Origin of the sequence: Caulobacter sp. Root1455 (assembly GCF_001426905.1) — a bacterium.
Classification (GTDB): domain Bacteria; phylum Pseudomonadota; class Alphaproteobacteria; order Caulobacterales; family Caulobacteraceae; genus Caulobacter.
The window spans coordinates 1-41,223 of sequence record NZ_LMFQ01000013.1; the positions used below are offsets into that span (position 1 = coordinate 1).

A 41,223-nucleotide genomic window follows, 5' to 3' on the forward strand; every position below is an offset into this window, starting at 1 on the left:
AGTCGCGTCTATTTCGCGCGAAATATCGAATAGTCGCGTGAATTTGGGTCGAAAATCCCAAACCACAGCGCCAGTCGCGTCTATTTCGATATGTGACAGTTGCCCAGTTCGGCGATTGCACATAAATTTCTGATAATATTACTTAGACGGTAGATCTCTGTAGCGGCCGGATGAGAATGTCACCCCCGTGCCAGTTAGGCATGTCACCCTTCCAGCGCGTTGTCTGGAGGGTCTGGGATGGCGGTTCGGAGCATGAGCGACAAGGAACTGGCGCGGCTGGAGGTGCTGCGCGATCTCGATAGTCAGCGACTGACGGCGGCGGCCGCCGCCCAGCTCTTGGGTGTCAGCCGAAGGCAGACGCTGCGGCTGCTGAAGGCGCTGCGGACCTGCGGCGTCGAGGGTCTGATCTCCAAGCAGCGCGGCCGGCCGAGCAACCGGCGCAAGCCCGATGACGTCCGCGCCACGGCGCTGGCGATCATCGGCCAGCGCTACGCGGACTTTGGTCCTACGCTGGCCGCCGAGAAGCTGCGCGAGCGGCACGGCATCAGCCTGGGCCGCGAGACCGTTCGCGCCTGGATGATCGCCGCCGGGTTCTGGCAGGAACGCAAGAAGCGCCGACGCAGGATCCACCAGCCGCGCTACCGACGCGACTGCGTCGGCGAGCTGATCCAGATCGACGGCAGCGAGCACCGCTGGTTCGAGGCTCGCGGCCCGATGTGTACGCTGCTGGTCTATATCGACGACGCCACCAGCCGGCTGATGCATCTGCGGTTCGTCGAGACGGAATCGACCTTCGCCTACTTCGCCGCGACCCAGGGCTACCTGGAGACCCACGGCAAGCCGGTGGCGTTCTACAGCGACAAGCACTCGGTGTTTCGGGTCGCCAAGGCCGGCGTCACCGGCGACGGCATGACCCAGTTCGGCCGCGCCCTGCACGCGCTGAACATCGAGATCATCTGCGCCAACACCAGCCAGGCCAAGGGCCGCGTCGAGCGCGCCAACAAGACGCTGCAGGACCGGCTGGTCAAGGAGATGCGCCTGGCCGGCGTCAGCACCCTGGAGGCCGGCAACGCCTTCCTTCCGGGCTTCGTGGCCGACTACAACGCCCGCTTCGCCAAGCCGCCGGCCAACGCCAAGGACCTGCACCGGCCGATGGGTCCGCGCGACCGGCTGGAAGACGCCTTCAGCTGGCAGGTCGAGCGGACGCTGTCGCAATCGCTGACCCTGCAATACGACAAGGTGCTGTTCATCCTGGACCCGACCGAGGCGGCCCAGGCGGCGATCGGCAAGCGGGTCACGGTCGCCGACTATCCCGACGGGCGCCTAGTGATCAGCTACCAGGGAAGCCCCCTCTCCTACCGGACCTTCGACAAGATCCGGAAGGTCAACCAGGCCGCCGTCGTCGAGAACAAGCGCCTGGGTCCACTCCTGGAAATGATCAAGCTCTATCAGGATGCCCAGCCGCAGGCCGAGCGCAGCCGCAAGGGACCCAAGCGGCGCGACCAAAGCGGACACATGTTCAGCGTCGGCTGACGCGCTCAAAGAACAGCAAGCCGCCCTGCCCCAGGCCGGACAGTCCCTTTCACAAACCCATTGCCATACGATCCACGAGCGAAAGAGCTTTGCGAAAGGCGCGAAGCCTTTGCCAAGTCCTCGGCGCCGAGCCTTGAGAAATCGGCCGTTTGTGAAAGGAATTCAGTGGCATCGGCTCAATGACACCGCGCATGCGCGGAGGTTGGAGATCTACGCGAACTATGCGCGAAGCCCGCCGCTTTCGGTCAGCCCGGTGACGGCCACAAGGCGGGAGCGGACGGGACGGGTTCGGCGGCCTGGAGGGTCCAGCGCGGATCGACCTCCCGCGCGTAGTCCACGCCCGGCGCGTCAAAGCCGAACAGCCGCAATTGCTCGGCGCGAAATCCTGGCCAATCGGCGTACTGGGCCAGGCTTTCGGTCGTCACCAGCGACCACCGGCGCGCCACCTCCGCCTGAACGTCGTCGCGAAGCTCCCGATCATCCAGCCGCAACCGCCCCTCGCCGTCGACCTCCCCGCCGGGAATGACCTGCTCGAAGAGGCGCAGGATTTGCTCGAGAGCGCCTTCCTGCAAACCAAGCCGCGTCATCACGGGCGCCAGCAGCGACCAATAGAGCGGCATGAGCGGAATGGCCGAACTGGCCTGGGTGACGATGGCTTTGAGCGCCACGAGGCGGGCGAACCCCTCGCCCAGGACATCGTTCATCCGCCGGGCCGCAAGGGCCGTGTCGGCCTTGGCGCGCCCGATCGTCCCGTCGGCGTAGATCGGGGCGGTCGGGGGCGAGCCGACATAGGTGTAGTGAAGCGTGCGGCAACCGGGCGACAAAAGATCGTGCGCCGCCAGGGTCTCGACCCAGCGGCTCCAGTCGCCTCCGCCCATGACCGCCACCGTGTCGTCGAGCTGGACCTGGGTGGCGGCCGGCAAACTCGCCACGGTGATCGCGCCCGTATCAACGTCCAGGGCCTTCAGGTCTGAACAGGGTCGCAGCGGCAGGATGGACGAATAGTGCGTCAGGCCCGTCCGCGGGTCGCGCCGCGACGGCGCGGCCAAGCTGTAGACGAGCAGATCGACTTGTCCGAAATCGCGGACGATCAGGTCCACCGTCTGAGCCTTGACCTCGTCCGAAAAGGCGTCCCCCTCCAGGGTGGCGGCGACGAGCCCGCGCCCGCGCGCCAGGACTTCAAACGACCGGTTGTTGTACCAGCCGGCGCTGGCCGTCCTGTCGTCCGTCGGCGGGCGCTCATGGGATACGCCGATCGTGGCCGCGCCCCCAGCGAAGGCCGTGACCAACCGGGTCGCCAGCCCATAGCCGCTGGAGCCGCCGATCACGAGAACCCGGCGCGGCGCGCGCGACAACCGCACGTCCGCCAGTCGATCCACCGCTTGGCGCATCAAGGCGGCGGACCCGACCGGGTGAGCGGTCGTGCAGATGAATCCTCGCATTCGCGGCTTGATCAGCACTCGGATCGCCCCCCGCGGCGCCCCGCCGCCAAGCCTGAAGCTCCCCGATAAGCCGCCGCTTTACAAGCGACAAAATACCCTCAATAGTTGCTTTCTGCAAAACTCGCGCCAACTTGGGTGGGGACGCGAATGACGCGCTCGGCCGCGCGCCGCGCGCCGTCAGGGGCCTGGGCAGGTGTCGCGTGAGGGCCCTTTTTGGGTCACGCCTGGGTTCCTATGATTGTAGAACTAAAAAAGTCATTTTCTGGTTGCATATCATTTTTCGACGTGATTATGCTTTAGGATAGCGGGGCTATAGGGGCGGGAATCCAGCAACAGTTCGTTTGCGATAAAGTCGAAATCCCGACTTTTTGATCCCGTTCATGTAAAACACGCATTTATGTCGACAGCACTGCCATGCATACTCAGGAGTATACTGTGGGTGAAAGCACGACTCTGCCGCTCGTTCAACGAGAAGTCGCCAGAATCATCAACGTGGAAGATGTCGATACCGATACCGGCGTTGGTGAACTCGGCATTGACTCCCTGAACGTTGTTGAACTCATTCTCGTTTTCGAGCAACTTTACCAAAAGCCTGTTGATCCAGACGAACTTCACGTCGATCAATTCACCACCCTAAGAGAGCTCGATCAGCAACTCTTGGCGATGGGCTCGGGCGCAACGGCGAGCGAACCCGCGACCTCGGCGGGCTGAGCCATGTCAGACTTTCTGCTCGAACGTGAAGTGGTCGCGCAGATCCCCGGAGGCGAGGACGCGTTCTGGAGTCGGCCGGATCGGCTGGCGGGCCTGGAGACGCCGTGTTTCGTCTTCGACCCGGCCAGAATTCTCGCGGCCTACCAGCGCCTCAAGACCGCGCTCGGCACGCCGCTCATCGTCTCGATAAAGGCCAATCCGAACCCAGACGTTCTCGCCCGCTGCGTGCATGAATTCGCCGACGGGGTCGAGGTCGCCAGCATCGGCGAACTGAACGTGGTGATCGGGCGCGCGCCTGGACCGAAATTCGTGGCGAGCCCGGCCCTGGACGAGGCCCTGGTGCTGGCGGCGGCCTCCTGCCGCGCGCACATCGTTGTCGACTCCCGCGCCCAGGCCGACCTCTTGATCGGACTCAGGCCGCGCCTGCGGACCCCGCCTGCCCTCCTGATCCGCGTCAACGCCGGCGCGTTGCTCGCGGGCCAGACCAGCGGCTTGAAGGCGGACCATTTCGGGGTGGAGCCCGCCGAGGCCGTCGCCTTGGCGCAAGCCCTGCAGGCGGCCGATTTCAAGGTGATCGGACTGCACGTCTTCGCCGGCTCCGGCGCCTTCGCGCGCACCGCGCCGTTTATCGCCCAGGCCATGCAGGCGCTCGCCGAGCGGGTTTCGGAGGCGCTGGGCCAGCCCCTCTCCATTCTTAATCTCGGCGGCGGGTTCGATACCTCGTGGGAAGACGATCCCACCCTGATGGCCGCCTATTGCGGCAGCCTGGCCCCGTTGCGCCGGCATTTCACCGTCGTGCATGAATCAGGACGGGCGGTGTTCGAGCCGGGCGGCACGTTCGTCACACGCGTCGTCTCGACCAAGGCGCTCGGCGGGCGCTGGATCGCGGTGTGCGACGGCGGCATGGCCCAGGCTTTCAGGCTGGCCCAGACCGAAACCTTCATCAAGAACCGGCGCGCGCCCATCGTCGTGCCGGCCGGCCCCTCGGCGCCGCCGAGCGATCGGCCGGTCAGTTTCGTGGGCAATAGCTGCAACCCGGCCGACATCATCGGCGCGGCCGAGGGGATGCCGCCCCCGCGGGCCGGCGACGTGGTGCTGTTTGATCGCCTCGGCGCCTACCACACCTATACGCCCACGGCGTTCCTGAACCTGCGAAACGCCAAGAAGTACCTCGTGTCATGACCGTGGCCCACGCCTCACGCCACGACACGCGCATTCACGTCCTGACGGCGCACGGGCGCTTCACGCGCTCGCCGTTCGCGGGCGAACTCTATCCGGCCGGACTGGGCGTGCTGCCGCTCCTTCGACCCGAGGAATTCGAACAGGGACACGCCTTTGAACACGTCAATCCCTTTCCAGTGCTGCTGTCGCCCCGCCAGCGGTTCGACCTGCTGGCCAAGATCGTCACCGCGGCGCGGGAAACCATCCCGGACCTGTCGGCCGCCATCGTCAACGCCAACCCCGGAAACTACCTGGTCCAGCTTCCCGCCGAGCTGCTGAGCCCCGATGTCTTCTTGATCAACGACCCCGCGGGCCTGGCCGCCCCCTGCGTCGAGACCGGTCACCGCAACGTTCTGACCGTCGTGCAGCAACTGCGCGCCGACAGCGTCGAACTCGGCGACAACTCGCTCGAATTGCGCCTGTACAATCCGGACGGCCCGGAAGCCTTCGAGGCCTTCCTTCGCCATCCGGTCTTTGGCGGCTGCCACGACCTGCGTCTGGTCGAGAGCCTGACGAACTCGGGGCCGCCGCCCAGCGCCAAGGCCGCCGAACCGCTGCGCCACATGCTCGCGCGCCCCAAGCTGGCCCTGCCGGAAGAGACCGACTTCGCGCCGGCCATCCTCAGGCGCGCCCTGCACTGGCGCATCGAGGCGCCCTACCTTCCCGACACGCGAGACCTGGCCGATCGCGCCGGGGTGCTCGCCCAGTGCGTCGGGGCCCAGGTCGAGGCGGTGGCCCGCGGCGTTGACCCCGCCGACTGCATCCATACCTTCTCCTCGACGCACCTTTCCTGGATCATCGGCGACATCCCCGCCCACACCACCCAGTTCCTCGACGCGATCGAGGCGCGCGGGGGGCAGCGTCCGATCGGCGTCACGCGGGTCTACGAATGCTCTGGCTGGGGCTACCTGCTTCAGTTCATCTCCCGGTTCATGCGGCGCCGCTACGTGGTGCTGAGCATCGTCGATATCGACCTGCACGGCTTTGGCTACTGGGACTATCACCACGCTATCGGCCATTCCGGTTACGGCTTGACCGCGCTCCTGATCGAGCTGCCCGAACGTCCGCTGGCGGTCTATTGCGACGGTCCGTACCAGGCCAGCGCGTTTCCCCAGTTCATCCGCGACCTGCGCGCCCGCCGAGCGGCGGGCGACGCGTCGCGCGCGTTCCTGCCGTTCTTCAAGCCCGACCTGCAGAAGGTCGCCGCCGCCTCGCTCGACCCGACGACGACGGGCGGCAACCATCACGACGTCTTCGGCCACGCGTTCGGCTCGGACCCCTGGATCGGCATGATCAAATACCTGCAGGACCGCCGTCCCTCGGCGCCCGAGCGGGTGATCGCCGGGTCGATCGCCATCAGCGGCTACTACTCCATCTGCGACATCGAACTCGGCCCCGACACGGAAATCGGCCTGATCACCGGCGACGGGCGTCGCGAAACCCTGATGGCGCGCGCGGCGGCCCATCCGGACTACGGCGCGCTCGGCCAGGAGGCTCGCCGATGACCTCCTCGATCACCGGCATGGCCGAGAGCAGCTGGAGCCACGAGGCCTTGCTGCCCATTCGCGTGGCGACGGACGATCCTCGCTGCCCCGACAGTCTGATCGACGTCTATCGCAAGGGCCTCCGTGGCCAATGGGACGCCCAGACCGACCTGGACTGGTCGCACGTCCTGTCGCCCGAAAATCCCCTGCAGATGCACGACGGCACCAACCCCCTCGCCGACACCCCCATCTGGCGCAAGCTGAGCCCAGCCCAGCAGACGCAGGTTCGCTGCGACCTGCAACGTTGGCACATCTCCCAGATCCTCCACGGCGAACGCGCCTCAATGCTCTGCGCCGGAAAGGTGATGCTCTCGTCCACCGACTCCACCATCAAGGCCTGCGCCGCCGTCCAGGCCGTGGACGAGGCGCGTCACGTGGAGGTCTACGAACGTCTGCTCGCCAAGATCGGCCCTGCCTTCGCGGTCTCGCCCAGCCTGAAGACCCTGCTCGACAACGTCCTGTCAGACAGCGACGAGGGCATCACGGCCCTGGGCATGCAGATTCTGGTCGAGGGCCTGGCCCTGGCGTTCTTCAAGAGCCTGCAGCGCTATTCGAGCGATCCGCTGACCCGTTCCCTTCTCGAACTGGTCATGCGCGACGAAGCCCGCCACTTCGCGGTCGGGCAGATCACCCTCCAGCAGCAGCACGCCCATCTGAGCCAGGCCGAGCTGGCCCGGCGCGAAGACTTCGCCGCCGACGCCTGCGGCCTGCTGCACGACTATCTCTTCGCCGACGAGGTTTGGGCGCCGTTGGGCCTTCCCGCCCGCGAGTGCGCCGAACACTCGCGTAACTCCAAGGTCAATCGCGCCATGCACAGGATGCTCTTTCGGCATCTAACGCCCGCGATCCACCACCTAGGCCTCCTGGGCCCGCGCATGGAGCGACGCCTCGATGAGATGGGCGTCCTCCACTACGCCGCCTTTCCGATCTGAGGGGTGACAAGGTGATGGGGCGGTCGAAACTGGTCGAAAATCTCCTCAGCTCGGCGTCCCTGCACGCCGGCCGGCCGGCCGTGCGGACCGGCGACGTGGCGCACACCTACGAGCAGCTGGTCGGGTTCGCCGGCGGGCTCGCCCATCGCCTGGCCCAGTCCGGCGCCCCCGGCGATCGCTGCGCCGTGCTCGGCCGACGCTCGCTAGCCGCCTACGGCGCCTTTTTGGCCTGCCTGCTGGCCGAGCGCGTCTATCTTCCCCTGAGCCCGCACGACCCGGCTCAACGGATGGCCGACACGCTCAAGCGCGGCCGGTGCGAGACCTTGGTCGCCGACCGCGCCAGCCTCGCCCAGGCCGCGCCCCTGGCGCGGGCGCATCAGGGCCTGCGCCTGCTGATCCTGCCCGACGTACGGCGCGGCGCCGTCGGTGACCTGGATCTGGACCCCAGCGTCGCCGTGATCTGCGCCGACGATCTCGACGCAACGCTCGCGCCGCCGCCCGCGACCCTGGCGTCCCCCGACGCGGAGGGCGCCTACCTGATCTTCACCTCCGGCTCGACCGGAACGCCCAAGGGCGTCCTGGTGCCGGCCAGCGCGGCCCAGTCCTATGTGGAAGCCATGCGGCCGGTCCTGGCGCTGGAACCCCAGGATCGGGTCAGCCAGGTCTTCGATCCGGGTTTCGATCTATCCGTCCACGACATGCTGATGGCCTGGGACGCCGGCGCCCAGCTTTGCCCCCTGCCCGAAGCGCAACGCTTTCGCCCCGGCGAAGCGGTTCGAGAGCTGAATCTTACGGTCTGGTTTTCCGTGCCTTCGACCATCTCGGTGATGGGGGGGCTCGGCCAGTTGAGGCCCGAACTGCTGGGCGGCTTGCGTACGAGCCTGTTCTGCGGCGAGGCGCTGAGGACGGCCGACGTCGATCTCTGGCGCGCGGCGGCCCCCGCGTCACGCCTGCTCAACCTGTACGGCCCCACCGAAGCCACGATCGCCGCCTCGGCCCATGAGTTTGTCGCGGCCGACACGGCCCGCCCGACCGTGCCGATCGGCCGGCCGCTGCCCGGTCTGGGCTATGTCCTGCTGGATGCCGACACCCAGGGCCTGGCCAATGGCGAGGAAGGCGAACTGGGCATCAGCGGCCCCCAGCTGGCCCTGGGCTACTGGGACGATCCAGACCTGACCGAGCAGCGCTTTCCCACGCTGTCGACGCCGGAGGGGCCCCAGCGGATCTACCGCACCGGCGACCGTGTCCGCCGCCTCGACGACGGCGCCTACCTGTACCTCGGCCGGCTGGACAACGAGATCAAGATCGCCGGCGCCTATCGGCTGAACCTCCTGGAGGTCGAGAACGCGGTGGCCGCCGCGGCGGGGGCGCGCGCCTGCGCGGTGGTGGTGTCGGACGGTCGTTCTCAGGCGCGCAGCACGCTCACCGCCTTCCTCGTCGGCGCCACGCAATCGGATCGCGCGATCCGCGAGAGCCTGCGCCATAGCCATCCGACCTACATGATCCCGGAGGCGTTTCGGCGCCTCGCGGTCCTGCCCGCGCTGCCCAACGGCAAGGTCGATCGTCACGCCCTGCTCCGCGTGGTGGTCGGCGAAACCGAAGGATCGGAAGCATGCTGAGCCGGGGGATCGTCTCCTTCGTGACCTCTCGCGATCCCGACGCGGTGCTGATGGAGCATCTGTCGGCCATGAGCCTGCGCCAGGACCGCGCGCCCTCCCCGCGCGCGCCCGGCCAACCCCTCGAAGTCCTGCTTTCGGGATACTTCGGCGCGGGCAACACCGGCTCGGAGATGCGGGCCAGCGAGATCGTACGCCACATGCGGCGGCTGCTTGGCCCCGACAACGTCGCCTTCAGCGCCCTGAGCCTGACCAACGACCTGCCGCGCGACCTGTTCCCGGGCGTACGGGCCTGCACGCTGTCGGGCTTCTATCCCGACGTGGTGGCGGCCGAAATCGCCAAGTGCCACGCGGTGGTCGCCTGTGAAGGGTCGACCTTCAAGTCGACGTTTTCGGAGGTGCTGACGGCCTTGATGGCCGGCACCCTGGGCGCGGCGGCCCGCGCGGAGCAGCCGGCGATCGCCTATGGGGCCGAGGTCGGGACGCTCACGCCGCGACTCGAAGCCTACGTCCGCGACAACGCCCGCGGCGCCCTGATCATGGCCCGCAACCAGGCTTCGGTCGAGCGCGCCGAAGCCTTGGGCCTTCGCACCCTCTCCGGCGCCGACACGGCCTGGACCTTCACGTCCTCGCCGCCCGAGGTCGCTCGCCAATGGCTGGCGCGGGCCGGCTGGAACGGCGTCGATCCGATCGTGGTCTTCTGCCCGGTCAACCCGTTCTGGTGGCCCGTTCGCGCCGAGCCGGCGACCTTCGCGGCCATGCAGAGAACCGGTCAGGGACGCGATCGGCACTACGGCGCGGTGTTCTTCCATAGCAACGACGAGATCGCGAGCGCCCGCTACGGGGTGTTCATTCGCCAGCTCGCCGACGCCTTCGAGCGCCTGCGCGTCGCGCGGAACGCCTTTCCGGTCGTGATCGGCATGGATCGCGTGGACGCCGCGGCCTGCGCCGACCTCATCGCCCGCATGCCGTTCGGCGCGGCGGTCTTCCGCAGCGGCGAACACGACGTCGGCGATCTCATCGCGATCCTGCGGCAAGCCGACCTGGTGGTCAGCGCCCGCTTCCACGCGCTGGTCGGCGCGATGCCGTCCGGCGCGCCCTCGATTGGTCTGGCCTTCGACGAGCGGGTGGGCAACCTGATGCGAGGCGCCGAACCGGGGCGAGCGCTCGCGGCCGACGCGCCGGACCTGGCCGATCAGATCGTCGCGGCGGCCGGCCGCCTGGACCCCGACGTCGTCCGGGCCGAGGCGCGCGCGCGGATCGGCGCCGAACTCGACGGGATGGCGAGGATGGCCCACGGACTGCGCGCGGAGTTCGGCCGGTTCGCGCCCGACCTAAGCCTGCCCGATCTGCACGATGGTCCGGTCGGCGCCCTCCCCCTCGATATCCAGCGAATCTTGGCGTGAGGTCCGCGGTGAACATCCATCAACCCCTGACGCTCAACCCCAACACGTTCTGGTGCCGCGCCATCGCCCAGACCCTGGCCAGCCTGGGCGTCACCGACATCGTCACCAGCCCCGGCACCCGATCGGCCGCCCTCGTCTCGGCCTTCGAGGAACGTTCCGACTGCCGCATGCATGTTCTGACCGACGAACGTTCCGCGGGCTTCTTCGCGCTGGGACTGGCCAAAAGCCTGAAGCGGCCCACGGCCGTCTGCGTCACCTCCGGCAGCGCCGTGGCCAACCTCGTACCGGCGCTTTGCGAGGCTCACGCCAACGCCACGCCCCTGGTCGCGCTCACCTGCGACCGGCCTCGCAGCCTGCGCGGCGCGGGCCAGCCCCAGACGACCAAGCAAGCCGAGTTTTGCGCGCCCCTGGTGTCCAGGTTGATCGACCTGAGCGATCCCGACGCCTCCCCCGAAGGCCTTGAGCGGCTGGTCGCCGAGCTCCTGACCATCGCGCCGCATCTCGTCGATCAGGGCGCGCGCGGCCCCGTGCAGATCAATATTCCGCTTCTGGGTCGAATGACCTCCGTCGACGGGGCCCACGGCTGGGGCGTGAGCCCTCCGCCCGCCCGGCCGATCGCGCCGTCGTTTCCAGCGCCGCGCGCTCTGGTCGAGATCGACACGATCGCCAAGACGCTGGACCTGAAGCCCGGGCTGAAAGGCCTGATCGTGGTCGGGCCGGACGAGGATCTGCCGATCGCGGCGATCGGAAGGCTCGCCGCGCGGACCGGTTATCCGCTCCTGCTCGACGCGCCGGGCGGCCTGCGTGGCGCGCGATTGCCCGGCGCCGTCGCCGAGGCCGACTTCCTGGTCACGCGCCGTGAGGTCTTCGCGCTGAAACCCGAACTGCTGATCCGCATCGGTCCCGCGCCGGTCTCAGCCGGCTTGCAACAGTATGTCGGCGCTTGCCGGGCTCCGGTGCTGCGCGTGGACCGGCGGTCCGTGGAGGCCGATTATCTGAATGACGCCTTCCGCGTCTTGCCCCTGCATGACCACGCCGCCCTGGACGCCGTCGCCGAGCGACTTGACCGCGGCGACACGGCCTGGCGCGAGCATTGGCTGGATATGGCCCGGGCCTGTCGCGCCGCCCTGCCCCAGGCCGTGGCCACGGGCGGCTGGAGCGAAATCCAAGTCGCCGACATCGCCTTGCGCCGGCCTGAATTCGGCTTCACGCACCTGGCCAACTCGCTGGCCATCCGGCTGGGCAACCTGCTGACCGGGTTGGATGGGCGCGAACGCCCGGTCCACGCCAACCGGGGGGTGGCTGGGATCGACGGCACCATCGCGACCTTCCTGGGCGAAGCCGTTGGGACGGCGAAACCCGGCCTGCTGCTGATCGGCGACCTGGCGGCGACGCACGACCTGTCGTCGCTCGAGGCATGCCTGCGCGCCGACTGCAGGGGCGCTATTGTCGTCATGAACAACGACGGGGGAGGTCTTTTCGACCTGTTGCCGGTGCGGGGCACGCCCGCCTACCGCCCCTATATCCGTCACAGCGCGGGGGTCGACTTCCGCCGCATAGCCCAGGCGTTTGGACTGGGGTTCGACCGCTGCGGCTCGATCGAGCAACTCGACGCGGCCCTGGATCGCGCCGTGCGGCCGCGCGCGCGACTGCGTCTGATCGAAGCGGTGATCACGCCCGGCGCGATCACCACCGAGCTGCGAGACTTGATCGGCCGCCTGAGCAGCCACGACGCGACCAAGACGCGGAACCATCCCGCTTCGCCCGTTTCCACGCCAGCGGAGGCCTGACGTGCCCGCTTCGCTCATCTCCCTGGTCAACGCGGATGCGCCGCCCTTCGCCCCGCCGCGAACCGCGCCGTCCGAATCCGTCTATCTGAACGACGCTCGGGAGACGGCCTTCTTCCTTTGGGAACTGCAGGAGGCCGACCAGTGGGCGCTGGGCGCCGCGCCCTTCCAGGCCGTGGACCGGACCAGGGTCGAGGACATCCTGGCCCGCGCCCGGACCTTCGCCGCCAAGCTGGGTCGGGCGTACCAGGAGGCCGACCGCTCGCCCGCGCATCTCGACGCCGACGGCGAGGTCGTCATTCCCCGCGCGTTCGCGGCGCTCTGGGAGGAATTCCTGCGCGACTGGCACTGGCTGCGTCTGCAGACGGAGACGGTCAGCCAAGAGCGGCCGGGCCTGCCGCAGATCGTCAATCAGATGATCTTCGAGATGTTCGTCGGGGCCAATCCCGCGTTCATGACCTACGGCGGCTTCACGCCCTCGGCGCTGTTCTTGATGGGACACGCGGCCACGCCCGAACAGCGGGCCCTGTTCGAGCAACCCCTGGCCGAAGGTCGCTGGGACGCCTGCTTCTGCGCCACCGAGGACACGGCCGGCAGCGACCTGTCCGACGTCAGGACCCACGCCGAACCGTTGCAGGACGGGGTCTACGCCGTCAGCGGCGTAAAGCGGTTCATCACCGCGGGCATGAACCCTCTGGTCGAGAACACCGTCTACCTGGTCATCGGCCGCGTCGCCGACGCCAAGCCCGGCTTCTTTTCGCTGTCCTGCTTCCTGGTGCCCCGTTTCTGGCCGGAAGCGGACGGGAGCCTCACCGACAACTTCGTCCGCTGCACGCGCGTCGAGGACAAGATGGGCCTGAACGGCTGCGCCAACACGCAGCTGGCGTTCGGTTGCGGCGGCGTCACGCGAGGAACCTTGCTGGGCGGTCGCAAGAATGTCGCCCTGCTGCAGCTTCAGCCCCTGATCCGCCGCGCGCGCATCGGCACCGGGCAGATCGCGCTGGGCCTGGCGTCCAGCGCCTATCTCCACAGCCTGCGTTTCGCTCGCCGGCGCGTTCAGGGCCGTCGCTTCGAGGAGGCCTCCAATGTCGAGGCCGACCAGGTGCCGATCATCGAGCACCTCGACGTCCAGCGCATGCTTTTGGAGATGCGCGCCTCGGTCGAAGGGTGCCGCAGCCTGATCGGTCGTCTCACCCGCGAGGTCACCAAGGTTCAGCAGATGGTGGCGGCCGGCCTGGACAAGGACGACATGGAGCGGTCGGCGCGCCTGATCCTGCTCTACACGCCGATGGTGAAAGCCTACGTCTCCGACGAGGCCTGGAAGGTCGCCAGCCAAGCGATCCAGGTCCACGGCGGCGTCGGCTATCTGCGCGACAACCCTGTCGAGCAGTACTGCCGCGATATCCGCGTGCTCTCCATCTGGGAAGGCACCAACTACATCCAGGCCCAGGACCTGGTGCGCGAGAAGCTGGGGCTGGGCCGCCAGGCCCTCGCCATGCGCTACTTCACCGAGGACGTCGAAGCTTTCCTGGCGCGGGGAGCGGCCCATCCTAACCTGGCGGCGGAATTCGCCCTGCTGGAGGCGGGCCTGCGCTGCCTGACCGGCGCGCTCGAGGCGATCCAACGGCATGTCGTCGAAGGCCGCATCGCGCTGATCCCGCAGATCTGCACGCGGTTCCTGGCGATTTTTGGCGACGTGGCGGCCGGCTGGGGCCTGCTGGAGGCCGCCTGCGTGGCCGAGCGCGCCCTGAGCGCGGACAAGCCCGACCCGGCCTTCTATCGCGGCAAGGTCAAGACCGCGCGGTTCTTCGCGCGCAACACCCTGAGCGGCCTGCCGGCGCGAGCGGCCCTGATCCATGAGCTCGAGGATGTCGTGGTGCGCCTGGACGCCGACGAGTTCGGGTTCGCGGACGGCGGAGCGGAGACATGAGCGTGTCGGCCGATCCCACCTTCATGGCCTTCCTGACCCGCCAGGCCCAGGTGCGCGGCGAGGCGACGGCGCTGGTCTGCGGCCCCCAAGGCCTGACCTACGCGGCCTTGCACGCGGCGGTCTCCAACCTGGCGAGCGGACTGGTCCACCTGGGCCTGGCGCCGCGCGACCGCGTAGCGATTTTCCTGGACGCGACGATCGAGGCGGTTGTGTCCATCCTCGCGGCCTGGTCCGCCGGTCTCGTCGCCGTACCGGTCAACCCCAAGCTCAAGCCGCGCCAGGTCGGGCATATCATCGCCGACTGCGCGCCCAAGGCGCTGGTCACCACCGCCCGGCGGGCCGGCCTCCTGGCCCACGACTGCGACCTGGAAGGCCTGTCCCTGCTGCTGGTGGGCTCCGCCCCTGCGGATTCGGACGGGCCCGACCTGGACTGGAAGGCGCTGAGCGAACGTGCGGCCGACGCACCTCCGCATCGCAGCATCGACAACGATCCGGCCGCCATTCTCTACACGTCCGGTTCCACCGGCCTGCCCAAGGGCGTGGTCGTGTCCCACCGCAACCTCATCTGCGGCGCCCAGGCGGTGAACGCCTACCTCGGCACGCGCCCCGACGACGTCGTGCTGGCGGTGCTGCCGCTCAGCTTCGACGCGGGTCTCAGCCAGATCACCACGGGCCTGATGGCCGGCGCGAAGATCGTCCTCCACGGCTTCCTGCGGGCCAAGCCGCTGATCACCCTTTGCGAAGCCGAAGGCGTCACCATGATCACGGCGGTGCCGCCCCTTTGGCGGCTGATCGTCGACGGTCCCTGGACACCGGCCGCCAGCCGGGGCGTACGGCTGTTCGCCAACACCGGCGGGCATATGTCCGCACCACTGCTGGCTGAACTGCGCGCGTGCTTTCCCGCCGCCCGCCCCTTCCTGATGTACGGCCTCACGGAGGCGTTTCGCTCGACCTATCTCGATCCATCGGAGGTCGACCGCCGGCCCGACTCGATCGGCAAGGCCATCCCCAACAGCGAAATCCTGGTGCTCGATGAGCGCGGCGCGCCCTGCCCGCCTGGGCAGGTCGGCGAGCTGGTGCACCGTGGCGCGCTCGTGACGCTGGGATACTGGAACCGTCCCGAGGAGACCGCCGCCCGTTTTCGCCCCCTGCCGGGCGGTCGCCCGGGCTTGCTGGCCGAGATGGCGGTCTGGTCGGGCGACCTGGTGGAAACCGACGCCGAAGGCTTTCTCTACTTCCGCGGGCGGCGCGACGAGATGATCAAGACATCGGGCTACCGCATCAGTCCGCTCGAGATCGAGTCCGTGCTCTCCGAGGCGCCTGACGTGCTCGAAGCCGCCGTCTTCGGGATCGACGACGAAGCGCTGGGTCAACGGCCCGTCGGCGCGGTCGTCTTGCGTCCCGGCGGCTCGCCTCAGGCGGTCGAGATGTTCGTCGCCGCGCGGCTGCCCGGATACATGGCCCCCCTGCTCTGGCCCCTCTCGTCACTGCCGCGATCCCCGAACGGCAAGATCGACAGGCACGACCTGCGAACCCGCTATCACGACGCCCGAACCACGATCGGAGTCCCCTCATGAGCCTTTCCGACAACGAGGTTCGCGACGATCTCGCGCCCGCCCTAATCCCCAAGCCCGGAGCGCCCTCCGCGACCGCCCCGCCTCCGGGCGTGCGGGTTGATCGTCTGATCGTGAAGACAAAAGCGGGCTTCGCGCTCGACATTCAGGATCTGGCCCTGGCGGCCGGCGAGACGGTGGCGATCGTCGGCGCCAACGGCGCGGGCAAGACGACCCTGCTCGAGGCGCTGCTGGGCCTGCGCAAGACGGACGTCGCGGAAGGCGGCATCGGTGAGGCCAGCCTCCAGGCCTGGGCCCGCAGCCCGCGCCTGCGCCGACGAATGGGCGTGCTCCTGCAGCGCACGGCGCTGCCGTTCGGGTTGCGGGTCCGGGACGTTCTGGACCTGCACCGGCGCATCTACGGCAGCCAGGCGCAGGCCGTCCTGGAGGCGCTGGACGTCCCCCGAATGCGGAACTTCAACTATGACTGGCTCTCGCGCGGCCAGCGCCAGCGCGTCGACCTGGTCATGGCCCTGGCGCACCGCCCCGACCTGATCCTGCTCGACGAGCCCTTCACCGGCCTGGACCAGCAGTTCGCCACCGCCACCCATCACCTGTTGAGCGGGATGAGCTCGGCCACCGTGCTGCTGGCCTGCCACTCGGCGCACGAGCTTTCGCTGGCCGACCGCATGCTGTGGATGCGCGACGGGCGCGTCGCGGCCTTCGCGCCGCCGGCCACGCTGGTCAAGGACATGCTCGGCGAATACGCCCTCAAGGTCAGCCTGCACGACGCCGCCAGCGCCGAGCGTCTGCGCGCCCGCGCCCAGGGCGCCGTCCGGCTGGTCCACGCGCCGCGGCCCGAACAGCTGCACCTGTTCGGCGGCTCCGACCTCGAAACCCTGGCCCACGCGCTGATCGGCGAGCCGGCGATCGCCTCGGTCGAATTCGGCGCGGCCAGCTACACCGACCTGCTTCACGTCTGCGCCTTGGGAGACACCCATGCTTAGCGGCTTCGACGCCCTGATCCGCACCGAATTGCGCAGCCTGATGCGCGAGAGGGTTTCGCTGTTCTGGATCTTCCTGTTCCCGATCGTCTTCCTGGGCATGATGATGATCGCCTCGGGCAGCGGCAGCACGCTGGCGCCGGTGACCATCGAGGTCGTCGATCACGACCGCAGCGATGCCAGCCGCGACTATCTGGCGGCGGTTGGCCGCGTCTTCGCCAGCGGCGATCCGGTCAGCGGCAAGCTGGTGGCCGACAGCGGCCGCGGCCCCGTGACCGCGGGCCATGTGCGCGTGACGGTGCCCAAGGGGTTCGGCGGCGCCGCCGCGCGCGGCGCTCCGGTCTCGGTGAGCGTCGAGTACGAGCGTAACGGCGAGATCGGCACCCAGGTGGCCGCACGCGTCTTCGGGCCCGTGACGATCGCCTACAATGCGAGGCTGGCCAAGGCCGCCATGCCCGTGCGCGTGGAGATCAGCGGCCGCGCCGCGCCGCGCCTGATCGACTTTTCCCAATACCTGCTGACGGGGGTGCTCGTGGTGGCCATGATGTCGGCCGCCATCAGCTCGACCTGCGTGGCGATCGCCACCCGCCGAGAACAGAACACCTTCAAACTGATGGCGTGCCTGCCGCTGGGACCGCTGAGCTATCTGGCGGCGCTGATCCTGGCCCGCGTGATCGTGCTCTTCATCGCCTCGGCCCTGCTGTTGGTCTTTGGGCGCTGGGTTCTGGGGATCGTCATGCCCCTCACCCTTACCGCCCTGGTCACGGCGACGGTGCTGACGTGCGTCGGAGCGGCCGCGATGATCAGTCTCGGCGCGATGATGGCCTCGCGCATCTCCGCCGCGCCGGTCGCCATCTTCCTCTCCAACATCGTCTATCTTGGCCTTCTGATGCTCAGCGACCTGACCATCCCCTTGCGGGGCGTCCCTGACCAGATTCGTCAATGGCTGTCGTATCTGCCGACCAGCCAACTCGTCGCCGGCCTGCGGTCGGCCCTGATCCAGGGCCAGGACCTGTCCCACCAGGGCGGTGTGCTGCTGATCCTTTCCGCCTGGACCGTGCTGTTCCTGGCCGTGGCCAGGTTGACGTTCCGCTGGCACCGCGTCTGAGCACGCCGACCCCGCGAACAACCAAGGAGGATGTGATGAAAAGCCCCTACGACGCGGAAATCATCGGGATCATCAGCTCCCGCGTGAAGATCGACCCGACGGAATTCACGCGGGAGATGACGCTCGACAGCGCCGGCCTGGACTCGATCGACATCATCGAGACGGTCTTCGAGCTGGAGGACCGTTTCAAGATCGCGATCCCGTTCAACGCCAACGCCCAGGACAAGGAGAAGCTGAGGACGGCCGGCGACGTCATCGACCTTGTCACGCAACTGATCGTCGAAGCCGACGCCCTCGTCCCCGCGCCATCGCAGGCCTGAGGATGGCGATGCGACGCGTAGCGATCACCGGCATGGGCGTGATGTGCGCCATCGGCCGGTCCATGGCCGAACTGCAGGCCTCGCTGCGGGAATCCCGGGCGGGCATCGGCCCCATCTCCCTGGTGTCCCGCGAGGGCCTCCAGGCCAAGGTGGCCGCCGAGATCCGCGACTATGTCGCCACCGACCATTTCGACGAGCGCCGCTTGGTCCTTCTGGACCGGACCTCGCAGTTCGCTCTGCTCGCCGCCGACCAGGCCCTGGCCGACTCCGGACTGGCGCTGGACAAGATCGACCGGTCTCGGGTGATGACCGTGCTGGGGACGGGCACGGGCTGCGCGACGGCCATCGACGACAATTTTCACGCCACCTACAAGATGGGCGGGCGACCTCATCCGCTGTGCGTGCCCAAGCTGATGATCAACGCGCCGGTCAGCCAGGTCACCATGGCTCACGGTCTGACCGGCCCGTCGTTCATGGTCTCCACCGCCTGCGCCTCCGCCAGCCACGCCATCGGCGTAGCCTTCCAGATGATCCGCGCGGGCCTGGCCGACGTCGCCGTGACCGGAGGATGCGACGCGACCTTGTCGTGGGGCCAGTTGCGGGCCTGGGACGGCCTGCGGGTCATGGCCCCGGACACCTGCCGCCCGTTCTCGCGCGACCGGTTGGGGATGGTGCTGGGCGAGGGCGCCGGCGTCGTCGTCCTCGAAGCGATGGATCTGGCCCAGCGCCGCGGGGCCGACATCAAGGCCGAACTTCTGGGCTTCGCCATGAACTCGGACGCCGGGCACCTGGTCAATCCGTCGGTGGGAGGATGCGCCGACGTCGTATCGGCCTGCCTGCGCGACGCGGGGCTGAACTCGGAAGACGTCGACTATGTCAACGCGCACGGCACAGGCACCCAGGTCAACGACATCGCCGAGACGGCCGCGTTGCGGCAGGCCTTCGGCGCTCACGCCGACCGCCTGATGGTGTCGTCCACCAAGTCGATGCACGGCCACACGATCGGCGCGGGCGGCGCGATCGAACTTTGCGCCACGATCGCCAGCGCCCGGGGCGGCTTCATTCCGCCGACGATCAATTTCTCGGAGCCCGACCCGCAGTGCGACCTCGATTACGTGCCCAATGTGGCGCGCGACGCCCGCATGACCACCGCGCTTTCGACGTCTTTCGCGTTCGGCGGCCACAACGCGGCGCTCGCGGTCGGGCTGGGGTGGTCATGAGCGGTCGCCCTCCCCATCCCCGCCCCCTAGGCGGTCTTGCGCAGAGCCACCGCGCTCCAGGTCCAGACGCCGGTGTTCAGCAACACGACGAGATCGCCCTCGGCGATCTGGCCCTGGTCGTCCAGCGCGCGCAAGGTGACCAGGTTGTCGCTGGCGTCCAGGTGTCCGTAGGCGGCGCGGCCTTCCCGCCTCAAGCGCTCGGCCGGAAGCTTCAGCGTGTCGGCGATCACCTTCAGCGCATCAACGTGGAAGTGTCCGGCCAGCACGTGCTGGGCCTCGCGCAACGGCGCGCCGATGACCGCCGTGAAGTCCCGATCCAGGCGGCGAACGGACTTGTGGGTCTCCAGAACCAGGCGGCTGAAGTCCTTGCGTGGGTCCAGCAGGGCCACGCCCGGCGCGCCCACCGAGCGCACCGCCTCGATCCGAAAGCCCGACCGCAGCTCCGTCCCGACCAGGCAACTGGCGGCCGCGTCGCCCAGAACCGCCGCGCCGCCCCTCATGAACCGCGGAAGGTCGGGCCTCTGTCGGTCGACCGTCACCACCAGGATGCGCTGGTGCTGGCCGGCCGCGACCATGGCGTGGGAAAGCCCGAGCGAGACGCCAAGGTTGCCGCAAGCCGACAACCAGGCGCCATAGGGACAGGCCCTGGCCAAGCCCAGCCCCGCGAACGTCTCGAGCAGGGCGTCGCGAAGGCGCAGATGTTCGAGCCGCTGGCGTTCCTCGTTCTTCGGCGCGCCGACGTCCCAGAAGCTTTCGGTGGCCAGCACCACCGCGTCCACGTCGAGCGGATCCACGGCGGCGCGTTCGAGGGTCTCGCTCATGGCGCGGCGGGCCAGCGCGACGAGGCCTTCCTCGTCGATCGCCACCTCGGAAAATCCTTCCTGAGCCAGAACCAGCACCGTCTTCGGATCCTCGTCCGCTCCGGCCGCCTGAGCCAAGGGGATCGCCGGTCCCGTCGCCAGGCCAATGCCGTGCAGGTAGCTCATCAACCCCTCCCATGCCGCCAAGATGGCCACGCCCCTTGCGACGAGCTTTCGGCAATTGAAGAATTCAGAATAGGCATTCGATGTAAAGGAGAAATTCCTTGCAAGACGTTTTGCTAGAGGTCGAAATTAAACAAACTACCTTTGACGAAAAGGAAGTCTCTGATTTCCTGCGAGTACTTTGGTCGTTTGTTCTTGAAACGCCCGAAATCCCGCTCGATGTCAGCTTTTTCGACCTCGGCGGGCGATCTCTGCAGATGATGGTGGTGATCAATCACCTCAGAACACGGTTCGGCCTGGAAATCTCGCCGCTGGCCTTCGTCCTGGCCCCGACGGTCCAGGCTCTGGCGCGGCATTGCTGCGCGCCTCAAGACGCGGAGGACTACCTGTGAATTCGGACGCCTCCGAACTGCTCGTCGACCTCCTCTGGCGCGTTCGCGGAAAGGGAGTGGGCCTGCGCGCCGACGGCGATCGCATCACCCTGTCGGGGACCGAGCAGCTGGACGCCGCCGATCGCGCCGCGCTCAAGGCGCGCCGTGACGAGGTGCTGGCCTATTTGCGCGCCGAGGCGGATCTGCGACGGATCACGCCCGAGCCGCTGGCGGCTCCGACCCTCTCGATCGACCAGGAACGAATCTGGCTGCTCTGGCGGCTGGAACCCCAACTGGGACAGTTTCGGATCGTCAGCTCGATCGAGATCGACGGGCGCCTCGACCCCGTCGGCTTCGAGAAGGCCGTCGCCCGGCTGGTGCGGCGGCACGAACAATTGCGGCTTGCCATCCAGCCTTCGGACGACGGATGGGACCTGGGGCTTCACGATCCCGAGCGGTTCCGCCCCCTGGTGCGCGAACTGGAGGACGACGACATACCCGCCCTCGAGCGCTTGGCCATGGACTTCAGCGAGCGAGGCTTCGAGCCGGATGGCGAGCCCCTTTTCCGGGTCGGCCTCTTCCTGTCGCCGAAGCGCAGCTATGTGGTCACCCTCGCCCACCACCTCGTCAGCGACGGCTGGTCGACGATGCTGATCGGACGCGACCTGGCCGCGTTCTATTCCGACGTGGTCGCCGGGCGTGAATCCCCGCAGGGTCCGCCCCATCGCTATTTCGACATCGCTCGCTGGCAACAGCGTCTGCTGGACGGCAGCCTCGGCCAGGCCCAGCTGGACTACTGGCGCAGGCTGGTGGCGGCCGCGCCTCCGCCGCTGGATATGCCCGCCGATCATGCGCGACGGGCGGACGTCACCTTCAGCGCTCGGGAACACGAATGGATCGCGCCGCCCGACGTGGCCGGGGCCGCCCGCGCCCTCGCCCAGCAAACCGGCGTCGGCCTGTTCGCCCTGGTCTCGACCGCCTGGGCGATCGTGCTGGGTCGGCGTTCCCGCTCGGACGACCTTGTCCTGGGCGTTCCCCTGGCCGGCCGGACGCGAAGCGAGGCGGAACTGGTCGTGGGCCTGTTCTCGCGCATGGGCGCCTTGCGGGTGCGCCTCGATCCGGCGCTCAGCTTTCGCCAGTTGGTCGAACGCGTCCAGGATGAAACGGGCCGCATGCTGGCCAACCAGGACGTCCCCATCGAGACCGCCACGCGCGGCTTGAGCCGTGACGGCGACCTGTCGCCGCTGTTCAACGCCTGCACCAACATGTTGCCGCGCACGCGTGAAACCCACATCGCCTACGGCGAGCACGCCGGGCGGGCCATGGCCCTGGCCACGGGCGGCACGCAGCTGTTCGGCCTGTCCCTGATCATGTGGGAAAGCGAAGACCTCTACCTGACGATCTCCTATCAGGACGAGCGGTTCGCCGCGGAGAGCATCGCCGACCTGGCGCGCCAGCTCACCGGCATGTTGAGCGCGGCTTGCGCGGAACCCGACGCCCCAATCCAGGCGCTCAAGAGCGTGGGCGAAGCCGAGCGCCAGGCGCTGCTGGCCCAGGCTTCGGGACCGCCTCTCGAGGCTGAGGGCCTGCTTCACGACTTGATCGCCGCCCAGGCCCGGCGAGCGCCCGAGGCGACGGCCGTCGAATGCGGCGACGCCAAGCTGACCTATGCCCAGCTCGACGCCCGCGCCAACCACCTGGCGCGTCGCCTGCAGGCCCTGGGCGTGGGTCCAGACCGGCTGGTGGCTCTGTGCCTGCCGCGTGGCGTTGAGCTGGTCTGCGCGATTTTGGCCACGCTCAAGGCGGGAGGCGCCTACCTGCCGATCGACCCGGACTATCCGCCCGATCGCCGGGTTTTCATGCTCAACGACGCCGAGGTCGCGGCGGTGGTTTCCGACGCGAACTTCTCGGGCGTGCTTCCAACCGGAACGCCGCTGGTGACCTTGGACGAGCCCGCGGAGGACGCCGAGGCTCCGCCGTGCGCGGCGCGGCCGGAAAGCCTGGCCTACGTGATCTACACCTCGGGCACGACCGGACGGCCCAAGGGGGCGCTGATCGAACACCGGAACATCGTCAACCACACCGTCTGGTTCAACGACGCTTTTGGCCTGGGTCCCGGCGACAGGGTGCTGCAACGAACGCCGAGCAGTTTCGACGCCTCGGTGTGGGAACTGGTCTCGCCGCTGGCGGCCGGCGCGACACTGGTGCTGGCGCCGCCCCAGGCGGGCGCCGATCCCCAGGAAATCGAGAACCTGCTGGCTGGCGGCGTCACCGTCATGCAGTGCGTTCCGTCGCTGCTGGACCTGTTGATCGACGCCGGCGTCTTTTCGCGCGCCAAGGCGCTTCGCCTGCAATTTTGCGGCGGCGAGCCCCTGAGCCCGGACCTGGCGCGCCGGTTCGCCGCGTGCTCGGCGGCCCGATTGGTCAATCTCTACGGTCCGACGGAAGCCACGATCGACAGCCTGTGGTGCGAGGCTCCGCTGGACGCGGCGCGCATGCCCATCGGCCGCCCCATCGCCGGCATGTCGGCCTATATTGTCGATGACGCCGGCGCCCTGGCGCCCAAGGGCGCGATCGGCGAACTCTGGGTGGGCGGAGCGGGCGTGGGCCGGGGCTATCTCAACAGGCCCGACCTCACCGAAGCGCGCTTCGTCACCGCCGACTTCGCCCCCGGCCAGCGCCTCTATCGCACCGGCGATCTCGGCCGCTGGCGGCTCGACGGCGCGGTGGAGCTGTTTGGCCGCGTCGACGAGCAGGTCAAGCTGCACGGCTATCGCATTGAACCCGGCGAGATCGAGACCCAGCTGACAGGCCATCCGTCCGTCGCCAGCGCGGCCGTGGTCGTGCGCGAGGACGCCGGCGGCCACAAGCGGCTCGTCGCCTACGTCACGCCGACGGCCGGCGCCGCGATCGACGTCGAGCGCCTGCGCATCCGGGTCAAGTCACGGTTGCCGGACTACATGACGCCGTCGGCCTTCGTGGTGCTGGAGACCCTGCCCAGGCTGCCCAATGGGAAGCTGGATCGCGCGGCGTTGCCGATGCCCGAGCGCGCGCTGGCCGAAACCGTCTATGTCGCGCCACGCACTCCGCTGGAACGTCGTGTGGCCGACCTGCTGTGCGAAGTTCTCGGCATCGACCGGGTTGGGGTCCACGACAACTTCTTCGAACTCGGCGGCGACTCTCTGCTGGCGGCGCGCTTCGGCGCCAGGCTGGCGACGGTTCTGGGCCGCAGGGCGCCGCTCAGCAAACTGTTCGCGCGCCCCACCGTCGCGGAGCTGGCGCAATGGCTGGCCGAGGATGACGTCGACAACGCCACGCCCTTCCCCATCCCGTTGCGAACCCGTTCGGGGGCGCGAACGGCGGTGCTGTTGATGCCCACCATGCTCGGCATGGGCTCCACCTATAGCCAGCTGGCGCGCCGCCTGACCTCGCAGGTCGACGTTCACACCTGCCGCCTGCCTGGGGTCGAGCCCGGCGAGACGCCGCTGACGACGCTTGCCGACATCGCCCGTCACTGCCTGGCGGCCGCGCCGGACCTGGACCGCTATGACACGCTGGTGCTTTCAGGGTGGTCGTTCGGCGGCCTGATCGCCTACGAGGCGGCGCTGCAACTGACCGAGGCCAAGCGACCGGTCAGTCAGGTCATTCTCCTGGACAGCTACCGTCCCGCCGAGGGCCGCGCGGATGGCGACGCGATGGCCAATCGCTTGGAGCGGCTGCTTGAAATCCAGTTCGGCCGCGCCGGCCTGAAAGCCATCAACCTGCCCCTGTTCTCGGCGGTCTACCGCGCCAACGCCGGCGCGGCCGCGGCCTACGATCCAGCGCCCCTCGACGCTCGCGTCATCGAGGTTCGCGCCAAGGAGAGCGCGGATCGGATCGTCGCCGGCGCGCTGCATCCGTTGCCCGCGCGCTCGCCGCGCGTGGTGACCATCGCCGGCGGGCATTTCACGATGCTGTCGCCGGAGGGGCTTCCCGCCCTGGTCGCGGCCTTTGACGAGGCCCTGCAAGACAGCCTGGAGCCGGCTCTATGACGTCCGCCTGGCTAGATGGCGAGATCGTCGCGCGAGATCCAGCGTTCGCGCAGGGACGCCGAACCGGGCGGAGCGTCCGCGCGAACGGCCACGGCGAGCAGGTGTTCGCCCAGGTCGCGCGTGTGGAGCCGCCATGCCGCCGGATCCTCCCCCAGTTCCGGGGCGAACGCGAGGCCAGGGCTGGAAAGATCCACCCTCACCTGGTCCAACGGGATCGAGAGCCCGCCGCCGATAGCCTTCATCGCGGCCTCCTTGGCGGTCCAGTAGCGCAGGAAGAGCCGCCGACGCACCGGCGACGGCGCGGCGTTCACCTCGGCCGCCTCCTCCGGCGAGAAATAACGATCCGCCAAGCCGAGGGCGTCGACCGAACGGTCGACCGCCTCGACATCGACGCCCACCCGGCCGGACCCGTGAAACGCCGCCGCGATCAGTCCCGGACAATGGCTGATGTTGACGTCGGGACGACCGGCCCCGCGGCCGACCAGCGCCGGCCGGCCACGAGGCCCGATTTCGAGGGGCCAGTCCTCGACGCCGGTTTCGTCCCGCACCAGGCGCTCCAGCAGCAGCCGGCCGGCGACGAAACGGGCTTGGTCGCCAGCGCGCCTGAACCGCCCCGCCCTCGCCTGGTCATCGCGGTTCAGGCGCGTCGTCGGCCAAGGCGTGTCCGCCGCCTCGTCGAGCGCCAGGAGATAGAGGGACGTCCCCAAGATCATAGGCCTCCTGTCTCGGCTGTGATTCCACGCCGCGAACCCGGCCACGGAGGAAGAAGTGCTCGTTGAAGTTCGGAACCTGATCAAGACCTATCGCGACGCGAAGGTTGAAGTCCCCGCGCTTCGGGGCGTCAATCTGACGATCGAGCCGCGCAAGTTCGCCATGATCGTCGGCGCCTCGGGGTCGGGCAAGACGACCTTGCTCAACATCCTCGGCTGCGTGGATCGTCCCACCTCCGGCGAGGTGTTCATCGATGGCGTGGAGGTGGGCGCGCTCGCCGATCGCGACGCCACGCGATTTCGCGCCGAGCGCATCGGCTACATTTTTCAGACCTTCAACCTGGTGCCGGTGCTTTCGGCGTTCGAAAACGTCGAATACGTCCTTCGCCTGACCGATCTGTCGCCGGTCGAGCGCCGCGAGCGAACCCTGCAGGCGCTGGAGGCCGTCGGCGTCGCCGATCAGCGCGACCAGCGTCCGGGGGAAATCAGCGGCGGCCAGCGCCAGCGGGTCGCCATCGCGCGCGCCCTGGTCAAGCGGCCCGCCCTGGTCCTCGCCGACGAGCCCACCGCCAATCTCGACAGCCGCACGGGCGAAATGATCATCGACCTGATGGCCGAGATGCAGCAGCGCTTCGCCACGACCTTCATCTTCTCCACGCACGACCGGAACCTGATCCGCCGCGGCGAGCAGGTCATCACCATCTCCGACGGTCGCGCCCTCGAAACCGCTGGAGCGTTGTCATGATCTCGCTGCCGCAGGTGGCCTTGCGCAACGTCCTGCGCAACGGGCGACGCTCCATGTCGACCACGCTCTCGATCATGCTGAGCGCCATCACGATCCTGACCTTCGGGTCGTTCATGCGCTACGTCGTCCTGAGCTACCAGACCTCGACGGTCGAACGCGTCGGCCATCTGGCGCTCTATCAGAAGGGTTACAACGCCTTCGGCGCCGGCGACCCGTCCGCCTACGGCATCCCCAACTACCAGCGGGTGGTCGACACGCTGCGCGCGGATCCGCAGCTGTCGCGCCTGACCCGGGTCGTCACCGAGACCCAGGCGGTCTTCGGCGTGGCCGGCTACTATCCGGCCGGGACCTCGCGCACCTTCATGGGCGACGGCGTGGTTCCCGCCGACCGGGCGACCATGCAGCGCTGGAACGCCTACAAGATCCCGGAATTCGACGTGCGCCGCTCGGCGGTCAGGTCCGACGATCCGGAAAGCGGCGTGATCGGCACCGGCTTGGCCACGATCCTGCAAATGTGCGCGCCCCTGGACCTGCGCTGGTGCGCCGCTCCGCCGCCCAAGGTCCAGCCCGTCGCCGCGGACGAAAGCCAGTTCGAAAGCCTTCGCGCGCTGGATGCGCCGGCAACCATGGCCGCCGGCGGCGCGAAGCCCCGGATCGACCTGCTGGCCGCCACCGCGTCCGGCGCGCCCAACGTCGTCTCCCTGAACGTCGAGCGAGCCGAGTTCCAAGGCGTCAAGGAGATCGACGACGCCTATGTCGCCATGACCCTGCCCCTGGCCCAGAAGCTGGTCTATGGGCGCGGCGAGCCCCGTGTCACCAGCATCGTGCTGCAACTCAACGACACCGCCGATCTCGCCCGCGCCAAGAAACGCGTCCTCCAGATCATCCGCCAAGCCGGGCTTTCGCTCGAGATGAGGGATTTTACCCAGATCGCGCCTCTGTACGCCCAGACCACCAGCTTCCTGTCGGTGATCTTCGGCTTCGTGGCCTCCATCCTCGGCACGATCGTGTTGTTCACGGTCGTCAACACCCTGCAGATGACCGTCGTCGAGCGCACGAACGAGATCGGCACCTTGCGCGCGCTCGGCGTCCAGCGCGGCGGCGTGCGAAACCTGTTCCTCGCCGAAGGGCTGATCCTGGGCCTGGCGGGCGCGACCCTGGGCCTGCTGGTCGCCAGCCTCCTGGCCTTTGCGATCAACGCCTCGGGTCTGACCTGGACACCGCCGGGCGCCGCCGGGCGCGTCCCCTTCCGCCTCTATTTCTTCGAGTTCCCGCAGTTGCTGTTCGGGGTCTGGATCGGGCTGGTGGCGATCGTGACCCTCGCCAGCGTCAGGCCGGCCAATCGCGCGGCGCGCATGGAGGTGGTCGATGCCCTGCGGCACGTCTGAAACGCCGGCCTGGCGGCGCCGCGAGGTTCTGTTGGCGCTGGCGAGTCCAGCGCTGCTGGCCCAGGCCGCGCCCTCGGCGCAACAAATCCTGGTCACGGCGGATCGGGTCCGCAACGGCGGCCGCCCGTTCAGCACGCTGAACACGCTGACGGAATACCGCAATGGAGCCGTCGCCAGCACCCTGGCCTTGCGGATCTATTCGAAGCTGGACGCCGGCACGCAGCAATATCGCAATCTCGTGCGCTACGTCGCCCCCGCCGCCGACGCCGGCAAGATCATGCTGATGGACGGGCGGCTGATGTGGTTCTACGACCCGTCCTCGAGCGCGACCGTGCGGGTGTCGCCCCAACAGCGATTGACGGGTCAGGCCTCCAACGGCGACGTGCTGACGGTAAACCTGGCCAAGGACTACGCCGCCAAGACCGCCAAGCGCGAGCAGGTCGTCGACGCCGACCGCGCCGATCGCGCGTGCTGGCGCCTGGACATGACCGCCGCCAACGACCGCGCCGTATACGCCCGCCTCGAGCACTGGATCGACGCCGCCAGCAGCCTGCCGGTCAAGACCAAGTACTATGCCGACAGCGGCAGGCTGCTGAAGATCGTCTACTACCGCGCCTACCAGACCGTGCTGGGCGGAACGCGGCCGCTGGAGGCGATCATCCTGGACCAGATCGACAACCGCCTGACCACGAAAATGCGCTTCTCCGATTTCCAGGCCGCGGACATTCCCGACGCCTGGTTCCAGCGAGACTACCTGCCCCATCTTGGATCGCGCTAGATGACCAGGGCCGTGGGGGGGCTGGCGGCGATCCTGGTCGCGATCACCGCCCCTGGGGCGCTGGCGCAGCAGACATCGTCCGATCCCCTTCCAGACATCGGCGTGCTTTCCGACAGCGCGCCGATCCAGTCCCAGTCGGCGTCGGGCCGTCCACTGCTGAAGCTCAATGGCGTCGCCCAGGAGACCCGGACACGCGTTTCGCCGGCGTTTGGGACGACGCGAGGCGACGACCAGGAGGCCTACCTGCTGAATCTCGACGCGCGGGGTCTGGTCGGCGAAGGTCGACCGCTGCGCCTCAACTACAGCCTGCGCGCCTCGGCCACCCGGGACACGCCGTCCGGCGACGGCATAAGGCTCTATGTGCGCGAGACCTATCTGACCTGGACGCCGAGCGACACCTCGGCGCTCAACCTGGGCCGCGTCAACTACCGGTCCGGCGTCGCCTATGCGTACAATCCCACGGATCTCTTTCGAGGCCGTTCGAACGTTGACGAGGTCTCGCTGGACCCTCTCGTGCGGCGCGAAAGCCGCCTCGGCGTGGTGATGGTCTCGGCCCTGGCGCTGTTCGACAAGGGCGCGGTGACGGCGATCGTCGCCCCAAAGCTCAGCGAACCGCGGCCTTTCGGTTATGTCCGCCCCCAGGGCGTGGGCCTGGATCTCTATCGGACGAACGCCCGCACGCGCGGGCTGCTCAAGGCCAGCTATGCGCTGGACCACAATTTCGCGCCGGAAGTCCTGCTGCTGTACGACGACGACCGGTGGTCCGCGGGGCTCAATCTCTCGACGGGCCTGGGCGACACCGTGGTGCTGTTTTTGGAAGGACGCGCCGGCGTGGGCGACAGTCTCCTGGCGCGCTCGATCGATTTCGCTCGCGAGACCGGCGTGCTCCCGCCAGGGCCCGAAGGACTGCCCGGGGCCAAGCGCGATCAGACCTTCCATAGCCTGGCCACCGGCTTCAGCTACAGCCCGACATCGAAGATCAACTTCATTCTTGAATACGACCACAGCAGCGCCGCGCCGTCGGCGGCCCAGTGGTCGCGCCTGTCCAGGATCGCCGCCGGCGGCGGACTGGCCCAGGCCCAGTTCCGCCTTCTCAACTATTTCGCCAGCAACGAGGAAGAGCTCCGCATCCGCGACGCGGTCTTCATGCGCGTCGGCGCGGATTCGGTTTTCGTCGACCGCCTCGGCGGGTCGGTGCTGGCCAACATCAGCCCTCAGGACGGCTCGGGCCTGGTCCAGGCCACGGCGGTCCTGGATCTGAGCACCGGCTGGTCGGTCAGCCTGGTGGGCGCGACCACGTTCGGCGGCGACCAAACCGTCTACGGCGCCGCCGCGCTGGCGCGTTCGCTGTCGATCGGATTCGCCAAGACCTTCTAACCGGGGATCATCAATGCAGATCCTTGGCCGCGGCCAGCATCTCCGGACTTTCCAGGATTTCGTGCCCTGCCCCCGGCGCCAGCGCCAGGCGAACGCGCAGGCCGCGCGCCTGCCCCGCCTGCACGAAGCGTCGGCTCAGCCACGGCGGCGCCACCGGGTCGCGCTCGCCGACAATGAGCCGCAGATCAAGCTTGGGCGAAAGCTGGCCGATCCTGGACAGCGGCGAAACGCTCCGCACGGGCAGCAGAAAAAGCGGGTTGAAATCGCGGACGGCCATGTGTCGACGCCATGCGCCCAGGTCGCAGGGGCAGGACGCGATCAAGGCGCTCGACGCCAGGTTCGGCCGATCGGCCAGCATGATCAACGCCATGGCCGCGCCGCCGGAATGGCCGATAAGCACCGTGTCCCGGGCGTGCAGGCGCGACGCGGCCTCCACCACGGCCTCAACCATCTGCCGGGCCGCGTCCTCGGTGTAGTTGTCGCCGACCGCCAGCCCTCGATCGCCGTCCGACCGCCCGCCCAGCCCGTCTCGATAACCCGGCCTCAGGAGCGCCAGCACGATCGTGTCGTCGCGGTCGGCGGCCAGGGACCGCGCGAAGTCATATTGGTAGACGGGGTCATGGCCTGGCGCGTCGCCATGCAGGACAACGACCAGATGAGGATGCGCGGTGACCCGCGCCGAACTGAAAAGTCGACCAGACACCCGCCGCCCGGGCGCGCCGAAGGTGGTCGGATGCCCTTCAGGGGCCACGGGAGGCGATATTCCATGCACCATGGCGACCCCGACCAGCACGGCGATCGTGACGACAAGGCCCGCCCGCGTCCATTGCATTTGCCGTGCTCACGCCGCCCAACCCCTGATTGAACCTTTGCACGCCCCGGAGCATGACGGTAGCTCAAACCGCCGCGTCGGCGCGATCATCGCCGTCGATAGTTTTTCCGGCCGACAGGTCCCGCGAGAACGGTTGACGCTCTATCGGATTGATGGCTTGTTACAATCTTAGAGTGGATTTCCATAGTCATTAAATCAGGGATTGTCTTCGCCGCAACGTTGGGATTCGGGACCTTTTCTCCGACCCCGAACGCGGCGTCGATGCGTCGGCTTACACCGGGGGAAACGCCATGACACGCCGTTGCGAGGCGGAGGTTTGGAGACCGTCCAACCGGCCCGCGGGCGACGCGCTCGGGGCATCGGCATGACGCTCGCGAGCGGCAACACCGCCTTCAGCGTGGGGCTGCAGCGCGCCGTCCATCACCTGTTCGATCCGGAGCCGCGCATTCTCGAGGACGGCGCGGCCTGGTCCCTGTTGAACGCGGACGAACGCGGCCTGGTCGAGCGGCGCCCGGAGCTGTTCCAGACCAGTCCCGTGCGAGGCTTTCGCCGTCGCCTGCTCGCCCGCCAGCGCTATGCCGAAGACGCGCTGCGCCAGACCGCCCCCGAGGTCGCCTGGCAAGACGTCGCCTGGCAATATGTGATCCTCGGCGCGGGCCTGGACAGCTTCGCCTGGCGTCAACCCGATTGGGCGCGCGGGCTGACCATCTTCGAAGTCGACCGCCCCGCCGAACAGGCCGAAAAGCGAGAGCGCCTGGCCGCCTCCGGGCTGGAGACCCCCGCCAATCTGAGGTTCGTCGAGGCCGATTTCGAGCGGGACGATCTGCTGGACCTGTTGATCGCACAGGGTCTGTCCGTCTCCGCCCCGACCTTCTTCTCCTGCCTGGGTGTTCTGGTCTATCTGTCGCGGGAGGCGATCGAGCGCCTGCTTGGCCTGCCGCTGCGGATGCGCGGGCCCGCGCGGATCGCCTTCTCCACCGCCGGGGACGCCTCGCGAGGCGGCGAAGGCGCCCTGGCGCGCCTGGCCGCCGCGAGCCAGGAACGCTGGATCTCGCCCGTCGGTCCCGAGGAGATGCGCGCCTGGCTTGAGCGTATCGGCTACCAAGACATCGCCGGCACGGACACGGATCGATATCTCGACCAGATCATGCCCCCCGGCCACGCGCGCGCCGGAAGCGGCGCGCCGTCGCATCTGTTCCTGGCCGTGAAATGACGCAAGCCGACCCGCCAGCGCTTCCGCCAGGGGCCCAGGAGGTCCGGCGGCTCTGGAACGAAGCCGACCTGCGAGCCCGTCTGGGCGACCTGGCGGACGAAGCGGATTCCGCGACGCTGTGGATCCGGGCGCTCGCGCACCACAACCTGGCCGCCCTGGGCGTCAGGGGCGAGGCGGCCCAGGCCGAGACCGCGTTGAAGCGCCTGCTCGCCGCCGAGCCGGACCACGCCTTGGCCTTGGCCTATCTCGGCAACGCCACCATCATGATCGCGCGAGATTCCCGAAACTTCGTCACCAAGCCGGCGACGGTCCGCAATGGACTGGTCCACCTGGACAGGGCGGTTGAACTCGCGCCCGACCATGTCGCCATCCGCCTGCTGCGCGCCGGTTCGGGCAAGCGCCTGCCAAAGTTGTTCAATCGGCGCGGCCAAGTGATCGCGGACCTGCGCCGCGCGGCCGAGCTGCTCGAGGCCAGCGGCGAGGACCCCCTTGCCCTGGCCGAGGTCTTCCATGATCTGGCCGACCTGTCGGGCGAGGATGCGGCGATGCGGCGGCGCTATCTGCTGAGCGCTCGCGACGCCGCGCCGCGATCGACGTGGGGCGCGGCGTCCCGCGAAATCTTCGAGCGCGAGTTTGGATCGGATTTCGCCTCCTGACACGCGCGCCGCAGCAGGCCGCCGCGGCGGCCGCCTCCCTGGAGATCGCCAATGATCGTCGAGAGCCCGCTGACCGAACGAATGGGCCTGGTCCTGACCGGAAGCCGGGATGACCTGTCGCGGATCGACCGCGCCATGTTGTCCAAGAAGGTCGCCGAACACGGGGCGGTGATCCTGCGGGGCTTCGAGCTGACGGTCGACGACTTCGAGACGCTGTCACAGGAAGTCGCGCCCGAATTCCTCGTCCATCACGATGTCGGGCGGATGTACATCAGCGACGACGGCACGACCCAGACCGTGGTGCCCGGCATGGAGGGCATTCCGGCCCACGTCGAGCGGGGTTACGCGGCCCCGATCCCCGCCACCCTGTTCTTCTACTGCAACCATCCGCCCGATTCCGAAGGCGAGACCACGCTTTACGACGGTTTCGAGCTGTTCGAGCGGCTCAGCCCCGAGTCCCAGAAATTCTTCGCCGAACGCAAGGTCCGGTACCGGCTGCGGATCGGTCCCGAACTCTGGCAACGCACCTTGATGACGGACGATCATGCCGAGGCGATGTACATGATCGACGAGCAACTGACGTCCGCGCTGGATGTCGAGCGCGGCGAGGCGGCCACGTGCCGCGTGGACGACGACACCTTGATCATGGACTTCGTGACGCCGGCGACCCGAACCGCCGCGCGCCGCGAGGGGGTGGCGTTCTCCAACTCCGGCCTGACCTACCTCTATACGCTCGAAATGCCCGAAGAAGGCCTCCTGGCGCTGGGCAAGATGACCATGCTCACCGAGGAGGACGAGGCCTTTCCGCTCGAGATCCTGCGTGACGCCCTGCGCGCCTCGCGCGAGGTCGAGTACAAGCTGTCCTGGCGCAAGGGCGACATGGCCCTGCTGGACAACAGGACGGTTCTCCACGGTCGCGCGGCTTTCAGCGATCCGAACCGCAGCATCTATATCCGCATCGGATTTGGCCTCTAGCCCATCACCGCGACACCGCTCTCCCACGCTCAAGCCTTCGAGGTTCACGCATGGTCCAGCACTCCGACGGTCGCTTCTCGGCCTATGACCTGCCGCCCCCGAGCTACGATCCCCTGCTGACGCAGGTCGACAAGGGCACGCCGGCGGGCGAGCTTCTGCGCCGGTACTGGCACCCGGTGCTGAAGGCGTCGGAGCTGGACGCGGAACCGCGACCGGTGCGGGCGCTGGGCGAAGACCTCGTGCTGTTCCGGTCCGGCCATGGCGAGGTCGGAGCCTTCCATGCCCGCTGCGCGCATCGCGGCGCCGATCTGCGTTACGGCAAGGTCGAGCCGCAGGGGCTGCGCTGCTGCTATCATGGATGGTTGTTCGACGCGCGGGGGCGCTGCCTGGAGCAACCGTGCGAGCCGGACGGCGGGCGGCTGCGAGACCGCGTTCGCCAGCCTTCGTATCCGACGCGCGAACTCTATGGCCTGATCTTCATCTACATGGGCCCCCTGGACCAAATGCCGGCCCTGCCCCGCTACGACGTGCTGGAAACCCTCGCGCCGAACCAGGAAATCCGCGCGGACGACACCAGCATCGGTTCCGGCGGCCCCGCGATCATGCCGTGCAACTGGTTCCAGGCGTTCGAGAACGTGATGGACCCCTACCATGTGTTCGTGCTGCACAGCACCTTCAGCTCGGTGCAGTTCAGCGAGCTGCTGGCCGTGCGGCCCGATATCAGCTTCGCGAAGACGCCCGGCGGCGTGGCCTCGACCCAGGTGCGAAGGATGCGCAACGGCGAGGACTTCGTGCGCGTCGTCGAGGTGCTGCTGCCCACCGTTCGCATCTCGCCCCACCCCGCCTTCACGACGCCGGGGCCCTGCACGAACATCTCCTGGTACCTGCCCATCGACAACACCCACACCCGCATCTTCACCGCGCTGCGGGTTCCCAAGTGGCTGCCGAAGTTCAAGTTCTCGGAAATCCCGGTCTACGAGGGCAAGAGCTGGTTCGACATGACCGAGGAGGAGCGCCGCCGGTCGCCAGGGGACTACGAGGCCCAGGTCGGCCAAGGCCCCGTCACCTTCCACTCCGAGGAGAACCTGGCGACCAGCGATGCGGGCGTCGCGCTTCTCAGACGTCTGTTCCTGGCCGACCTCCAGCGGGTGCGCGACGGCGTCGCCCCGACCAATGTCCGCCTCGACGACGGTCCCGCCTACGCGGTGGCGGCCGGACACACCTTCCACCCCAGCGCCGAGACCGCGCGCACCCAGGCGCCTTGAGCCTCATGGGCCCAACGATATCGGGGCAACGACGGGTCGCCCAAGTCGTCAGCGCGCCTGAAATAGGAATACATTCCTTCCTTCCGAGTTTGAATCGGTCGTCGCCGCGCCCCTTGAGCCAGGAAGATATTCCTATTCATTCCTGGCGATCACTCCTCGCTGTCGAGGTCGCGGACATGGTCGCCTCCCGTCTCGGCCAAGCCCGGGGAGTCGAGCCCCAGGTCGCCGACGTCTGGGACAGCGCCGCTTCGGCGTGCAGCCGCTCGGCCGCGACGCCGCCGAACACCATCGCGCCCGGCTTGCCCGAGCCGACCGGGAACGCCTTGCATTACTCCGACAAACTCCGGAAACACGGCGCCCGCCCAAGGCGGCGACGGCCTACAAAATCACGAGCCCGGCGCCCAAAGTTAGCGCTACCATTTATAACTCCTATGATTAGGATGACTTGGACCCGGCCAGCCGACGACCCTGATCGCGCGATTTGCCGGACATAAGAACAAACGCGACCTCAATCGCGGTGCTCGGAGGAACGACGTCAAATGATCCGCCAAGGCCTCGTGGCCCTCCTCCTTGTGGCCGCCGGCGTCGCCCAGGCCCAAGGTCCGCTTGAGACGCCAGGCCCGACCGATGGTCGGCGCGCCGGCCCCGAGGCGGCGTTCGAGTGGTTCGAATATACCGGCGCCGATCCTTCGGACGCCGCCTTCAAGCCGACCGCGACCCAGTACGCCAACCCGATCCTGAAGGGGACCTATCCCGACCCGGCCGTCATGCGGGTCGGCAAGGACTTCTACTTCGTCAGTTCGACCTTCGCCTGGTTTCCGGGGCTTCCGGTCTTCCACTCCACCGATCTGGTGCATTGGAACCAGATCGGCAACGCGATCGATCGCCCCGGCATGCTCGACTTCAAGCGCCTGGGCCTGTCGCGCGCCGTCTTCGCCCCGACCCTGAGCCATCATGACGGGACGTTCTATATTTTGAACACCTGCGTCGACTGCAGCGGCAATTTCCTGATCACCGCGAAGGATCCGAAGGGCCCTTGGTCGGATCCGGTATGGCTGCCGGCGGTGGAAGGCATCGATCCGTATCTGTTCTTCGACGACGACGGCGGCGCCATGATCGTCTTCAACGGCGCGCCCCCGGGGCCGCCGGAGTATAGCGGCCACCGCGCGATCTGGGCGATCGGCTACGACGTCAAGGCCAAGAAGACCGTCGGCGAACCCCGGCTGCTGCTCGACAAGGGCGTCAATCCGTCGGCCAAGCCGATCTGGCCCGAGGGCCCTCACATCCTCAAGAAGGACGGCTGGTACTATCTGGTCGCCGCCGAGGGCGGCACCGCCGAAGGTCACAGCCAGGTGGTCCTGCGCTCCAAAAGCGCCTGGGGACCGTACGTTCCCTACGCGAACAATCCGATCCTGACCCAACGGGGCCTTTCCAAGGACCGCCCGCTGCCGATCACCTCGGCCGGCCACGCCACGCTGGTCGACACCCCGGACGGCAAGTGGTGGGCGACGTTCCTGGCGGTGCGGCCTTATGGCGACGATCTCTACAACACCGGCCGCGAGACCTTCTTGCTGCCGGTGGAATGGAAGGACGGCTGGCCCGTCATCCTGGAAGCGGGGAAGACGATCCCCTACGTCCACACCAAGCCCGCCCTGCCCGCGACAACGCCCACGCCGCCGCCAACCGCCGGCGGCTTCACGGTTCGCGAGGAGTTCGACGGCAAGGCCCTGCCGCTGAGCTGGGTCACGATGCGGATCCCGCAACAGCGTTGGTGGCGGCTCGACGGCGGAAAGCTGATCCTGACGGCCCGCCCCGAGACGATCGGGGGCATGACCCAGCCTTCGTTCTGGGGGCGTCGCCAACAGCACATCAACGCCAGCGCCTCGACCCAAATGCGCTTTGCCCCCAGCAAGGCCGGAGACAAGGCCGGCATGGTCGCCGTGCAGAACGACGACTACTACTTCTTCCTGGGCGTGACCAAAGACGCCGGCGGCCAGGACAAGATTGTGCTCGAGCGCCGCGCCGGCCCGAAGGACGCGGCGGGGGGCGTGGAGGTCGCCAGCGCGCCTGTCACGCTGAAGACCGGCGCTCCGGTCTGGCTGAAGATCACCGCCCGCGGCGGCCTTTATGATTTTTCCTACGCGCTGGCGCCCGGCCAATGGAGGACCTTGAAGGCGGGCGAGGACGGCACGATCCTTTCGACCAAGACCGCTGGAGGCTTTGTCGGCGCGCTGCTGGGTGTCTACGCCCATGACGCCCGGCCGGACGCGGTCGGGGGACCATGACGCACGCCGGACCGCCGCCAAGCCCGGCGGGACCTCCCATTCAAACAACCCGTAAACCGATGGCGACGCCGATGCGATCGCCGCTGGCGCCCCTCAGCGTCGGCGTTCAAGGGGGATAAGAGATGATCAGAGCCACTCGTCCGCTGGCCGCTTGCGCCCTGGCCTTCATGCTGGCCGCGCCCACCTTGGTTCAGGCTCAGGGCAGGGCCGAACCGCCTATCGCGTTGCGGATCGACGCCGGCGCCCCTGGACCCAAGATCGACCGCAACATCTTCGGCCAGTTCGCCGAGCATCTGGGAACGGGCATCTATGGCGGCGTCTGGGTGGGCAAGGACTCGCCGATCCCCAACACGCGCGGGATCCGCGACGACGTGGTCCAGGCCCTGCGCGCCATCAAGGTTCCCAATGTCCGTTGGCCGGGCGGCTGCTTCGCCGACGAGTACCACTGGCGCCATGGGATCGGCCCGGCCGAGAGCCGCCGCAAGACGATCAACTCCAACTGGGGCGGCGCGGTCGAGCCGAACACCTTCGGCACGGACGAGTTCATGGACTTCGTCGACCAGATCGGCAGCGAGGCCTACGTCTCGGTCAACCTGGGATCGGGAACGGTCCAGGAAGCGGCCGAGTGGATCGAGTACATGACCGCCGATCCCGAGACGACCGCGGGCAAGGAGCGCGCCGCCAACGGTCATCGCGCGCCGTACAAGGTCAAGTATCTGGGCCTCGGCAACGAAAGCTGGAGCTGCGGCGGGGCGATGACTCCCGAATACTATACCGACGAGATGAAGCGCTACGCCCGCTTCGTCCGCAACTACAACCCCAAGCAGACCGGCGCCGAGGCGATGCAGCGGATCGCCGTCGGCCCCAACCAGGCCGACCCGGCCTATACCGAGGCCGTGATGGCCTCGCAGAAGGGGCACGACTGGGCCTGGAACATCGAAGGCCTGTCGCTGCACTCCTACACGACCGGCGGCTGGCCGCCTTCCTACTCGAGCACGAAGTTCGACGAGACCGCCTACGCCAAGCTGGTCAAGGAGACGCTGGGCATGGACGGCCTGATCGCCCAGCACGCGGCGATCATGGATAGGTACGATCCGGAAAAGAAGGTGCCGCTGGTCGTCGATGAGTGGGGCGTCTGGCTGGCGCCGCTCGAAGACACCAATCCCGGCTTCCTGGTCCAGCAGAATTCGCTGCGCGACGCGATCGTGGCGGCCCTGAACCTCAACATCTTCGCCCGCCACGCCGACCGGGTGCGGATGACCAACATCGCCCAGATGATCAACGTGTTGCAGGCGATGATCCTGACCGATAAGGACAGGATGGTCCTGACCCCGACCTATCATGTCTACAAGATGTACCTGCCCTTCCAGGACGCGACGGCAATGCCCGTCAACTTCGACGCGGGCACGTATGTTCAGGGCGACATCAAATTGCCGCGCGTGGACGCCATCGCCGCGCGGGACACCCAGGGCAGGCTGTGGCTGGCGGTGACCAACCTTGATCCCGCGCGTCCGGCCTCGATCTTGGCCGACCTGACCGGCGCCAAGGCCACGAACGCTCGCGGCCAGGTGCTGACCGCGGCTCGGGTCGATGCGGTGAACACCTTCGAAGCGCCCGCCGTGGTGGCCCCAAGGCCGTTCAGCGCGAAAGCCGGCCGTGACGGCCTCAGGCTGGACATCCCGGCAAAGTCGATCGTCGTGGTGCAGCTGGAACCCTAGCGGCGACCTAACGCGCCGCCGAAAAAAGGCCTTCGAAACAGAAGACGCTGGGAACGCTCCCATTATATGGAGGCGCGCTTCATAACTTGCCAAGACGCGGCCTGCCGCGCTTATTGGCGAGATATGGAACCTCGCGATTCAACGCCAACGCCCATCGACGCCGCGGACGAGACGTCGACTCCCCGGTCGGTGAAAGGCTCCGGCCGTCGCTTGCGCGGTGCGGTGGCCCACTATCTCGGCACGGCGATCGTCTCGGGCCAAATCGCCCCGGGAGAGACCCTGACGGGCGAAATCGCCAACGCCGCCGCTCTCGACGTCTCGCGCAGCGCCTATCGCGAGGCCGTGCAGGTGCTGACGGCCAAGGGTTTGGTGGAAAGCCGCCCAAAGGCCGGCACGCGCGTCCTGCCGCGCAGCCGCTGGAACGTTCTGGACCCGACGGTCCTGGCCTGGGCGTTCTCGGCCGAGCCGGACCTGGCCTTCGTGCGCGACCTGTTCGAACTGCGCGCCGTGGTCGAACCGGCCGCCGCCCGCTTCGCCGCGGAGCGGCGCGACAAGGACGACATCAAGGCGATGAAGGACGCCTTGGCCAAGATGCGGCGCCATACCCTGGCGACCGAGGCCGGCCGGGCGGCCGACCGCGCCTTCCACGATGCGTTGCTGCGCGCCACGCACAACAGCGCGATGATGGCGCTGAGCGCCAGCATCAGCGCCGCGGTCAGCTGGACGACCGAGTTCAAGCAGCGCTCGCGGGCCCTGCCCCGCGATCCGGTCCCGGACCACGCCAGGGTCTGCGACGCCATTGTCGCCGGCGATCCCGAGGCGGCCAGCGCGGCCATGCGCGCGCTCGTCGACCTGGCGCTTGAGGATACCCGCTCGTCGATGTGACGAACCGACGTCTCAGGGCTTGCTCAATGTGAAGCTGTCCACGTCGATCCGCCCGTCGCCGCCGGCGGGATTGTAGCAGAACAGCCCGAACTGCTCGCCCTGGAAGGTGCCGGTGCGCCAGTCGAAGGCCAGAGGGAAATCGCCGGGCATCCGCGTCCAGGACCGGCCGTCGAGGCTGTAGGCCAGGACGGCCTTGTCGGTGGTGAAGTCCATGGCGACCGACAACCAGAGATCGCCGAGCGGAACCGAGCGCGGCGCGCCGCGCGGCGAGGTCTTGGGTCCGGCGTCGGTGCTTTCGACCAGCCGCGCGCTCAGGGCGCCCTGCCCGTCCGGCGCGCGGGCGACCACGATCTGGCTCGAGAACTTGCCGAACGTGCCAAAGCCGCAGGCGTCGCCGACCGTCAGCCCCCGGACGTCCAGCTTGACGACGCCCCGTGCCTTGGGGCCCTGCCCCTTCTGCAGCAAGGTGTTGCGGGCGGTCCACATGTCCGGAGCCGTCGTGACGTTCAGGCGCAGGAAGCCGGGACGCGCGCTCAGCGACCAGCGGCTGTCATCGGGATTGTGGTTCCATTGCCATTGCCGCCCCAGCGCGCGGCCGCTGAAATCGTCGGTGCTGGGCGGCTGCGCGAACGGCTCGCCCAGGATCGGCTTGGCGGCCGCATTCGGCACGCGGCCGGGCGCCTCGGGGGTGCCCCAGACCGGCCAGTCGTCGCGCCAGAACACCGGGCTGATATTGGTGACCCGGCCGATGGCGCCGGCGTCGCGCATGACGAAGCCGTACCAGCCGCCGTCCGGCAGATCGACCAGGGCGCCCTGGTGTCCGCCGGTGGTGTCGTCGATCTGGTCGCGGGTCTCCCACGGCCCGGTCAGGGTCCTGGCCCGCGACACGGTCAGGGCCAGGCGTCGCGGAATGGCGTTGAACAGGTAGTACCAGCCGCCGCGCTTGATAAGCTTGGAGCCCTCCGCGCCCTGGATGTAGTGGATTTTCTGTTCCCCCGTGACGGCGGTCAGATCGCCGTTGAGGGTCAGGAGACGCACCGTTCCGTCCGAGCCGATGGAGGTGGCGATGTAGGCCTTTCCGTCGTCATCGATGAACAGGCCCGGATCGAACGCCTCGCGGTCGAACTCGTGCACGGCCCAGGGGCCGCGCACGTCGGCGGCCGAGTAGATGCGGCTGTTCTGTCCCACCGGCGTGACCACGATATAGAAGCGGCCGTTGTGGTGGCGGAGGCTGGGGGCGTAGACGCCGTGGCGATAGTCGCCGCCGTCGCTGAGATCGTATTTCGGATTGCCCTCCAGGCGGGGCATCACGTGGCCGGCGATGTCCCAGTTCACCAGGTCCCTGGAGTGCAGGATCGTCAGGCCGGGCGCGTTCACGAATGTCGTCGAGGCGAAGTAGAAATCCTCGCCGACCCGGATGATGTCCGGGTCGGGATAGTCGGCGTAGAGCGGCGGGTTGCTGTAGGTCCCCTGCCCGCTGTCAGCGCGCCAGACCTGGCCTTGCGCGGCGGTCGCGGCGCCAAGGCCGACAACCAGGGCCAGCAACAAGCGGATCGGTCGCGACCTGGCCTCTTCCCGTCGCATTCTAATGGTTATCCCGGGGCAGGCCCTTGGTCTGGGCGATGCGCTGGTACTTGACCGCCGGCTCCAGCACCGCCCCGGTGTCCATCTGGCCGATGATGGC

At 68.2% G+C, this 41,223-nt stretch carries 33 protein-coding genes; 27 read left to right on the forward strand and 6 right to left on the reverse strand.

Going from position 1 to position 41,223, the window contains the following annotated elements; all coding sequences use genetic code 11:
- Positions 1–237: 237 nt before the first annotated feature.
- Positions 238–1,533 (forward strand): ISNCY family transposase, encoded by a 1,296-nt coding sequence (locus tag ASD21_RS08875; protein WP_056439759.1) that lies wholly within the window; start codon positions 238–240, stop codon positions 1,531–1,533.
- A gap of 245 nt (positions 1,534–1,778) precedes the next feature.
- Here ASD21_RS08875 and fabV read toward each other — a convergent pair whose 3' ends face one another.
- A complete protein-coding gene (gene fabV / locus ASD21_RS08880) occupies positions 1,779–2,993 on the reverse strand; it encodes an enoyl-ACP reductase FabV (RefSeq protein ID WP_056439763.1) in 1,215 nt (404 codons plus the stop codon).
- Positions 2,994–3,410: 417 nt separating this feature from the next.
- Here fabV and ASD21_RS23290 point away from each other — a divergent pair, with 417 nt between their 5' ends.
- Genes ASD21_RS23290 through ASD21_RS08945 form a run of 13 tightly spaced genes read left to right on the forward strand, consistent with a single transcriptional unit; the run spans position 3,411 to position 19,327 of the window.
- Positions 3,411–3,686, forward strand: coding sequence for an acyl carrier protein (locus ASD21_RS23290; protein WP_200941412.1), 276 nt, complete (start codon positions 3,411–3,413; stop codon positions 3,684–3,686).
- Positions 3,687–3,689: 3 nt separating this feature from the next.
- Complete coding sequence (locus tag ASD21_RS08890) at positions 3,690–4,868, forward strand: alanine racemase (protein WP_082554691.1); 1,179 nt, start codon at positions 3,690–3,692, stop codon at positions 4,866–4,868.
- Complete coding sequence (locus ASD21_RS24270; RefSeq protein WP_056439771.1) at positions 4,865–6,412, forward strand: hypothetical protein; 1,548 nt, start codon at positions 4,865–4,867, stop codon at positions 6,410–6,412. The genes ASD21_RS08890 and ASD21_RS24270 overlap by 4 nt, the downstream gene beginning before the upstream one ends.
- On the forward strand, positions 6,409–7,383 hold the full coding sequence (locus tag ASD21_RS24275; protein ID WP_056439772.1) for a ferritin-like domain-containing protein: 975 nt from the start codon (positions 6,409–6,411) through the stop codon (positions 7,381–7,383). Before ASD21_RS24270 ends, ASD21_RS24275 begins: the two co-directional genes overlap by 4 nt.
- Before the next feature lie 14 nt (positions 7,384–7,397).
- Positions 7,398–9,002: an amino acid adenylation domain-containing protein gene (locus tag ASD21_RS08905; RefSeq protein WP_056439775.1), complete on the forward strand. Its 1,605-nt coding sequence runs from the start codon at positions 7,398–7,400 to the stop codon at positions 9,000–9,002.
- A gap of 20 nt (positions 9,003–9,022) precedes the next feature.
- Positions 9,023–10,405: a polysaccharide pyruvyl transferase family protein gene (locus ASD21_RS08910; RefSeq protein ID WP_162250222.1), complete on the forward strand. Its 1,383-nt coding sequence runs from the start codon at positions 9,023–9,025 to the stop codon at positions 10,403–10,405.
- An 8-nt stretch (positions 10,406–10,413) separates the two neighbouring features.
- Complete coding sequence (gene menD / locus ASD21_RS08915; RefSeq protein WP_056439781.1) at positions 10,414–12,195, forward strand: 2-succinyl-5-enolpyruvyl-6-hydroxy-3-cyclohexene-1-carboxylic-acid synthase; 1,782 nt, start codon at positions 10,414–10,416, stop codon at positions 12,193–12,195.
- A gap of 1 nt (position 12,196) precedes the next feature.
- The gene (locus ASD21_RS08920; protein WP_156398330.1) at positions 12,197–14,122 is read left to right on the forward strand and encodes an acyl-CoA dehydrogenase; all 1,926 of its coding nucleotides are present in this window, start codon (positions 12,197–12,199) and stop codon (positions 14,120–14,122) included.
- Positions 14,119–15,699 (forward strand): acyl-CoA ligase (AMP-forming), exosortase A system-associated, encoded by a 1,581-nt coding sequence (locus tag ASD21_RS08925; RefSeq protein WP_200941413.1) that lies wholly within the window; start codon positions 14,119–14,121, stop codon positions 15,697–15,699. The genes ASD21_RS08920 and ASD21_RS08925 overlap by 4 nt, the downstream gene beginning before the upstream one ends.
- On the forward strand, positions 15,696–16,682 hold the full coding sequence (locus tag ASD21_RS08930) for an ATP-binding cassette domain-containing protein (RefSeq protein WP_056439784.1): 987 nt from the start codon (positions 15,696–15,698) through the stop codon (positions 16,680–16,682). The genes ASD21_RS08925 and ASD21_RS08930 overlap by 4 nt, the downstream gene beginning before the upstream one ends.
- Positions 16,675–17,787: an ABC transporter permease gene (locus ASD21_RS08935; RefSeq protein WP_056439787.1), complete on the forward strand. Its 1,113-nt coding sequence runs from the start codon at positions 16,675–16,677 to the stop codon at positions 17,785–17,787. Before ASD21_RS08930 ends, ASD21_RS08935 begins: the two co-directional genes overlap by 8 nt.
- A gap of 35 nt (positions 17,788–17,822) precedes the next feature.
- A complete protein-coding gene (locus ASD21_RS08940) occupies positions 17,823–18,107 on the forward strand; it encodes a phosphopantetheine-binding protein (RefSeq protein ID WP_056439789.1) in 285 nt (94 codons plus the stop codon).
- 8 nt (positions 18,108–18,115) lie between these two features.
- Entirely contained in the window at positions 18,116–19,327 is a 1,212-nt protein-coding gene (locus ASD21_RS08945; RefSeq protein WP_056439838.1) for a beta-ketoacyl-[acyl-carrier-protein] synthase family protein, read from the forward strand.
- A 26-nt stretch (positions 19,328–19,353) separates the two neighbouring features.
- On the opposite strand, the gene ASD21_RS08950 is transcribed toward ASD21_RS08945, so the two are convergent.
- Positions 19,354–20,313 (reverse strand): 3-oxoacyl-[acyl-carrier-protein] synthase III C-terminal domain-containing protein, encoded by a 960-nt coding sequence (locus tag ASD21_RS08950; RefSeq protein WP_056439792.1) that lies wholly within the window; start codon positions 20,311–20,313, stop codon positions 19,354–19,356.
- 98 nt (positions 20,314–20,411) lie between these two features.
- Here ASD21_RS08950 and ASD21_RS08955 point away from each other — a divergent pair, with 98 nt between their 5' ends.
- Together ASD21_RS08955 and ASD21_RS08960 are read left to right on the forward strand one after the other, a co-directional pair.
- Positions 20,412–20,702, forward strand: a complete 291-nt coding sequence (locus tag ASD21_RS08955) for an acyl carrier protein (protein WP_056439795.1) — start codon at positions 20,412–20,414, stop codon at positions 20,700–20,702.
- Positions 20,699–24,712 carry a non-ribosomal peptide synthetase gene (locus ASD21_RS08960; RefSeq protein ID WP_056439796.1) on the forward strand — a complete coding sequence of 1,338 codons (4,014 nt, stop codon included), beginning with the start codon at positions 20,699–20,701 and terminating at the stop codon, positions 24,710–24,712. Before ASD21_RS08955 ends, ASD21_RS08960 begins: the two co-directional genes overlap by 4 nt.
- An 11-nt stretch (positions 24,713–24,723) precedes the next feature.
- Here ASD21_RS08960 and ASD21_RS08965 read toward each other — a convergent pair whose 3' ends face one another.
- Positions 24,724–25,470, reverse strand: coding sequence for a 4'-phosphopantetheinyl transferase family protein (locus ASD21_RS08965; protein ID WP_156398331.1), 747 nt, complete (start codon positions 25,468–25,470; stop codon positions 24,724–24,726).
- A gap of 10 nt (positions 25,471–25,480) precedes the next feature.
- Here ASD21_RS08965 and ASD21_RS08970 point away from each other — a divergent pair, with 10 nt between their 5' ends.
- From ASD21_RS08970 to ASD21_RS08985, 4 genes are read left to right on the forward strand one after another with little or no spacing between them, the layout of a single operon-like run.
- Positions 25,481–26,167 (forward strand): ABC transporter ATP-binding protein, encoded by a 687-nt coding sequence (locus ASD21_RS08970; RefSeq protein WP_056439798.1) that lies wholly within the window; start codon positions 25,481–25,483, stop codon positions 26,165–26,167.
- Positions 26,164–27,555: an ABC transporter permease gene (locus ASD21_RS08975; RefSeq protein WP_056439805.1), complete on the forward strand. Its 1,392-nt coding sequence runs from the start codon at positions 26,164–26,166 to the stop codon at positions 27,553–27,555. Before ASD21_RS08970 ends, ASD21_RS08975 begins: the two co-directional genes overlap by 4 nt.
- Positions 27,536–28,333: an outer membrane lipoprotein-sorting protein gene (locus tag ASD21_RS08980; protein WP_056439808.1), complete on the forward strand. Its 798-nt coding sequence runs from the start codon at positions 27,536–27,538 to the stop codon at positions 28,331–28,333. The genes ASD21_RS08975 and ASD21_RS08980 overlap by 20 nt, the downstream gene beginning before the upstream one ends.
- On the forward strand, positions 28,334–29,710 hold the full coding sequence (locus tag ASD21_RS08985; RefSeq protein WP_056439811.1) for a hypothetical protein: 1,377 nt from the start codon (positions 28,334–28,336) through the stop codon (positions 29,708–29,710).
- 10 nt (positions 29,711–29,720) lie between these two features.
- On the opposite strand, the gene ASD21_RS08990 is transcribed toward ASD21_RS08985, so the two are convergent.
- Positions 29,721–30,542 carry an alpha/beta hydrolase family protein gene (locus tag ASD21_RS08990; protein ID WP_056439814.1) on the reverse strand — a complete coding sequence of 274 codons (822 nt, stop codon included), beginning with the start codon at positions 30,540–30,542 and terminating at the stop codon, positions 29,721–29,723.
- Positions 30,543–30,906: 364 nt separating this feature from the next.
- On the opposite strand from ASD21_RS08990, the gene ASD21_RS08995 reads away from it, so the two are divergent.
- From ASD21_RS08995 to ASD21_RS09025, 7 genes are all read left to right on the forward strand, one after another.
- Positions 30,907–31,755, forward strand: a complete 849-nt coding sequence (locus ASD21_RS08995) for a class I SAM-dependent methyltransferase (protein WP_156398332.1) — start codon at positions 30,907–30,909, stop codon at positions 31,753–31,755.
- Positions 31,752–32,411, forward strand: coding sequence for a hypothetical protein (locus ASD21_RS09000; protein WP_056439819.1), 660 nt, complete (start codon positions 31,752–31,754; stop codon positions 32,409–32,411). The genes ASD21_RS08995 and ASD21_RS09000 overlap by 4 nt, the downstream gene beginning before the upstream one ends.
- 51 nt (positions 32,412–32,462) lie before the next feature.
- Positions 32,463–33,386, forward strand: a complete 924-nt coding sequence (locus ASD21_RS09005) for a TauD/TfdA family dioxygenase (RefSeq protein ID WP_056439822.1) — start codon at positions 32,463–32,465, stop codon at positions 33,384–33,386.
- 50 nt (positions 33,387–33,436) lie between these two features.
- Complete coding sequence (locus ASD21_RS09010; protein ID WP_056439825.1) at positions 33,437–34,651, forward strand: aromatic ring-hydroxylating dioxygenase subunit alpha; 1,215 nt, start codon at positions 33,437–33,439, stop codon at positions 34,649–34,651.
- Positions 34,652–35,190: 539 nt separating this feature from the next.
- On the forward strand, positions 35,191–36,936 hold the full coding sequence (locus tag ASD21_RS09015) for a glycoside hydrolase family 43 protein (protein ID WP_056439827.1): 1,746 nt from the start codon (positions 35,191–35,193) through the stop codon (positions 36,934–36,936).
- Between the two features lie 122 nt (positions 36,937–37,058).
- Entirely contained in the window at positions 37,059–38,654 is a 1,596-nt protein-coding gene (locus tag ASD21_RS09020; protein ID WP_056439830.1) for an alpha-N-arabinofuranosidase, read from the forward strand.
- 123 nt (positions 38,655–38,777) lie between these two features.
- Positions 38,778–39,539 carry a FadR/GntR family transcriptional regulator gene (locus ASD21_RS09025; RefSeq protein ID WP_056439833.1) on the forward strand — a complete coding sequence of 254 codons (762 nt, stop codon included), beginning with the start codon at positions 38,778–38,780 and terminating at the stop codon, positions 39,537–39,539.
- A gap of 12 nt (positions 39,540–39,551) precedes the next feature.
- Here the strand turns inward: ASD21_RS09025 and ASD21_RS09030 are convergent, their stop codons facing one another.
- Positions 39,552–41,084: a glycoside hydrolase family 43 protein gene (locus ASD21_RS09030; RefSeq protein WP_235524863.1), complete on the reverse strand. Its 1,533-nt coding sequence runs from the start codon at positions 41,082–41,084 to the stop codon at positions 39,552–39,554.
- A gap of 40 nt (positions 41,085–41,124) precedes the next feature.
- A partial coding sequence (locus ASD21_RS24690) for a hypothetical protein (protein WP_235523789.1) occupies positions 41,125–41,223 on the reverse strand: 99 nt, incomplete at its 5' end.

Bases quoted from the DNA above. Each gene is read 5' to 3' on its own strand.
- ASD21_RS08875 (WP_056439759.1), top strand. From the start codon at position 238: ATGGCGGTTCGGAGCATGAGCGACAAGGAACTGGCGCGGCTGGAGGTG.
- ASD21_RS08890 (WP_082554691.1), top strand. From the start codon at position 3,690: ATGTCAGACTTTCTGCTCGAACGTGAAGTGGTCGCGCAGATCCCCGGA.
- ASD21_RS24270 (WP_056439771.1), top strand. From the start codon at position 4,865: ATGACCGTGGCCCACGCCTCACGCCACGACACGCGCATTCACGTCCTG.
- ASD21_RS24275 (WP_056439772.1), top strand. From the start codon at position 6,409: ATGACCTCCTCGATCACCGGCATGGCCGAGAGCAGCTGGAGCCACGAG.
- ASD21_RS08905 (WP_056439775.1), top strand. From the start codon at position 7,398: ATGGGGCGGTCGAAACTGGTCGAAAATCTCCTCAGCTCGGCGTCCCTG.
- ASD21_RS08925 (WP_200941413.1), top strand. From the start codon at position 14,119: ATGAGCGTGTCGGCCGATCCCACCTTCATGGCCTTCCTGACCCGCCAG.
- ASD21_RS08930 (WP_056439784.1), top strand. From the start codon at position 15,696: ATGAGCCTTTCCGACAACGAGGTTCGCGACGATCTCGCGCCCGCCCTA.
- ASD21_RS08935 (WP_056439787.1), top strand. From the start codon at position 16,675: ATGCTTAGCGGCTTCGACGCCCTGATCCGCACCGAATTGCGCAGCCTG.
- ASD21_RS08940 (WP_056439789.1), top strand. From the start codon at position 17,823: ATGAAAAGCCCCTACGACGCGGAAATCATCGGGATCATCAGCTCCCGC.
- ASD21_RS08945 (WP_056439838.1), top strand. From the start codon at position 18,116: ATGCGACGCGTAGCGATCACCGGCATGGGCGTGATGTGCGCCATCGGC.
- ASD21_RS08950 (WP_056439792.1), bottom strand. From the start codon at position 20,313: ATGAGCTACCTGCACGGCATTGGCCTGGCGACGGGACCGGCGATCCCC.
- ASD21_RS08975 (WP_056439805.1), top strand. From the start codon at position 26,164: ATGATCTCGCTGCCGCAGGTGGCCTTGCGCAACGTCCTGCGCAACGGG.
- ASD21_RS08980 (WP_056439808.1), top strand. From the start codon at position 27,536: ATGCCCTGCGGCACGTCTGAAACGCCGGCCTGGCGGCGCCGCGAGGTT.
- ASD21_RS08985 (WP_056439811.1), top strand. From the start codon at position 28,334: ATGACCAGGGCCGTGGGGGGGCTGGCGGCGATCCTGGTCGCGATCACC.
- ASD21_RS08990 (WP_056439814.1), bottom strand. From the start codon at position 30,542: ATGCAATGGACGCGGGCGGGCCTTGTCGTCACGATCGCCGTGCTGGTC.
- ASD21_RS08995 (WP_156398332.1), top strand. From the start codon at position 30,907: ATGACGCTCGCGAGCGGCAACACCGCCTTCAGCGTGGGGCTGCAGCGC.
- ASD21_RS09000 (WP_056439819.1), top strand. From the start codon at position 31,752: ATGACGCAAGCCGACCCGCCAGCGCTTCCGCCAGGGGCCCAGGAGGTC.
- ASD21_RS09005 (WP_056439822.1), top strand. From the start codon at position 32,463: ATGATCGTCGAGAGCCCGCTGACCGAACGAATGGGCCTGGTCCTGACC.
- ASD21_RS09010 (WP_056439825.1), top strand. From the start codon at position 33,437: ATGGTCCAGCACTCCGACGGTCGCTTCTCGGCCTATGACCTGCCGCCC.
- ASD21_RS09015 (WP_056439827.1), top strand. From the start codon at position 35,191: ATGATCCGCCAAGGCCTCGTGGCCCTCCTCCTTGTGGCCGCCGGCGTC.
- ASD21_RS09020 (WP_056439830.1), top strand. From the start codon at position 37,059: ATGATCAGAGCCACTCGTCCGCTGGCCGCTTGCGCCCTGGCCTTCATG.
- ASD21_RS09025 (WP_056439833.1), top strand. From the start codon at position 38,778: ATGGAACCTCGCGATTCAACGCCAACGCCCATCGACGCCGCGGACGAG.